Origin of the sequence: Paenibacillus sp. FSL R5-0766 (assembly GCF_037971845.1) — a bacterium.
In the GTDB taxonomy this organism is placed as follows: Bacteria; Bacillota; Bacilli; order Paenibacillales; family Paenibacillaceae; genus Paenibacillus.
Genome location: NZ_CP150227.1, coordinates 1557129 through 1614799, shown reverse-complemented (window position 1 = coordinate 1614799; position 57671 = coordinate 1557129). Strand labels below are relative to the sequence as shown.

Sequence of the window (57671 nt, the reverse complement as noted above, 5' to 3'; positions counted from 1 at the left end):
CCACGGATTTCTTCCTCCGCCACACTTACCGAGAGGGTTGTCATCTGATCCGAGGAGATTCCGGCATCCTTCAATTGTTTGAAGAAAGCCACATTGCTATCTCCGTTCAGCGTATTGTATACAATATCCGGCTTCGCAGCCTTGATTTTGCTTATGATGGTACTGTAATCGGTATGGCCCAGCGGTGTGTATTCTTCACCCACCACTTCGCCGCCCTCTGCTGCGAGTTGTGCCTTAATGACCTGATTGGCCGTTTTCGGAAATACATAATCTGAACCGAGCAGATAAAACGTCTTGCCCCTGTTCTCCAGTAACCAGGTTACAGATGGAACGATCTGCTGATTGGTTGTTGCTCCTGTATAAAAAATATTTGGCGATGATTCCAATCCTTCATATTGTACCGGGTAAAATAACAGACCTTTGTTCTGTTCGAACACTGGGAGCATCGCCTTCCGACTTGCAGAGGTCCATCCACCAAATACAGCAGCGACCTTATCCTGTTGCAGTAACTTCCCAGCTTTCTCCGCAAAAGTAGGCCAATCCGAAGCACCATCCTCAATTACAGGCTCGATCTGTTTACCCAAAACTCCGCCCGCGGCGTTGATCTCTTCAATAGCAAGCATCTCGGCATCTTTAACAGATACCTCACTGATCGCCATCGTTCCGCTGAGAGAGTGAAGAATGCCAACTTTAATCGTATCACCGGAGGCAGCCGGCTCTCCTGTACCACCTGAACCCGAAGCTTCAGGCGGCGCAGTGCCCTCCACACATCCTGTCATCACAATGACCACACCGAGCAAAATACTCCATAACTTGACCGACCTCTTCTTCAATAGCCTACACTCCCTTTTTTTAGTCTATTGACGAACATTAAGGTCATTTGCGTCCGAAATGTTCGTTGATCCAAATTATGGAGGGTTACACTCTTCATGTCAATATAGCTTACATAATTTTATTTCATGCCTACTCGTTTCATGCATACTGCTAATATGCCTTGAAGCTTATTGACAAAGGATTCACCCTGTGTGAGTATATTTAACATATAACATGATCCATGAACATATCAGACATTATAAGCGAAAGGTCGGATTGCCTTGCACTGGACTGAGCAGGAAAAGGAAAAACTCCTGATTACCGTGGCCGCTAACCTCGCCCGTGAACGAAGAGCACGCGGACTCAAGTTGAATGTTCCCGAAGCCATCGCCTTGTTGACCTCCGAACTGATGGAACGAGCACGGGATGGAATGAGTGTTGCCGAATTAATGAGATACGGAGGCACCATCCTGACACGTGAAGACTGTATGGATGGTGTTCCCGATATGATTCCTGAAGTACAGGTAGAAGCCACATTTCCTGACGGTACGAAACTGGTTACTGTACACGAACCTATACGCTGAGAAAGGCAGGAGAAACCATGATTCCTGGTGAATACCGTTTGAAGCCAGATGACGACATCATCTGTCATCCGGATCGTTTAACCCTACGACTCATTGTCCTTAACCGCGGCGACCGCCCCGTCCAGGTCGGCTCTCACGTTCACTTTTATGAAGTTAATGCAGCACTGGACTTTGATCGCACGTCAGCTTTTGGACATCGCCTGCACATTCCGGCAGGCACCGCAGTCCGCTTCGAACCTGGTGAAGAGAAACCTGTTGAACTCACAACCTTTGGCGGCAAACGCCAGATTCACGGGTTCAACGGATTAACCGAAGGCTCTGCGGATCAAGCTCCTGATCCACTGAAACTGGAGGCATTCCTGAAGACGTTCTCTCCTCCCATACAAGATGGGGGTGAATCTTCATGAAACGAATGAGCCGTGAACAGTACGCGTCCATGTTTGGACCGACAACCGGCGATGCCGTAAGACTTGCAGATACCGAACTATGGGCAGAGATTGAACATGATTATGCCGTATACGGAGATGAGAGCAAGTTCGGGGGCGGCAAGGTTATCCGCGACGGGATGGGCCAGTCTACGACTGCTCTGCGAAGTGACGGCACTCCTGATACTGTTATCACCAACGCTATCATTATCGATCATTGGGGCATTGTAAAAGCGGATATCGGCATTCGGGATGGTCACATCTGCGCCATTGGCAAATCCGGTAACCCGGATACAATGGATGGCGTTCATCCCGCTCTGGTCATCGGTGCTTCCACCGAAATCATCGCTGGTGAAGGCATGATTGTAACTGCTGGCGGCATTGATACCCATATTCATTTCATCTGCCCACAGCAGATTCAGACTGCATTATCCTCCGGGGTCACGACCATGATCGGCGGCGGAACAGGACCCGCAACAGGAACCAAAGCCACCACCTGCACACCAGGAGCCTGGCACATCCACCGGATGTTAGAATCGGCAGAGGCTTTTCCCATGAACATCGGTTACCTTGGCAAAGGCAACAGTTCCAGTACCGCACCTTTAATTGAACAGATTGAAGCTGGGGTAATCGGCCTGAAGCTGCATGAAGATTGGGGCACTACGCCGAGCGCTATCGATGCTTGCCTGACTGCCGCCGGGGAACATGATGTTCAAGTCGCTATCCACACCGATACACTGAACGAAACCGGATTTCTCGAAAACACCCTGGCTGCGATCAACGGCCGGACGATCCACACGTACCATACGGAAGGCGCTGGTGGCGGACACGCACCGGATATTATCCGGGCCGCTGGGGAGTCCTACGTTATCCCCTCATCAACCAACCCAACACGACCGTACACACGCAACACCGTAGAAGAGCACCTTGATATGTTGATGGTGTGTCACCATCTGGACCCTTCCATCCCGGAAGATGTCGCTTTTGCCGATTCACGGATTCGTCCCGAAACCATCGCAGCAGAAGACATTTTGCATGATCTTGGCGTGTTCAGCATCATCAGCTCCGATTCACAGGCCATGGGCCGAGTGGGCGAAGTCATTATCCGTACCTGGCAGACAGCCGACAAAATGAAAAAACAGCGCGGTAAACTTGAACTCAACTCGGATTCACCCTCCGATAACGATCGGATCAAGAGATATGTCGCCAAGTACACCATCAATCCAGCTATTGCACACGGAATCGGTCATCTCGTCGGTTCGGTGGAAGTTGGAAAGCTGGCCGATCTAATCGTATGGAAACCAGCCTACTTCGGAGTTAAACCCGAGATTGTCATCAAAGGTGGCATGATTACATTCGCCCAGATGGGTGATCCCAATGCATCCATCCCGACACCTCAGCCGGTATTTGGCAGACCCATGTTCGGAGCTTATGGTAGCGCCATTGCCAGCGGATCGATCACCTTTGTCTCCCAAGCCGCAGCAGATGCGGGGATCAAAGAGTCATTGGGCCTGAAAAAGCGGGTTGAACCCGTCAAGGGCTGTCGCTCGGTCAGTAAAAAAGACATGATTCATAACGACGTCACCCCTGTCATTGAAGTCGATCCCGAGACCTATGAGGTACGCGCCGACGGCGAGCTTCTCACCTGTGAACCCGCAGACGAGTTGCCTATGGCACAGCGGTACTTTATGTTTTGATAGAAATACGGATTAGCTGATAAGGGGGCACTCATGATGAACAGTGGCACGAAGCTACTCCGTTATGTTCAGCTGCTGGATTCGGCCCTGCCTATCGGTGGTTTCTCCCATTCCTTCGGTCTGGAAGCTTACACGCATGATGGCACCGTGCAAAATACCGCGCAGCTTGAACAGTTTATTCGCAGCCAACTTCATTCCAGTCTTGTACGACTAGATGGTCTTGCCATCAAAGGCGTCTATCAGGCGATAAAACAGCAAGATGCCGCTCTACTTGCCCTGTATGATAAACGTGTCCACGCCCAGCGCTCCCCTCGGGAACTCAGGGAAAGCGGCCACAAAATGGGAAAACGACTGCTCAAGCTGGCCCGTTCACTCTATCCATGGATGGACTTTTCCCTAATTGATAAGGCCATCCGGGAACATGGCGCGTATTGCGGCATCACGACCATTCACGGTTATATCAACTATCAGTTGGAGATTGAATTGGATGAAGCCGTTACCGGGCATCTGTATACCTCGGTGAACGCTTATGTGAACAGCGCACTTCGCCTGCTGCCCATCGGACAAACCGAAGCGCAGATGTTGATTCAAAAACTGCTTGACGATATCGAAGCGGAATGGGCGCTCATTCGGGAAAACGACCCGGAAGATATGCACAGCTTCGGAATCGCCCAGGAAATCTACGCCATGCGGCATGAGACCTTACCCGCGCGGCTGTTTATGTCTTAACTACAACTTTTATCTAACTTAGGAGGAATTGTTATGTGTGGAGGAGCTAATCATACGCATCATCCGGAGTGGGAACGTAAGGCATTTGATCGGAGTCGTCCGATGCGAATTGGAATTGGTGGACCGGTAGGCTCAGGTAAAACAGCCCTGGTGGAGAAGCTGTCCAAGGCACTGCGTACACGTTATAGCCTTGCTGTCATCACGAATGACATTTATACCAAGGAAGATGCCGAGATTTTGCTGCGTCAGAATGCCCTGGCACCAGAGCGTATTATTGGCGTAGAGACAGGCGGATGCCCACACACGGCTATTCGTGAGGATGCCTCCATGAATTTCGAAGCAGTTGACGAGTTGATTGAACGTTTCCCGGATCTGCAACTGATCTTCATCGAGAGTGGCGGCGACAATCTCTCTGCTGCATTCAGTCCGGAACTGGCTGATGTGTTCATCTACATTATCGACGTTGCCCAAGGGGAGAAACTTCCTCGCAAAGGCGGTCCTGGCATCACGCGTTCAGATCTGTTGTTAATCAACAAAACCGACCTTGCCCCTTACGTTGGAGCAAGCCTGGAAGTTATGAAAAATGATACCGAGCGGGTACGCGAAGGCCGCCCTTATGTCATGTCTAATCTAATGAGCGGTGAAGGTGTATCCGAGATTGTCCACTGGCTTGAACATCAATATATGGATGACGATGCTTCCGCTGCACATCTGCATTCACACAGCCATGAACATGGCACTCACTCGCATTAAATCATCTTCTGTCCCCACGGGAACAGAGATAAATGGGAATGAAAGTGCAGGTGCGCCCGTCACACGCCGCAGCGAGCTTCGGGCCACCTTTGCCTTTCAAGGCGACCGGACTGTCATGACTGATCGTTATTACAGCGCACCTCTCCGGTTTAGCCGATCCTTTCGACCTCCCGGAGGCGGAACCGAATTATGTGTGTACACGTCAGACGTCTCGCCCGGAGTCCTTAACGGGGATCATTATCATTCCGAGTGGGAATTAGGTGAAGGCACCCATGTCATGCTGAGCAGCACATCTGCTACCAGACTTCATCCTACACCTTCCATTCCCTCATCCGTTAATCATCACTTTCGGTTGGGAAAAGGGGCCACGCTGGAATACTTTCCTGAATGCGTCATTCCCTTCAAAGGAAGTTCTTCTTCGCTCGCTGTAACCTTTGAGCTGGAAGAAAGGGCAATCTTGGCCTATGCAGATATCTGGTCTGCCGGACGGATTCATCGGGGAGAAGCTTTCCAATTCGAGCGTTACCGCAGCTTGACGGAGATATGGCAAGGTGAACAACTGGCTGTCTGGGATCGATTCGGACTCGAACCGGATACCGATGATCCCAAACACTCCGCGTCTCTCCTTCACTATACCCATACCGCTGCGTTGTGGATGATCGCACCGGGGCTTGGTACTGCGGAGTTGGAGCAAGTCAGATCCGCGCTGCCACCAGATGGACGGATGCTCGCAGGTGCAAGTTTGCTGGCAACCGGAGGCATCGGCGTTCGACTCCTTGGCATGGCAGCTTGGGAGCTTCAGGAGCAGTGTCTTCAGATCTGGAACACACTCCGCCCCCATCTGCTGGGCAAAGAAACTCTTGTCTTTCGTAAATAAGGGCATGAAGCATGCATGGTTAATACAAAAAAACCTCTGAACTGTCTCCGAGTGTGTTCGGATTAGTCCAGAGGTTTTTGTACATTCAGTCTATGGATGCTGCTCATATCACTTACGCTTCGTTTTCCTCAGAATCGTTCTCTGATTTGTTCTCAGGTTTATAGCGATAGTCGCCTGCATCCTTGCTTTCCTTGGATTTGCGGTAACGAGTGAACTCAATATATTCGCTGATAAAAGACTGTTCCACAGTCGATAATTCACTTTCTTGGCAATTCAATTGCCGCAAAACGTCAAAAAAATAATCCTCCCGTTTTTCCCGAACCATCGCTTCCTTCGATGGACGTCCAATCATGAGCCAGTCAAGGCTCACATCAAAAAACGAAGCAATCTCAATTAATTTATTCGTACTCGGAATAGACTTGCCACGTTTCCAATCACCCAGATTGCCTGTGCTAATCTTCAGCTGTTGGCAGAAAGCCTTCTTGGTCATTCCTCGTTCGGCAATCAGGTGTTCAATTCGCTCATAGATCGACTGCATACAAGAACCGCCTTCCAACCGTAATAATCAACTCATCTGCTTGAATTATACCACATTATTCCTGAATGCTCAGCCTTTATATGCCTGGCACAGAATGATGTATATCGTATAACACAAAGATAGACTCCCATGAATGATCATAGAAGTCTATCTTATGTTGTTGCTGTGATGCGGTCGAGAGGACTCGAACCTCCACGGGTATACACCCACTACCCCCTCAAGATAGCGTGTCTGCCATTCCACCACGACCGCATATTCAATTGTAAAAATGGTGAGCCATGAAGGGCTCGAACCTTCGACACCCTGATTAAAAGTCAGGTGCTCTACCAACTGAGCTAATGGCTCTTGCTGTAAACTTCACCGGATGTGCCATGCTTCATTCTTGTCTATAAGAGCAATGACTTTGAGGATTACTCATCGAAAATGTAGATCTCATGAGGTGGTGAAGATATGACCCGTAGGGGATTCGAACCCCTGTTACCTCCGTGAAAGGGAGGTGTCTTAACCCCTTGACCAACGGGCCTTAATAACAAGTTGTCTTTCTTGGCGACAAGAATGAGTATACCACAGGACAATTTGAACTTGCAATACTTTTTTTGAAATTTATTTTTCAAGCCTTTTTGTCCATTGCATACTGTTCTTCAGAGCCCCGTTATTCGCCACCTCCCCTATTCATGCCAATGTCATCACTATGCAGGAAAAATGTGAATCATTCATTAAAACACTTATAAAAACTTACGTTCACTTATAATATTGCAAATCACATTAAGAATACTTATAATTAAAGTATCAGTATAAGTACGGTCATCCATACACTCGGAGGTGACATGTTTGTTTCAAGAAGAACGAATGCAGCTCATTGTTGAACATCTACGCAAACACAATCGCATCTCAGCCGATGATATTGTCTCCTTGTTTGATGTATCACGGGATACTGCACGCAGGGATCTGATCAAGCTTGAGGAACAGGATGCCATTATCCGAACACGTGGCGGCGCGATTCTCCCCCCTCCTCCGCAAGAATTCAGATCCTACAAAGACCGTTTACTCGATGTATCTGAGGAAAAGAGGGCCATCGGCAAACTCGCTGCGGCCATTGTAAGGCAAGGCGAGATCATTATTCTGGACTCTTCCACGACTGTGCAGGCCTGTGCCGAGAACTTGAACGGCAAATCCTGTACCATCATTACTAATTCGATTCATTCCGCTGATCTTCTCTCCAATCACACTGCTGTCCAGATTCGTTTGCTCGGAGGCAAAGTAGATAAGGAACAACGTTATGTCTACGGTACCTCTGTTATCGAGACCCTCTCCCACTATTATGTAGATAAAGCCTTTATCGGTATTGGCGGTATCACCATGGATGGCTTCAGCGCTTCCGAAGAGGAAGGGAAAATTAAACACCAAATGATGAAAGCTGCCAAGAAGGTTGTTGTTCTTGCAGATCAATCCAAGTTTGATAGACGTTATGGTTATCGTTTTGCCGACTGGTCATTGGTGGATGTATTGATTACGGATCAATGGCCAACCAAAGAATGGCTTGTTTTTCTAGCCGAACAACAGGTTGAGATTCTCATTCCTGAACCAACAGATGATAAGGAGTTGTAAATATATGAAATTATTTGCCACAGATTTAGATGGAACTTTGTTGAACATAGATAGCCAGATTAGCCCGGAGAACGCCGCAGCCATCCAAAAGGCCCAGCAATCCGGTATGAAGGTTACCATTGCTACAGGACGCGTCTATTCCGATGTTGTGACCATCAGCCGCGAAGGCGGAATCAAAACCCCAATTATCGGCTCTAACGGAGCGACAATTCATGATGCAGACGGTGAACGTTTATTCCATCTTCCGCTTGAGCGTGATACAGCAGCTTCCGTCATGCAGTGGCTGGAAGATCATGATGTCTATTATGAGGCTTCAACGCAACAAGGCATCTATGCCCCGCGTAGCAGTCATGAGACCTTGCTCGCCGAGATGGAACGTGTTCTTGGTTCGAACCCTGGTGAGGACATTGCACGCATGATTCGCTCCATCAAGAAACACTATGACAAAAAAGACTACCACCGCGTAAACAGCCATCTGGAAATTCCGGCAGAAGCCTACATCTATAATATTATGGCCTTCTCCATGAATCCGGACAAAGTAAAGACAGGACGAGAATACTTCGCATCCCGATCCGATGTCGCCATGGTTGTATCCTTTGAGCATAACTTCGAAATGCAGCACCCGGACGTATCCAAAGGTAATGCACTCACCAAACTGGCGGCTCACCTGAACATCTCCATGGAAGATACAGTAGCGATCGGTGATAACTTCAACGATGTCTCCATGTTAAAAATGGCAGGACTCGGCATCGCCATGGGTAATGGCGAACCCGAAATCCAGGCATTAGCCAAAGCCATAACGCTAACCAATGTGGAGCACGGTGTTGCCCATGCCATTGAGTGCCTGCTTGAAGGTAAACCGGTATCCCGCCCAGAAACGACTGTCGGAGAAGGTCAGTAATTGAACCCATACTGAATTAAGCACTGACCCTGCATGGTCACCTGTTGATCCATGCAGGTTCTCTTTATTTTAACTCAGCAGATCGAACGTGAGGCACATCCTGTAACAAAATAATCAGTTGCTCGCCCCGGTATGAACCCGGCAGTTGCAACGTGAACTCAAGCACAGTCTCTTCCACGGAGTCTGTGCTTGTTTGCTGTTCTGTCTTAAATCCGATGACTGATATCTTCTCCTGCCCCAGCAGTGCCAAAACAGTCTTCAGGGCCTCTCCCTCATTTTGCAGATGGATGGTTAACGTCTCTGTTCGGGCGGATACCAGCCAGCGTGTGGGTCTATGCAGTAACATCTGTGCCACGACAATAAGCAGTGTCACGCCCGCACCCGTCCAATACAGACCTGAACCCACGGCAAGTCCCATGCCCGCCGTAGCCCATATGCCAGCTGCTGTGGTTAATCCCCTGACCGTGTGACGCTGTGTGAAGATCATGCCCGCTCCAATGAACCCCACACCGCTAACGACTTGTGCAGCGATCCTTGAAGGGTCAAGGGACAGATTGTCCCAGCCAGCCTGATCCTGGAATCCGTATTTCGATACAATCATCATCAGGGCAGCACCAACGGCGACCACAAAATGAGTACGGATTCCCGCTTCTTTCATTCGATTCTTCCGCTCATATCCGATTAGCACACCACATATTCCAGCTATGAGTACACGCATCAAATATTCCACTTCCATGCACATCACCTCTTTCATTATGTATATGCTTACATGAGTCTATCTTTACTATTACCCAATCTTTCACTGACCATATAAGTTGAACTAAAGATTATTTACACTGGCACTACGATGACAGAACAACCTTCCAATCGCTGTTATCCCCAGATTTTTTCTATTCCCTTTCCTAAAGGGGAAAATCCGGTGATAGCGTATGCTTCCGATGTAGCTTTCTTTCAGAAAGCTTTTAGGCGAGTGTGTGCTTTCGAAGTAGCTTTCTTTCAGAAAGCTTTTAGCTTCGCTTTTTCAGTTTTTTTCTGTCCTCTCCGTTATCGTGTAAATGATTAATTCATCTTTTATAATAAAAAGCCTCTACTCAGGTCAATTCTCTGCCCGAAAATTGCCCCCTTGTCTCTCTCCCAATCCGTAATAATGTCTGAAATTATATATCAGCGGATGCCATTCTTCTGGATTAATCTTGTTCGGTCCAGATATTAGCCTTGTGTGCGCGTGCACCTTCACCGCTTTCACTTCCACAATCGCCATGAACGGTGTATGTTCGGGAATACGTATGTGTTGTACAGCCGCTTCAATCTGGAGCGGACATTCAGCTATTTTATCTGGAGCCACCTGAACCGATGATTCAGATGTCAGTCCAGCTACGGTGAATTTATCATGACAATATTCATAGCCCATCTGCCTTTTCTCCTCAGGAACCGGGCTAACTCCCGTATAACGACCCAATGCCTCAACCTGTTTCCACATAGTCGCATCCGGCAAATTAATCACACACTCCCGATGTCGACTCAGATTTTCATAGGCTTTGCCTTGAGTACCTAGACCGAGAACCAGACAGTCTCCAAGCGCCCAAGACGAAGATAATGGTGACAGGTTGGTTGACCCATCCTCATTTAATGTGCTTAGCAGCAATACAGGCGTACCATAATATAAAATACTGGGATTAATCGTTTCATGTTGAATCACTGCTGGACTCTCGGACAACTGCCCTGTAGCAAAGTCCTGTTTCGTTATCTTTTTCATCCTGTACCTCTCCTGTTCCCATTCCAATGATTTATAAGCTCAATCTGACCCATATGGGACGATACAACTGGATTGTAATACAGTAATAGTTCAGATATGATCGAAGTATGAATGTATATCCGAATATTACTGTTATTGCGTCGTTAATCGCTGATCCAAGCCGTGCTATTTTTCTGTCATCCTTGCTAGATGGGCGTGCGTTGCCCGCAGGAGAGCTTGCTCATATGGCAAGTGTCACTCCCCAGACGGCAAGCAGCCATCTAGCTAAACTCGTAGAGGGAGGATTACTTGAAGTTGAACAACAAGGACGCCATCGATACTACCGTCTGGCAAACAAAGAAATTGCTAATCTGATTGAAACGATGGCCAGTATTGCTCCGCCTGTACAGATCCGTTCTCTCAAACAATCCAATCAGCTTCAACAACTGAGTCATGCACGGACCTGTTATGGTCATCTGGCCGGGAAATTGGGAATCTCGCTCTGTGAAGCGTTAGTACAGAAGGGGTATCTTTCAGAGCCCGAAGAGGCACACAGCAAGGATTATCAAGTTACAGAGAAAGGAATACAGTGGTTCACTACGTTCGGAATTGAACTTCAGATGAAGCCGGGATCACGCCGGGCCATCGCTCGCAAATGTCTGGATTGGAGCGAACGCCGTCATCATCTCTCAGGTATGCTTGGGGAACAACTCAGACATCGGTTAGCGGAACTGGACTGGATTCGTCAAAAAACAGGAAGTCGCTCTGTCGAAGTAACGGAAGCAGGCAAGAAAGGTTTATACGAGGTGTTAAGCATTACACTTTAAGCAGAAGCGTATACGAGGAATAACCGAAGATCAGTAAACGCAAAAAATCCCCTTCACACTGACCGTTAACCAGTCTAATGTGAAGAGGATTTTTTGTGCAATCAGAACGGAGAGAGGGGTACTCTCACTTCGTTCGAGACTGCGAAGTATTGCTAACAAAGCTTATGCTCCGACGAACCTAACGGAGAGAGAGGGATTCGAACCCTCGCACCGCTTACGCAGTCTAACCCCTTAGCAGAGGGTCCCCTTATAGCCACTTGGGTATCTCTCCAAGAAATGGCTCCCCGAACAGGGCTCGAACCTGTGACAACTCGATTAACAGTCGAGTGCTCTACCAACTGAGCTATCAGGGAAAATTAACTTGAATAAGATTAATCTATCATGATTAATAATCCAAGTCAACAGACCTGTCAAGATTTCCTAATTGTATTGCTTTCTTCCTCTCAGAAGGAAGAGGTCATCGCCAGTTGGGTAGTATTTTGGATCATGTCCCTGTCTACTCGTGGAAGGCAAACACTTACTTTGAATACGTCTCCATCCACTTGTATTCCCATAGAACCTTCATGCAATTCAACAATGCTTCTGGCGATGGACAAGCCTAGACCTGAACCCTCCGTTGAACGGGAACGGTCCCCACGCTTAAAACGTTCAAAAATCTCATCCGATGAGAACTCCATCTCGTATGCGGATACATTTTTGATCGTAAACTCCAGTTGATTTCCTTGTTCGATCAGTTCAATATAGACCCTGGATTGGGGCAGACCATATTTCAAAACGTTTCCCAACATATTCTCCATAACACGCCACATCCGGCTGCCGTCCACCATTGCGTATACAGGCTCAGTCTCCTCTCGAATCCTTATCTGTAACTTTGCCTGCTCGAACGAATCACTATATTCTGCTACAGCCTGTCGAAGTAACTCCCCCATGTCTATCTGTTTTAAATGAAGTTCCACATCTCCGCTCGCCATTTTCGCTGCTTCAAATAAGTCCTCCACCAACAAACACAGACGCTGCGTTTTCCGCTCCAGAACTTGAATGTATCCAGCCTTCTCCTCCTTTGTGCCCTCATCGCGCTTAAGCAGATCGATATAACTAACCAAAGAGGTTACAGGTGTTTTCAGATCATGAGAAACGTTAGCGATCAACTCGGATTTCATACGTTGGCTCGTAACCTGTTCTTTAATTGCATTCTGGAGCCCTTGTCTCATTCCGCTCATCTGTGTCACCAATGGTTGCATTATGCCTGTTACATGCTCTGGGAACTGCACATTGAACCGGCCTTCTCCCATTTCCTTAGCCGCTTGCGTAAGTTGCTGCGCCACATGAATCAGTTGAAACATACTATATACCAAGAAAACACTAATAAGAACTGTCAAAAACACAAATGGAGTGACCATTGAAGACTTAATGGACGCGAGAGAAATAACCGCTAATTGCATAAGACATTGCACCATACATAATAAGATTAAACGCTGAATTCTTTTTTTGTCAGTCGGCTCGCCTTGCTCCAAAATCTTTTTCACCAAACTGTACCATTTCCATACCCATATCTCGTTTCGTATTGGCCTATGGCTGGACATATTCCCGATATACCGGACAGCCCCTCTTACATGCACACCAACAAACCACACTCCGAGACCAGCGATGAACATGCCTATAAAATAAACAAAAATATCATTTATCCATCGACGAGTGAAAAAGTAAGGAGTTATCCCATAATCTGAAGTCACCCCGTTTAGTACTTTTAACAGTAGAAAGGACCCTATACATAAGGTAATAAAATGTGCATCCAAGGAAAGTTTTTCACTCCACCAGATTGTCACCTTCCGATATTTGCTATTCTCAGGCAAAGGTATACGATTTGCAGTCACAAGTAACGCCGTACCAATGACTAAGAGCAGGATCAAAGGTATAACACCAGATACATTCCAATCTTTATAAATGAATCGCATCTCATACCTCAATGAAGCAAGCTTCATAAACACCAGTGTAAAACAAATCATCGCTGCTATCCTAACTCCGTAAGCCAGCATATTATTCTTCCAGTTTGTAACCAATACCCCACACCACCTTTATATATTTGGGCTCTCTGGGATTAAATTCAATCTTCTCACGGATTCTGCGGATGTGAACAGCGACTGTATTTTCCGGTTGAAAGGCAGGCTCTTTCCATACACGTTCATAGATTTCATCAATAGCAAAGATCCGGCCCTTATTCTCCATAAAAAGCCTAAGTATGTGAAATTCGGTTGGCGTCAGCCTAACATCTTCTCCTTCCAAGGTCATTGTTTTCTTCTGTTTGTTATATACCAGGCCACGAACCTGAATCTCCTGTTCTGCATCTTCGGAACTTTGATGTATCTGCGCACCCAGGCCGGTGAAGCGTCGTAACTGGGACTTTACCCTTGCCATAAGCTCCAATGGGTTGAATGGCTTGGCTATGTAATCATCCGCACCGATGTTCAAACCTACGATTTTATCATAATCCTCTGTTCTGGCAGACAACATTATAATTGGCACATTACAGGTTTCACGAATTTCCAGTGTCGTCTGCAGCCCATCCAATCCAGGCATCATAATATCCATAATAATGAGCTGAACAGAATGAGCCTGGAGCTTTTGCAATGCCTCTTCCCCATTTGACGCCTTGTAGACCCCGATTCCTTCACTACGCAAAAAAATTTCGATCGCATTGCTGATATCGGGATCATCATCAACAACCAATACACTGTGGGCCTTCAAAGGGTCACTCCTCCTTTTCATTTAAACTGGATTATGTGGACTGATGAACAGTTTACATCAGATAAATGACAGGAAATCCAACAAAAGATTTACAAATTTCTTAAGCTCCATCCGCTCTATACTCCAAAACAAAATTACTATATGTCGTGAAGCCCCAGTTTTCCCGCACAACGACCACATCGGTAACGCTTCGGATCTATTTTCCGCTTGCGCAAATATTCCGTACCACAGCTCTTGCATACCAGCTTATAACGATAGGGTAGCGGCTTTCTGCCTTTGCCGTCAGGAAGTGATTGGCAGTAACGCGAGCCACCTACCTTCTGCAATAAAGCCTTGAATTCCGGGTCACGATGCTGATAGCCGCGCCCACGAATATGCAGATGATAGTGACACAGCTCATGCTTGATGATTTTCTCAACCTCATCTCGCCCATAGGCTTCGAGTTGATGCGGATTGATCTCAATCCGGTGACTTTTGAGCATATAACGCCCACCTGTCGTGGTCAGGCGACTGTTAAACAACGCTTCATGGGTGAACGGCACTCCGAAATGATCCAGTGATACCTGTTCAATCCATTGTTGCAATTCCTCATTTTCCATCGGTATCCTCTCCTTGCACCCCCTCGGAGCATTTGTTTTTCCGGCATAATACTTGAATTTTAACCGTTTCGTAGGCTACACTGTCAAGTAGAATGTATGAGGGGAGATTATTACTCGTTATGCCTACAATGCGCTATGTCATCCTGCAGCAGGAACAACAATTGCAGTTCGTGGAAATGCCCGCAGATTACGCCTATCAACTCAGTGCGCTCAACCTGCGCCTGCACAAGGAAATTGATAAACTCACTGCAGCAGATGTCCCTGTCCTGCCTTGGGCGATCGCCGAATGTGACAGCCTCGATCTCCTAAACGAAAATCTTACTATCATCGGCGGCCTTGATTATATCAATGCGCTTGAAGAATCTTTTGCAGCATTACGTGAAAGCCATTATCCCTTGATTTCTCTGCTTACCGAAATCCGAGCTCTTCAGGCCCAATTGGAACAATGGTATGAAGAAGAGATGGAAGCTCTCTAATTCACCGCAGTTATCATTGTATAATGATGAGAACGAAAAGCACATTTCCCTGAATTGGGATTTGTGCTTTTTTTTGAGTGAACAAGATTGATTTGCCGGAGGCCTCCACTTATCCCGCACAGTCCAGGCTATTGCCACATATGCTAACGTACAGATGAATTATGCAAGAGGAGGAGATACCCTTGCCTCAATGGCTTTGCAATCAACTGATGCGTGCATTTCACAAAAAGGACAGCCGGCAAATCAAGTTGCTGAACGAATGCTGGTTCTTTTATCGTAACAAACCAGCAAATGGCACACCACGCAGCGCGGAGAACGAACTTTAAGAGGTTGTTCATAAAAGTCTGCATTGGATTACGAAAGATGGCCTTTTGAACACGCACTTTAAGAAAATGCACATATTGCCCACCGTACTTACTAGAGGAATTAGAACGGATAACGGGACTATTACTGTCGACAACAAACAGCCTTCCTGGTTAGGGAAGGCTGTTCTCCAATCCTACTATTTAAGAAGACTGTTGCGCAGAAGCAGGCTTCTTCATCGTCAGGCCGACACGGCCTTTTTTGGTATCCACACTCATAACCCAGACCGTTACATTATCCCCGACAGACACAACGTCCATCGGGTGTTTAACATACCCGTTGCTGAGCTGTGAAATATGGACAAGCCCATCACTCTTGATCCCAATATCAACAAAGGCACCAAAATCAATAACGTTCCGAACCGTACCTTGCAGCTCCATGCCTTCCACCAGATCCTCAATTTTCAATACATCTGTACGGAAGATTGGCAACGGCATTTCTTCACGCGGGTCACGACCCGGACGCTGCAAGCTGTCCAGAATGTCACGCAATGTAGGCACACCTACGTCCAATTTCACGGCCAATTGCTCTGGCTGTTGCTCCGACAGTAACACCGACAGTTCCTTGCTTCCCAGCTTGTCCAGTGCAACCTGAAGCTCCTTGAAAAGCTGATCCACCACCTTGTAGGACTCAGGGTGAATCGGTGTACGATCCAATGGATTCTCGCCCTCACCAATACGCATAAATCCTACGCACTGTTCATAAGTCTTCGCACCCAGACGTGGCACCTTCTGAAGCTGACGGCGGTTCGTAAACCGGCCATTTTCTTCACGGTACTTCACGATGTTTTTGGCAATCGTAGCGTTAACTCCGGCAACATATGACAGCAACGAAGGTGATGCTGTATTCACATCCACACCCACATGGTTAACTGCGGATTCCACGACAGCCTTCAGGCTTTCTTCGAGAATCTTCTGGGAGACGTCATGCTGATATTGACCCACGCCAATGGCTTTTGGATCAATCTTAACCAACTCCGCCAGCGGGTCTTGTACACGACGTGCAATGGAAGCTGCACTGCGCTCCGCAACATCCAGATCCGGGAACTCTTCCTGGGCCAGCTTAGATGCAGAATATACACTCGCACCTGCTTCGTTAACAATCAGATACACAAGACTTTCATCACCGTTCTCCTGAATGATCTCGGCAACAAACTGCTCCGTCTCACGTGATCCGGTACCATTACCAATGACGATCAGTCCGATATCATATTGCTTGATCATCCGATGGAATACTTCCGCAGCTTCACGTTTCTTGTTGTGTGGTGGCGTTGGGTAGGTCACAGCCACTTCAAGCAGCTTGCCCGTATCATCTACTACAGCCAGTTTACAACCGGTACGATAGGCAGGATCGACACCCAGCACACGTTTGCCATGAATCGGCGGTTGAAGCAACAGGTTACGCAGATTGGCCGAGAATACCGATATGGCCTGATTTTCACCTTTTTCCGTAAGTTCTCCCCGAACTTCTCGCTCAATGGAAGGCGCAATCAGCCGCTTGTAAGCATCTTCAATCACATCACGCAGGATATCCTGCACGGCAGAAGCACCACGAATGATCTGTCCTTCCATATGGCGATGGGCCGGTTCTGCCTGTACGTCCAGGCCGACTTTCAGAATACTCTCACGTTCACCGCGATTAATTGCGAGAATACGGTGTGGGGGCATCTTTTTGGCTAGTTCGCGGTAATCATAATAATTCTCGTACACGGACTCTTCTTGAGCATCCTTCGCTTCTGAAGTCAGCATGCCGTGATCCAAGGTGTACCGACGAATCCAGGCACGAATGGCAGCATCATCTGCGATGTTCTCCGCGAGAATGTCTTTGGCTCCCTGAAGCGCCGCCTCCGCATCTTCTACACCCAGTTCAGCATTGATATATTTCGCAGCTTCCTGGAGTGCATCTCCTTGTTTCGGTTGACCCCAGATCCATACAGCAAGGGGCTCAAGACCTTTCTCCTTGGCCACACTGGCACGCGTTTTCCGCTTCTGACGGTAAGGTCGATACAGATCTTCCACTTCCTGCAGCTTCACAGCCTGGGTAATGGATTGCTTCAGTTCTCCTGTCAGCTTGCCCTGTTCCTCTATAATACGGATGACTTCCAATTTGCGATCCTCAAGATTGCGCAGATAAACAATGCGTTCTTCAATCGATCGCAGCTGGTTCTCATCCAGCTCTCCAGTCATTTCTTTACGGTAGCGGGCGATAAATGGAATCGTATTGCCTTCGTCCAGAAGCTCCGACGTTGTACGGACCTGCTTCAAGGACAGTGACAGTTCCTTGGCTACCTGTTTGATGATTCGTTCATGGCGTTCTGCCTTTATTGTTTCTTCATTGGGTTCCAGAACCGTTTCCTGTTCAGACAAAATAAATCCCTCTTTCCTTCCTGAATCGTTCGTTACAATCATTTCAGGGCAGCTTTGCTGCTGTAATTACAGTATAGTTGAACCATTTGTTTCTTCCACTCTACCCTATATTATCACAGAATCACGTCCAGATTTCCATCAATCCGCAAGCATACAAGTTCTGACAGAATGATGTCATCCTCCAGCCTTCCCCAATACGTCAAAAAAAGACCGAAAAACGTCAACACGACGCTCCTCGGTCCTTCCTTAAATTAAAACTTTAAATACAATAGCAATCTAATAAGTAAACCTGCTCATTTACACGATAACGGAGAGGACAGAAAAATCCTGAAAAAGCGAAGCTACAAGCTTTCTGTAGAAAGCTACTTCGAAAGCATATACTCGCCTAAAAGCTTTCTGAAAGAAAGCTACATCGGAAGCATATGCTATCTCCGGATTTTCCCTTGAGAAAAGGGAATCGAAAAATCTGGGGATAACAGCGATTGGAAGGTTGTTCTGTCATCGTAGTATCCGTGTAAATAAAATGTAGTTCACTTATCTAGACGCGCTCGAACCGGAACATTTCGCTCAGATAGTCTCCTGATGCACTGCCTACCGAAATACCGCCATACATGAGGGCATCGCCGGTAAAGGTCTCCGATCCGCCTTTCAGACGGTAATCTGCATTAGGGTCCAATCCTTTCAACTTCAGGCGCTGAAGTGGCGCATTAGGCTCAGAGAGCACGCGGAAGTAGAATACAACAGCTTCGCTTCCGTCCGGTGCAATAAACATCCACGCCGTCTCATTGCCTTCAAATGGACTGAGCAAACGGCGGAATGTTCCATATTGAACCGTTCCACGAATCTCCTTGTACAGCTCAACCTGGGCTTTCACGATGTCGTTCTCTTCCTCCGTGAATTTTGTCAGGTCCAGCTCGTACCCAAAGTTGCCCGACATCGCAACATGTCCCCGAATCTCAAGCGAAGTGATCCGGTTGACCTGATGATTCGGTACCGCTGAGATATGCGATCCCATCGAACTTACCGGGTATACAAGACTCGTACCGTATTGAATCCGCAGGCGAGATATAGCATCCGTGTTATCACTTGTCCACGTCTGTGGCATGTAATACAGCATACCTGGATCGAAGCGGCCACCACCACCTGAACAGCTTTCGAACAGAATGTTCGGGAACGCCGAAGTGATTCGTTCCATAACGTCATACAGTCCGAGCATGTAACGATGCGCGGTCTCACGCTGTCTATCTGCCGGAAGCAACGCAGAACCCACTTCCGTCATATTGCGGTTCATGTCCCATTTCACATAAGTGATTGGTGCAGAACCAAGTACGTCTGTTAACATGCGCACAATCTCATCACGTACATCCTGACGAGAGAAGTCGAGTACCAGTTGTTGACGTCCTTCTGTCCGGCGACGATCTGGCACATGCAGACACCAGTCCGGGTGCGCTCGGTACAGCTCACTGTCTGGTGAGATCATCTCAGGCTCAAACCACAATCCAAACTGCATATCCAGACCTGTTACGCGGTTAGCCAGATCATCCAGTCCCTGTGGCAATTTGTTTTTATCTACAATCCAGTCCCCCAGCGAGGAGTTGTCACTGTCCCGGTGTCCAAACCAGCCATCATCCAAGACAAACAGCTCAATACCCAGCTTCTGTCCAGCACGAGCGATCTGTTCAATCTTGTCCGCATTGAATCCAAAGTAGGTTGCTTCCCAGTTATTGACCAGAACCGGACGTTCCGCATTACGGAACTTACCACGCGCAAGACGCTCCCGATACAATTCGTGGTAGGACTGTGACATGCCGTCCAAACCTGCAGCCGAGTACACCATAACCGTCTCAGGTGTCTGGAACGCTTCTTGCGGCTCCAGCTTCCAGCTGAACTCGAACGGATTGATTCCGAGTGACACACGGGTCGTGTGGAACTGATCCACTTCAGCCTGTGCAGTGAAACTGCCACTATAGACGAGACTGAATCCGTAAACTTCACCTTGGTCTTCATCCGTGCCTGGTGTCATCAGCGCAATAAATGGATTCTGCTGGTGACTGCTTGAACCGCGACGGCTCTCAATCCCTTGCAGGCCTGACGCAAGCGGTCTGCGAACGATATCACGTTCCCGTGTCCAAGCTCCTGACAATTGCAACAATTCATAATCTGCATGCGGGAAATCAACAGAAGAACTGAGCGCGCGCACCACATTCACTGAGGTAGCGCTCTCATTAACGATACGCATGGAGCGTGTAATCGCATTAAATGCCGTAAAGGCTGTATAGGAAAGCTCGATTTTAATGCCTGCAACGCGGTCTTCCAACTCAATAACCAGCGTCTCTGCTTCATCATCGGATTCAACATACGTTGCTGGCAGTCCGGTAAGCGCTGTCTTTCCTTTGACCAATCGATGGTCTGTATACGTAAACTCCGAAACTGTCGAGCCATTCTCAAGTTCCAATTGGATTGCAGGATTACGGAAATCACTCGTGCCATACACGGGTAGTTCCACTGCCAATGTATCAAATGAAATTGTACGGTCCTCTGGTACCGGGTTCGGACTGAAAGATGCTCGTTCTGTACGAACATGCAACCAGCTCAGATCGGTGTCGCGTAATTTTTTGCCATAATACAAATGCACCAAATATCCTGAGGGCAGTACTTGGAATACGTAACTGGCCTCGCGGGTCTGTAAATGAAACTGAAGTTTCTTTTGATTGATGTAAATGCTCATATGTCTCCTCCACCTCTATATATAGGTCTTTCGGGTAACCGGTTTCTCAGGTTTCATTATAGCGAAAAGATCGCCAATGTTCTACGCTTTCATTAAGCTTTAATCAAAAGAGCGCATAACAGCCCGAAGGATGTCATACGCTCTTTTGGTTACAGTCTGAATTCAGTGTGTTCCCTTACAGGAACATCCATTGCCAACGGACGGCAGGGCAGCGTGCAAGACGCTGGTTGCTGCCTTAAAAATCGATTAAACCAAGGCTGATCTGTAAGGCTTCGTTGACCAGTTTCATGGTCTCCTCGTCCAGATGGGTAATCTTGTCAGTCAGCCTCTGTTTATCAATCGTCCGTATTTGTTCGAGCAAAATAACCGAGTCCCGGTCAAAGCCGTGTGCCGCCGCATCAATTTCAACATGCGTTGGCAGCTTTGCCTTCTGGATTTGGGCGGTGATAGCCGCCACAATACAAGTTGGACTGAACCGGTTGCCGATATCATTCTGGATCACCAGAACCGGCCTGACTCCACCTTGCTCGGAACCGACAACGGGAGAAAGATCCGCAAAAAAAACGTCACCACGTTTTACGATCAATGTCTACACCCCGCTAACTAAGCGGTCCAGAGTGCTGTCCGCATCTTCCTCCGCATGAAAGGCTTCGGATGCCATGGTCAGATTGATTTTTGCCATCTCCATGTACCCTCGCTGCATCGTTTCACGGATGTAACGTTTCTTACGCTCCGTTAAATACAGCTTCATAGCCTGCCTAATCAATTCGCTGCGGTTGGAATTCTCCAGCGCTACGATGCCATCCACTTCCTGCAAAAGATAATCAGGTAAACTGATCATGATCCGCTTCGTGTTCTGCAAGTTGGCCACCTTTCTTCCACCCCCACAAACCTTTCGCCATTGTGAACCAGTATTACGTTTTTCCAGAACTTTTATACAAAGGAATATATATGCCCCGAGTATATCAAGTATGCTGTACTCCATTATAAACACGGGGAACAATATTCGTACAGACCAAACATCTCAATTCAGGAATTAAATCCTTACTGTCATACATAATTCGAGATGCTCCGACAGTTTTCCTTCTGTTCTGAAAAAAAGTTTATTGGTAATGACGTCCAGTTTACCTATCAGGATGTCAGAAGTGGATTGATTCTGGCGACTACTGCTCCCCCGCGGGTATATACCCGTGGAATGCGGTGCGCCATCATGCAGATCACTTCATAAGCAATCGTACCGAGCTGAGATGCCACCTCGTCTGCAGTTATTACACCACCAGACTGATGACCGATGAGGACAACCTCTTCGCCGACTTGAATTTCTTCCGCGTCTTCCGCGAAAGATTGTAACGACACCATACACTGATCCATGCAGATTGTACCGACGACAGGGACGCGGTGGCCGCGTACAAGCACTTGTGCTTTACCTGTCAGCATTCTGGAGAATCCGTCTGCATATCCGATCGGTAGGGTCGCTATTCGTTCATACCCTTGCGTAAAATAACGGGTTCCGTAACTGATCCCCCAATGGGGTGGCAGTGTTTTGACCAGAACCGCTTTTGTCTTCAGCGTCAATACCGGGGACAACTTCACCACCTGATGATTCACCTCAGCCGAAGGATACAGTCCGTACAGGCTTATTCCCACACGTACCATATCATAGGACAATTCCGGTGTATCAATGGCAGCGGCGCTGTTCGCCGTATGTATAATCGGGATGGAACATCCCTGATCCCTGAGCGCATGAACCACGCTTTGGAACCGTCTATACTGCTCCAGTGTATAGGTTTTGTCTTCTTCATCTGCTCTGGCAAAATGGGTAAACATGCCTTCCAGCATCACCTGATTGAGCGAAGCTACTTCCTGAATGAAAGCCAATGCCTCATCGCCAGGCAACAGACCTAATCGGCCCATGCCGCTGTCGATTTTAATATGGACCTTCAGTTGGTTAGCAAATGTGCTCGCATCCAGATCTCGAATGGCGTCAAGCACTTCCCTGCTGAACAGTGTGACGGTCACATCATGTTGCCATGCAACAGCGATCCCTTCAGGCGGCGTATATCCCAGTACCAGGATTGGAATCGTAATCCCATGTTGTCGCAGTTCCAGAGCTTCGTCAAGAAAAGCTACACTTAAGTAATCCACACCCACTCGTTCCAGTTCCCTAGCCGTCTCCACCGCTCCATGTCCATAGGCATTGGCCTTCACACAGGCGAGGAATTTCATGCCCTGAGGCAATGCCTCGCGGAAAGCTTCTACGTTAGTACACAAATGATCCAAATTGATCTCCGCTTGGGTCGGCCGATATTGTCCTTGCACGTTAAGTCACCTTCTCTAATCATCTTAATCCGGCTCACGTCAGACTCCATCGTAATGCTCCAGCATGTGACTGTCAAATGAACCGAAGTTTCGCATTCAAAAACAGATGTAAGGTGCGCCGTTTGAGGAACAAATGCGAACACAGAAGAAGACCGATAAGCGAGATTGGCAGGGCAAAATTCCACTTTCCACCCCAGCAAAATCTGCTTATATCGATTATTTACCCGGTTCCCTCTGCGTAGAAGCGCATTTTGCATTATTGAGTGTATCGGGTAAGAAAAACGGCGCCAGATGAATACCTGTCTTACATCAAAGCAAAGCACCGGAGAACAGGTCTCCGATGCTTCTTAGCATTCCTTATGTTTATGCTACTATTCGTTCATTTGTTCAAAAATCATTTGCCTGACTCTTCCTGCATCGATGTTGCAATGCGTGCCATTTCGTTCTGAGGCAGGTCGGCACTGGTGATCCGATATTCTATGCCATCTGTCATCCATGTCAGAGTCTTCAATGCATCTCCGCTGATCATCCCCAGTGTGAATCCAAGATCTACTACACTGGATGGAGCAAGTGATACAGCTCGATCCTGTGGTCTGGCTTCGAATATCGTGTAATTATATGTTCCTTCATAACGAAGCATAACCGAATAGTCTCCCGCTTCTTCCAGAATCTGATCGTCCTTGAGCTGCACACCTTCTGGCGCATAGGTCGGCTGAATTACTCCGAAGCTGTCTGCACCTTCCGGTTCTGCGAGTGTTGGCTCTTCGCCTTCCTGACCTGTTGCAGCACCTTCTGTACCTTGCTGCTCTGTGTCCCCACCTACACCCGTCTGTCCATCAGTAACGGCTCCATCAGGTTCAGGCGCAGTCTGAGGATTGGCAGGTTCTTTACCGCCCTCACCTGTTTGCTCCGCAGGAGTTACACCAGAATCCGTTCCTGTTTGGCCGCCCTCTTTTGTAGCTGCTGTCATGTTACGTTGCATGTCAAAGGCGTCTTTCTCAAATGCAGCACCAAATTTGAAGGAATCAAACTTCACATCCACGACCACATTGGCATTGGAGTCGGATACCTCAACCTGTTTCGGTGCGTAATCACTTTTGTTCAGCCAGATCTTCTGTCTGACGAGTGCATGTGTATTATAATTGGCAGCTACATCAAAAACATAGCTCTCCTTCTCATCCGCAAACTGACGGGTTGTATCCCCCGTAATGCTCCGAATCAATGTTTCATAGAGATATACCTGTCCCTGATTATCTGGCCAATTGCTCTGAAAACGGAAGCTCTTGTTCTGGCTCGGCGTCAGAACAAACACACCTTCATCGTTACGCAGTACAATCTGTGTTACATCCTTTTTGGCATTCGTTAACGCAATACGATAATAGGAAGGCTTCTGATGCCATACCTCGACCTTGTACTGCTGCGGCGTATCTCCGGTATGCAGCGTCATCACGCCTGCCCCCTGGTAACTTTCCATCTCTCCTACGACTTCGTTCAGATCTTTGACCACAGCTGCCGCATCCTTCTTCCCGCAGGCGGCAAGTAAGGCCGATAAGACCAATACCATGGCAAGCATCCATGATATTCGGCGCATGACATCATCCCCTTTAGCACATGTTTTCACTTCAGGATTGTGCTTGCAGCAGAATCCCTACTTGATTAGTACATGTTATGAGGGACTTGTTCGATATATGCGGACTAGTTTGACAAGCAATCGGTGAAGTCCGTTAATACGGCATTGCTACGCAAAATCAGTCTCAGGGAGGATGTTAACTTTATCCAGAAAAGGCATAGTGAATTGTAGGAGATTATTCTTTTTATTGGATATTAGGAGGAAAAGGTATGACGACAACAAAGCTTCGCACATCACTGGAAGGAATGGATGAATTCATCGACGAGCAGCTTCAATTATGGAATGGTGTCGGCACAGCGGTGGCTGTGATCCATAAGGATGAAGTCATCTGGCAAAAGGGCTACGGTTATCGTGACATGGAATCCAAACTTAAAGTTACCCCTAATACGTTGTTTGCCATCGGTTCAAGTACCAAAGCCTTTACCGCAGCAACCGCTGCTCTGCTTGTGGATCAGGGGATACTCGACTGGGATACCCCTGTGAAGTCGTATATGAAAGACTTCAAGATGTTTGATCCGATCGCAACAGAACGTATAACTATTCGCGACATGCTGTGTCATCGTTCCGGTCTTCCAAGGCATGAGTTGGTATGGTACAACTCCCCGCGTACAAGAGAAGAACTTGTTCGAACATTACAGTATCTGGAGCCAAATCAGGATTTCCGAAACAAATGGCAGTATCAGAACCTGATGTACATGACGGCAGGTTATCTGGTTGGACAGCTCAATGAAACTTCGTGGGAGCAGATGGTTCATAAGACTCTATTTAATCCGTTGGGTATGAACTCAAGTCTGTTCTCTGTTGAAAAAATGCAACTTCAGCCTGACTATGCTTACCCTTATATGGAGAAGGATGGTCAGAATACGAGAATACCTTTTCGAGCCATTGATGCCATAGGACCTGCTGGTTCCATTAACAGCAATCTAATCGATATGATTGCATGGCTTCAATTCCAGTTGCATCAAGGTCAATGGGAAGGAACGTCATTGATATCTAAGGAACAGATGAAGATTATGCATAGTCCTCAGATGCCCAGTGATTCGCCGTTTATAAGCCAAGAACTGCCTATGAGTACATATGGTCTGGGTTGGATGATTGAGCCTTATCGTGGACATGCCATGATTCATCATGGTGGGGCTATTGATGGCTTTGCATCACAAGTTGCCTTTTTGCCAGAGGAGCAGATTGGAATCGTGGTTCTGAGTAATACCAACGGAAGTATAATTCCGTATACGGTTGCTTTTCATATCATGGATCAACTGCTTGGATTAGAGCCCGTCAATTGGAGTTTCAAATTGAGCAAATTAATGGGGAAAGAATCAACAGAAACGGAGGCTAATCCGGAGAATCCTCTGGAAGTGCCTATTCAAGCAGACACTGCCGTTGAGGAAAATATTGAAGAACCTCACATCATACCTTGTGATCGCCCTTACACCTCTTATGCGGGTATTTACACGCATCCTGGTTATGGCGAGATGTCGATTCAAGAGACAACGGACGGGTTGCAAGCAACCTTTAACGCCATTGAAATGCCCATGGAATACACGGGGAAAGATACGTTTTCCGTCGAATTTGTGTTATTCGGTCTGAAGATCACGTATACGTTTACCCTCAATGAATCTTCAGAAGTTGCTCAATCCATCTCCATTCCTTTGTTGCTTGAACCGGGTACAAAGCCTATTGAATTCACCAGGGTTTCGTAAATGATCTGAACCTATATAAATTGAACTAATGAATATATTTACACTGGTCACTCCGATGACAGAACAACCTTCTGATCGCTGTTATCCCCAGATTTTTTTGATTTCTTTTCATAAAGTGAAAATCCGGGGATAAAGGCGAACGCTCTGCTTCCTCAGGTTATTTCTGTCCTCTCCGTTTTGTATAAATGTTTAGTTCAATTTATATAGAAAACGCCTGATTCATTTCCGTTGTGGCAGCTAATCCTACCACAACGGAATATACACCGGATAACTCGTATCCTCTTCAGCGGCCCCAGGGCTTCTCTTCACCCACAATCTGCGCAGATCAGGCAGACCATACCCCGCAAGACGATAATCTCGCAACGAATCATGATGGGCGTGTTCTTCCTTGAAGCTGTATGTGGGCAGAAGTAACGCCTCCTGAATCAGTCGATCTTCTAGCCGAATCAATCTACTCAACCGCTCCGCAGGTTCCTGGATCATGACCACTCGTCCACATTCCTGTTCCAGTTCATGTCTCCAGTAATCATTCATCGCAATCAGGAATAACGTGTTCTGGAAGGTGTACATCGTCACGAGACTCAGCACGACATGATCATTGAAGATTTCTCCTGTATAGATCAGATCACAATCCCCGAACCCATCTTGATAGACGGCATGGATCGGATCTCCCTGCATAATGTTGATATGTAGGCCAATCTGTCTACTTCTCTCTGCAAACCAGACCATATCTGCCTCCAGCTTCTCGCCTTCTTCCACCCACAGACTTAAACTCTGCCCTTGATAAGAGCTATGACGCAATAATGCTGAGGCCCGCGCCAGTGAGGTCTCCAAGGAAAGTTCAGGTACAGGTGTGACCGAACCATCCGGTTGTTCCGATTGCTGTTTCCATGGCTCCCCTTGATCTGAACCCACCTTTAAAGGTTGCTGTACTCGTCCTCGAATCAGACTATAGGCAGCCTGCGTGTTCGTGCTTCCGAGCACTTGTGACAACTCCTTCGCATTCAATAGCTGTTGAACAGCCCGGCGAAAATTCACATCATGCTGTGGCCCTTCCTTCTGCATATTAAACGTCATATACATGCCACCCTGCATCTCATGCTGCACGGCACGAGGCTCCGCATCCGGAAATATATTATGCTTGATGACGGACTCCACCCTCCCAGAATGGGGAAGTTGCCATATTTCAACGCGGTCAATATAGGCTCGGCCTCGGAAGTAGGAAGGGAATACTTCCAACACAAGCAGCTTGGAATCATGCCGCGTCAACCGATAAGGTCCTGTTCCAATCGGATGGAGCGGATTCATCTCCACATCTCTCGGCAAGATCGATGCAGACATACTGCTCATCAGATCCGGGAACATGAAGTTTGGCTTGTTTAACACAAAACGTACAGTCAATTCGTCCAACGTCTCTATGCGCTCAATAGATCCAAACAGAGGCCTGCACGGGTTACTATTGTCAGAGATAATGCGATCAAAGGTAAACTTCACGTCCTCTGCATCCAATATTCTGCCATGATGAAATGGTATACCTTTGTGCAGATAAAAGGTCCATTCCCTCCCCTCCGAATGACTCTCCCATGCCACAGCCAGACTCGGTTCACAGACCTGGTGTTCAGCATTATAGCGAACCAAACAATCAAAAACCTCCGCAACAATAAAAACTTCTCCCCACATAGCCGTCTGCGTGGGATCCAATGTCTTAAAAGGGATATTCCGTGGAATCCGCAATGTATCCACTCGTCCTCTGTCCCCTTTATTCGAACGCAGACCGAATTGCTGCTGCATTTGCTGCATCAGATGTTCTCTCATCGTAATTGGCAAGGTGGCAGCCAGTTCATAGGCGTCCTCCATCCTGTTCCCATCCAGGAGATGGTCAAATCGTTCACGCGCCACTTCAAGCAACGGGACACAAAATACCAGCATCGATTTTTTGCCTCTTCCGCGCTGCGGGTTCCACCTGACCCATCCATTCTCCTTGAATTTGTTCATAATGAGGTTCATATTGCGCATGGTACAACATAATAGATCGGCAAGTTCACCTATCTTCGTATGTACTTCTTGTTCATCTTGCACATGTGGAAAGTTTACTCGCAGTTGAATGTAATGTTCTGATACGTCCATATATGCCCTACCTTCTGCTAAAATACGAAATCCATCCGGATGCTTCTACAGTTTTTCTTCAGGTTTTCCTCCATTATACTCAGTTATATCAACATGACCAGTGGGAAGGAAGAAAAACGACTTATGAAATACGCCGATCTGCACCCGAACATCAGGATACGTATCATTACTGATTTTTTCACCGATCTGACCCAGAAGTCCATCATTCCATTCATGGCGATCTATCTGAGTATTCAGATTGGCGCAGGTTTGGCGGGGTTGTTATTGACTGTCAATATTGTGGCGTCCATGATTGTGGGATTGTGGGCAGGATATTGGTCTGACCGGATTGGACGGAAGAAATTGATGGTGATCGCACAAAGTCTCCAGGTCGTGGCTCTACTCGGCTTAGCCATCGCCAACTCGCCGTGGATGGATTCGATCATCGTCACTTGTCTCATGTTTCTGCTCAGCAGTCTCAGTTCAGGAATTACCGTGCCGATTGCTAATGCCATGATTGTCGACGTGAGCAGTGAACATGAACGTCATTATGTATATGGGTTGCAATATTGGACAACAAACGTTGCTGTAACTTTTGGTGCACTGATGGGCGGGCTATTTTTCGAATCATTTCGTTTCCTATTGTTCAGTCTGGTATGCCTTGAAAGCCTAGCTACCCTGTTTATTTTGATCTTTATGATTCGTGAAACAATGGATAAACGTGTATTTGGTTGTGACGATACTCCCATCCAGAGGAACATACTGAAAACGTACTGGGCGGTCTTTCAGGACAAACGTTTCATGATATTTTTCACGGCTACTGTACTTGCAGTCTCCCTGGAATTTCAGTTGGATAAATACATCGCTGTTCGGCTAAAAAATGAATTCACCGCTCAACTGTTCGGCTCAGATGTCTCAGGTCTGCATATGTTCAGCCTGATCATGGTCATCAACACCGTAATGGTCGCCTTGGTTGCCATTCCATTCTCCAGATGGATAGGTCGCTTCCAGTCCCGATCTATTATGACTGTTGGTATGCTCCTCTACACCGCAGGTTTCACCGTACTTGCTTTCAGTAACTGGGCCTGGTTACTCATCTCATCCGCTATATTGCTAACCATTGGAGAGTTGATGTACGCCCCTGTTCGTCAGGTCATGCTCGCGGGTATGATTCCAGATTCGGACCGTGCTGCCTATATGGCTGCTGACGGGTTGAGTTACAACGCTGCTGCCCTTCTTGGCAGTCTCGGGTTAACCATTGGAGCCTTTCTTCCCTCCTATGCGATGGCTGGCCTGTATGTCCTGATGGGGCTTGGAGCGCTCATCTTTTTCCGAATGTTACTTCGGAAGGCAGAGGAACAGAATCAACATCTGCCGTGTGCAGATGCATCTTGATTTCACTTTTCTGGCAACTTTTCGGACAACAAAATAATCATCCTAGGGAGCCCAACTGGCTCTCTTTTTCATGTCCATGATCAACGTTTAGAAGTAAATGATCTTTAACATTTTGTATGTTATAGTTTACATTTAGTAAAATATCATGTACATTAGGTTCATGGAGGTGAGCAAGTGGAAGAATTACACAATCACGTTCGGGAGTTACGAGCCAGAGACCGGCTATCCCAAGCAGAACTAGCCAAACTCATTGGTGCATCCCGTCAAACCATTGCCCTGATTGAGCGCGGAGATTACTCTCCGTCGGTCGTTCTGGCACTAAAAATAGCACATGTATTTCGTGAACCTGTCGAAAAAATCTTTGAACTGAAAGGTGGAGATTAAAATGAAAAATTCATCATCCTCGTCCATTAAAAAGCGGTTGCGTCTTCCCTTGTATGCAGCCGGTGGCGCTGTAGTTGGTTTTCTCGGCGCTAGCGGAGTCAGTAAACTCCCTTCTGACTTGAACTGGACGCTGTCCGTGTATTATGACTATGATCTTTTATTCGCAATCCTGGCGGCTCTTGTGGTAGTTATGACGGTGTGGAACATCTTCAGTCTCTCCCGCACACCATCTGTCCCTCCCATGGAAAATGATGCTTATGGAGATTCCGATTCACTCATCTCTCCCGCAGAGCGCTCCCTCGGAAAAGCGATGATACTCAGCGGATTCAGCGTTATTCTTACGTTTACCTGGGCAGCACTTGCCTTGTCCTTGTATGCATCCAACCGAACCATGCAGAATTCTCCAGAACTGTTCAACCTCTTGAATCTCGTTGCTTCGTGTATCTCTATTATCATCGTTGTGGTCGTGCAAACTCTGACTGTGAAGCGATACAACCGTTATTATCCTGAACGCACTCTGGATCTGAACTCGCGCAATATGAAGAAAGATCATTTTGAGAAGCTGGATGAAGGCGAGAAATGGATTGTCTATCGTGCAGCCTATCGTTCTTTTCAGATGATGAATGTACTTCTTGGTGTTGGAATGGTCTCTATGGTTCTATATTCGATGCTCTTTACCTTTGCTCCATTCCCAATTGTAATGCTCTCTGTAATCTGGATTGCCAACATCGGAATCTATTATCGTGAAACCTATCGTGCGAGTAATCAGTAATACATGGTTAGGTAACTATTTTGTAAATATTTTCATAAAGGAGTGTTTGCATGCATTTATCCAAACGAAAGACCCGTTTCAGGTTCACCTCCCTAACAGGAGCTTTTATGGCTGTGGTTCTGTCTCTCAGTCTGTGGGTACCCGCAGTTCAGGCGGAGACCGCAACTCCAGTAGCTGCTGAACAAGGAAAGACGAAAGCGCTGACAACCGAATCAGCTACAGCATTTCTGGATTCATTCTTCGATTCACCTGAGGCAAAAGCCCATTATGTGGGAGCCTCCGTCGTTGTTGTGAAAGATGGCAAAGTACTGGCGGAAAAAGGATATGGCTTCTCCGATGTGGAGAGCAAAACAGCGATCGATCCGAAAAATACGGCCTTCCGTGTAGCCTCTGTCTCCAAAACGTTCACGTCAGCAGCTGTAATGCAGCTGGTAGAGCAAGGCAAGGTTGATCTGCAAGCTGACTTTCAGACCTATGTGAAAGGGCTCCAATTTGATAATCCTTTTGACAAACCTGTAACTGTGGAGAACCTGCTCACACACACGACCGGATTCGAGATCCGTGATCCGCAGCAGGAAGACATCCATACTGATTTTGACAAGTACATAGCGATGGAGGATTACGCACAGCAACATATGCCTCCTGTCGTTCGAGAGCCTGGTACCGCCTACATGTACGATAATTTCTCATTTTTGCTGCTTGGCATGATTGTTGAGAATGTAAGCGGCGAGCCTTTTGAATCCTACATGCAACAACATATCTTCAAACCGTTGGGAATGGATAACAGCAGTTTCATGCTGGACAAAAAGTTCCAAAATCAGCTGGCTACAGGCTATGATGCGGCACACAATCCGCTTGATCTGTACACTATTGCTCCAACACCTATGCCTCAAGGCGGCATGTTGTCTACCGCAGAAGACATTGGGAAGTTCATGATCGCTTTCCTGAATGATGGCGTGAAGGACAACGAGCGGATTCTCAAGGAATCCACGGTGAAAAGCATGGAACAGTACCGTTCTTCCATTCATCCACTGTTACCAAACACCACCTATGGATTCGAAGCTGCATTTCAGCTTCCCGGTGCAGGAAGTAGTCCAAAAGTTATTACAAAAGCAGGCGACCTGACCGGATTCAGCTCTTATCTCTTCCTTATTCCCGAGCAAAATACAGGCGTTTTCCTGACGTATAATCAAAATGGAGCACTTCGTAATCTGTTCTACCCTGCATTCATTCAGAGCTTCTTCCCACAATATGCAGAGCCTGTACAGTTCAAGGATTACACGCCGCAATCCGCAGCTGAGCTGCAACGCTTCACCGGATTGTACGCGGATCTTCGACTTAGCACGATTGTAAGTTCCTTGAAAGGTGGCGGGGATAAGCCAGGACAACTAAGTATTAACGATGTATTCCTGGGTCAACGCAACCTGATTCAAGTGGAGGATAATCTCTTCAAAGATGAATTGACTGGTCAATTCACAGCATTCAAAGAATATGCAGATGGCACCACATACATGAAAGAACCTTACCTCAACCCTATGGGCTATGAGAAAAAAGGTCAAAAGCCTATGGGCTTCCGGGATGTTCGTGAGAACAGTCCTTATGCTGAAGCCATCTACGCCATACAATCTCTTGGATATTATGAGAATGATGGCAACAAGTCTTTCCAACCAAAAACAGGTGTGACACGAGCTGAATTTATTGAGAACACCCTTAAACTGAGTGGATTGAAGCCCAGCAAAACTACGCCTCCTGCTGGCACCGACTGGGCAGATCATGCAGCAGCCGGATATATTCAACTCGGATATGAAATGGGTATGATTACTGGGACGGACGAACAACAGTTTAAGCCGGATCAAGTGATTATCCGACAGGAAGCCATGGTCATGATGTGGAGAATTCTGCAACTGCAATATCCTAGTGAACTGTTCACGGATGTCAAACTTGCGGGACACACGGACCCATGGGCTGTACCAGCCGTTCAGATGATGGCGAAGCTTGGTATCCATGGACCTGAGGTAAAAGTGCTGGAAGATGGATCCGTTGATTTCCTTTCCCGCAAACCTCTGATTCGTCAGGAAGAGGCTGCGATCATGTATGCGCTGCTTACCCAACCAACAGATCAAATCGTCGCTGAACTGATGGCTGCTCAGCAGCCGCAAGCGGAACCTGCTGAAGAAGCCGAAGCTGCAGAGGAGACATCTGAAACTGCACCGGTTCCAGTACCAGCGCCGGTCCCTTCTGCGACTTCAGCACAATAAAAATAAAACATCTTCATACCGATTAGATTGATCATGCTTATGATGCAAGAAAAAACAGGCTTGTTCAGAAGGGTACGATCCTTCTCGAACAAGCCTGTTTCGTTACTTTTCATAACTTATTATAGCGATCTGTTACTCAGTTATATCCGTCTCTATTCGATCAACGAAGATACATGGTGGTTCCCGTTGCGCTGATCAAACTTGGCTGCAGCGGTCTGAGCATACTCCGCAAAGTAATCGGCCAGCTTGAGCAGGTCGCCCGGGTCACCTTCATACGGGAAGGATGCTGGCAGACGCAATCGGTATTCTGGAGATTCCTCCACCCAGCGGCGAAGCAACGATGCTGCTCTGGCATAGAACAACATTTTGGCGTAAGGATCTTCATGATCAGCAGCAAACACCAGTGTTTCCTCCAGCACATCAATGCCTTTTGCCGGATTCGTACGTGTGAGATAATCCATCTGCTCCGCAAAACTCTGCACAAAATCGTTCTGGCCTTTAATCAGGCGATATCCCTTGGTCTGATGTTTATCTGCTTCCGCAGTCCGTCCCAACCGATATAGTGGCATCAAAATTTCAGACAAAGTCAGATGCGGAATCTCTGCACAGCTCATACGCCCTTTCAGGATAGGCTGTGCCGCCTCCAATACCTTCTCATCGTCTCCTTTTAACAAGAAATAACGCATAATCTCATCCTGCTCACAGGCTTCGCAATCACTCATAAAGTCACGATCCATCGTTCTGAATCGATCATAACTGCGTCCCGCTTCCTCCAGCTCCCCAAAATCCATAAAGATCCGGAACCGATAATACCAGTAGGAGCGTTCGCTGTAACCGTAGGACTTGAAACGCCGTCCAAAATCCTCCAACAGCTCCAGGATCTTCTCACGTGATATTTCCGGGAAGTCGGGCATCTTGCCCAATATCCATTTGTACGACCACATTAACGTTTCTTCATCATATTCTTCGGGCTGTTGGTCGAACTTGCCCAGCTGCCAGGAAAAAGCAATCAGCGCTTTCATCGGATAACCACAGAATGTTGCTGTCTCCACAATCTCCGATCTTGCTTCGTATGCCTCTTCCTCCATGCCGTTCACATCGGCAACTCTTGCCGCTTCCTCCAGCATACCAAGCTTCGCCGGACCATTGGGCAAACCATAGGCCTCGTCCATCAGTTCTTCAAAATCCATCTCTGTCTTCATCAGGCATCCCCCTTACGATCTGTATTTGCACGCAAACCCCAATCAATAAAACGAACAATGCCCTGATTTAACACTTCAAGCTCCTGCTTGCTCATGGCATAATGCCCCATCATCAGTGCATTGACGTATAACATTTCGATGGCAATCGGTGTCATCTGGTCATCCGGTGATGTCAGTACCCGCTGAATGATCGGATTACTCACGTTCAAATACAAGGTTGAGTACCCTGCTGAACTCATGCCAGAAGACAATGAACCCAGAACAGACGAGAACAATTCCGTGCTCTCCTCGCTTGCTTTTTCAAGCGCACGAAGTGTTGAGGATTCCTGAGACAGCGTGAACAACACTGGCAGATCCGATGGCTTAAAACCTTTCACCTCAGCCCGACAACGGAAGCGCTGTAAGGCAGAATCGGCCAGTCGCAACGCATCGTAATACTGATTACGCTCAGCGGGTGGCACATCGGTGAAACTCATCGAGACCTGATCCGGCTGTAGCCGCTCCGTGCGTACGTTGTGCACAGTCATCGGCAGTGTAGCCATCAACTCGCTGTCATAGATGTAACCACCATTAATCACCAGCATCGATTGTGCGGATGCCACATGATGAATCTGACGGTACTCATCAACAGAGGACGTGAAATACAATGTCTCTCCTTCATCAATTAGCTCACCCAGTTCACGGTGACCCCTCGTGCTCTCAAAAGGCAGCCAGCGATGAATCATCGCGTAGAATGCCTGATCCTGTACAGCTAGTGCCTTCATGGACAGGGCATGCAGGCGAATCAGCTTCTGTAGCCGTTCCGTCTGGCTCTCAGCCATGTCGGCCAGTCCCTTGCGAAGTGCGTCTCCGAGTTCGGAGCGAACTTCCTCCAGCTTCTCATTTTCATAAAAATGTTCCCGTGATGCCGTCGGTTGAAGCTCATCTGTCCAGATCAGACATTTCACGAAGAAAGCCCACTCTGGCAAAATGTTCTCAGCCTTCTCCGAAATCAGCATTCGCTTCAGGTAAACCCGGTGAGAACGCTTGGCATTGAGATTAACCGCGTGTGGCAGTACAAAAGCAATACCTCCGGTACGGCCTGAAGCTGTCGTCAACGGAATGAAGTCTTGGAACTGCTCGCCAAGCAGACGTTCACCAAATGCCAATACCTCTGATCTGCGTGAACGTGCGAGCGCAGGGTCCATCAGCCAGATCGGTGTCTCGCTATTCACCACATGTTGCGCGCCGTCATGATGCAACGTGACCGGATACGGCAATAACGCTCCGTAATAGAACAGAGCTTCTTTCACATAATCTGGTTCAAAGTAGTGCGCCGCGTCCGGTGTGCAACGCAGATATACTTTGGTCCCCGGGGACAGCTGTGTGTCCAACTGTCGAATCGTATAGGTGCCATCCGGCTTGCCCCGCCACTCCATCGAAGGGCCGCCCTTCGCGGATTGCGTCAGCATGACGATTTCGTGACTCACCATGAAACAGGATAACAACCCAATCCCGAAACGCCCGATAAACGAAGACTCTCCATCCAGCATTGCTTGCTGTCCGCGCTTCGAGGATTGTCCAATCATGGCCAGGAATTCATGGATGTCAGCTTCAGTCAAGCCGATGCCGTTGTCCTCCACCATCATGGTCAATTGCTCACCTGTTCCCGTCAGTTCAACTCGCACTTCACCCTGATACCCTGGCTCCGCCTCCGTTCGTGCGGTAATCGCATCCGTCGCATTCTGCATCAGTTCTCGCAAGAACACTTTAGGACTGCTATATAGATGGTTGGATAAAATCTGGATCATCCCGCTCAGATTCACTTGAAAACGATATTCATTGGATGCTGTCATGACTCACTCACCTTCCTCTACGTCCAAACACAATATGTACCCATATGATGTATTCATATGGATGTGTTAGACGAATTCATTATGTAATCGTTAGAAACAGACGTTCCCCGTGACAGGGGCGCCACAACATCACGTCAAGCCGGCCCTGGATAACCAAGACCGGCGTTATATGCATATTTCAGGCATTCATGAGACGTATGGCCTTATCTTTCATTACCACGTTATAAATAGCAATGAAACGGATGTTCTACCCTAAAATAAGGATACATGTTACAAGACAGAGTGAAAACAAACCTGAGACCCGATTTCAGGCAGACTTCAGGGTAAATGTGCATCCTACATTCGGGACTATTGAAGGAGGAAAATATCTTTTTTGTCGTCCATTTGAACGATATCAGCCGACCGCACGTATAATCTCCAAACTCAGATCGGACGGTGAATATACATGATTGAAGTACGCAACATATCCAAGCAATTCAAGGTGCATCAAGCACTGCATGATGTCAGTTTCACAGTTAAACAAGGCAGTGTCACCGGGTTGATTGGACCCAACGGTTCGGGCAAAACCACACTGATCCGTATCATGAATGGGGTCTTGGGCGCTTCCGCTGGACAGGTAACCATTAACGGGTTGGACGCCGCTTGTGAGGCGGAGAAAGTACTGGCCATGTGTGGCACCCTTACCGAGCAAAGTGGATTATATGAAAATATGAGCGGGCGTGACAATCTGACTTTCTTTGCAGATGTTTTTGGCCTGAAGCATGCCAAGAAACGAATCGACGAGCTTGTAACTCTGTTTGAGTTGCAGGATTATCAGCATCGAAAAGTCGGCACCTATAGCACAGGCATGAAAAAACGCTTGGGCCTTGCACGAGTACTCCTGCACCGTCCTTCCATCCTGTTTCTGGATGAGCCCACCAATGGCCTGGATCCGGATGGAATTCAGATGGTGCTGCGCATTATCCGTCAGTTAAATAAGGAAGAAAAGATGACAATCCTGGTCTCATCCCATGTGCTGTCCCAGCTGTCAGCCGTCTGTGATCATTATATTTTCATGGAAAAGGGGCGCATCGTGGAGGAAGGGACGGAACAGGCGATTGTTAGCCGGTACCTGTCCAATCCGAAGCTCGAAGTAGAAGCCGACATGCCCGATGGATGGCACATGGCAACCGACTTTACACCTGAAATAATCTCCGCACATCAAGCGACATTTCAGCTTACATCGCGTGAAGATATTCCATTACTGCTAAGGCAATTAACGGAGCATGGTCAAGTCTATCAGGCCCGCATCACGGGCAGTGATCTGGAAATTATCTATTTTGCCATAAGGGAGGCACACCACCATGAATAACCGCCAAGCCATACGTGCACTGGTACGTAAAGATATCCGGTCTGTCACAGCCAGCGTTCAGCTCTGGTTGCCCATGTTGATTGTTCCACTGATTATCGGAATCATTATGCCCTCTGCACTCCTGTGGGCGGCCTCCAGAATGGAACTCCGTTCTGTGGGCAACATCAGCTTTCTGCTCGAATCATTGGATGCGTTAACCCATGGTGGACAGATTCCTCAGCTTGCTTCCATGCCTACAGATAATCATCGTATTGTCTATTATTTGGCCATGTATATGTTCGCTCCCTTGTTTCTCATCATTCCGGTGATGGCCTCCAGTATTCTGACGGCCAATAGTTTCGCTGGTGAGAAGGAACGCAAGACGCTGGAAGGATTGTTGTTCACACCGATCAGTATGAGCACTCTTTTTAAAGGCAAAGTGCTAGCTGCCCTGATCCCTTCCATTCTATTATCCTGGGTTACTTTCCTGATCTATGGAATCATTGCCAATATTCTGATGTACCCCATGTTTGGAACGTTGATGTTTCCCAATCTGAACTGGATCATACTTGTGGTGTGGGTTGTTCCCGCTTGCAGTCTTATGGTCATTTTACTAAACGTGCTGATCTCGGCCAAGGTCCGTGGGTTCCAGGAAGCCTATCAGCTCGGCGGATTAATTGTCCTTCCCCTCATCGCCTTAGTCGCTGGTCAAGCCAGTGGCATGCTGCTGATTGGTCCTTGGATCTTACTCATGATTGGAGCTGTGCTCCTGCTCATAAGTTTGGTTCTTCTTCGCCTGGTCACATCGTGGAATAGTCGTCAGCAACTGGCGGAAAGTCAGATCTGAATGATGTGGAGTGTAGCGACGAAATTCAACAGATTACACTGTCGCTCCGCTACACAGATTGAGAAATAAATATACGCGGGTTATGATGTGGAGATATATGTTATGGGATGATTTTAGAGAGGAATGGAACAACCGCATGGAATCCAAACTACTTCAAAAATTAAAATATGCTTCACAATTAACGGCACAGGAGAAACATATTGTGGACTATATCCTGAACAATCCCGAAGTTGTATTTGATTCTACAGCCCATGAACTGGCTCAGCAGACCTATACAAGCTCATCCACCATTGTTCGCTTATGCAAAAAGCTGGGTACCAAGGGGTACCCAGACTTTCAGCTCAAGCTTGCTCTTGAATATCAACAGATACCTTCCGCGTTGCAGACGCAGGATGATCATGCAATTGCAGAACAAGGCAACGTGCTGGCTGCCATCGACTCGGTTCCTTACCTGTACCAGCAGGCGCTGGAGGATACCCGCCGGATGTTAAACGCTCCTGTTTTGTTACGAATCGCGAACTGGGTCAAAGAATCCGTACGCATTGATGTCTATGGCAGTGATATGAATTATTATCTGGCTCAACAGGCTTGTGCCAAGTGGAATGAACTCGGCATATCTGCCATTGCTCATAATAGTCCGAACATGCATTATTTGAACACGATGAATCCCAATAACCTGACGCTCTCTTTTGTTATATCACACACAGGTGAGAACCAATCCATGATTGAAGCCGCCAAAGTGCTGAGCAACAAACAGATGAAAGTCATCGCGGTCACGGGCAACAACCATTCAACCCTGTCCAGACATTGTGATGAAACGTTACTGGCTTACGGATACAATGAACAATTAAGGCTGTCCAAAATGTCTTCGATGGTCTCGGTACTCTATCTTTTCGACATGTTATACATGGGCAGCATTAGCGATACGTATTAACGATTAACGCTGGTCCGCTGCAAATACGATCCCGGCATCCTTACGTGCACTCATAAGTACACTCATTACAGAATGGCTGTGTTCGAGCAGTTCGTAACACCTTTTGTAATCCCCATTTCCATGGATGTCCCTGAACGCTTCCCACTCATAGTACAGCCAATTGGATTGGCTCTGGGCATTATACGCCTCAGCAAGCTCGTTCCCGATCTGAAGCTTGATCTCCCGGCAACCGTTTGCTCCTCCCACAACCTGAAGATAACCTTTCTCACCCTGAATGAGCACAAAGTTCATACTGTTTGTGTCTTTGGCACCTACACATTCCGCAATAAACTCCGGATACTGGAGAACCACAACACCTGACGTATCAATGCCGTTTGCATGCTGGTTCGCGGTATACGATACGGTATTCGGACTGCCAAACAGATTCATGACCAGATGCAGATTATAAATATTGATATCCATCAGCGCTCCACCAGAGAATTGTGGATTGAATACGTTCGGCGTTTCCCCTGCAAGCAGATCATTGTATTTGCGCGAGTATTGACTGTAATTACACTGGATGAGTTTGATCGGACCAAGCTTTGGTAGTTGCTCCTGTATGACTTTAATATTGGGCAGATGAATGTTGGAGATGGCTTCAAACAACAACAGATTCTTTTCTTTTGCAAGTGCAATCAGCCTTTCTGCTTCCTGAAGCGTGGACGTGAACGGTTTTTCGCAGACAACATGTTTGCCATGTTGAAGTGCCTGATAGGCCTGTTCATAGTGCATGCTGTTTGGTGAAGCAATATATACTAGATCTACATTTGTATCTGAAAATAGGGATTCCAGGTCCGTATAGATGGTACTTACCCCATGTTTACCCGCAAGTTCCTGGGCTGTTTCTCTCTTCCGGGAGTACATCGCTGTACACGTAACATCTTCCAGTTCATTGATCGCAGATAAAATGGCATCCACAATGGACCCTGTACCAATCGTTGCTATATTCATCATATCGTTTCTCTCCTGTCGTTGGTTTGTCCGTTGGCCTCGCTCTGGTTGAGTGTAATGTTATCACGATCATGTCAGGCGGAGAACGCTTTGGGACGGGATTGGCAGCATCATGCGCAATTCAATATCAGGTTTGAATGACTATGAAATTCAATTTCATCCTCTTCTTTTTTTCATGTTTGAGAGCTAACATATCTTCCATAGTTTACCGATATAACATAAGGAATTAACGACATACATATAGAAGAACGAAGGGGACGATGAACGAATGAAAACAGGGTATACATACTTACAACGCACTATCTGTACATTGCTGTTATTTACACTCATTGCAGCAGTGACATTGGGAGGTGGAACCGCAGCCGAGGCAGCTTCACTTAGCCAATCCACAGTGTATTATGAGTCCGACGGCGTTTTGTACAAAGTATCCGCGGATGGCAGCAATACAACAGAAGTATTAATTGATTTCCAAGGTGTGGACTTGCACGCGGCAGGCTCTTATCTCTACTACACGCAGACGGCTTCTTCCACAACACTGCTTCGGGTTCCAAATGACGGGTCCAGCGATGCGGCAGAGACATTTGCTACAGATGTACTCAGCTATTATACGGATAACGGATTCATCTATTATCTGGATGCTACAGGTACCATTTATCGCGCGAATGGCAATAGTGACGCTTCAGCTGTCACCAAGATTGCTGACAAGGCCGATACCGACTTCCCATTCCTCCTGGTAACCAAAGGGCGTGCCTACTATAATGCGTTGGTTAATGGAAACACGTGGATCGTGTCCAAAACGTCCAACGGTTCTGGCGCTGTGCAGCGGATTGCCGCAGGTGCAGTCGAAGGACGTTATTTTACAAATCAATCCAAAAACGAACTGCAACTGATGGTAAATACAGACCCCTACGAGGAGTTTTACTCGACCAATGCTGTTGTCATGTATAAGGTGAACTACAACACTGGCAAAGCAACTGCGGTTAATCCCAAAGCAAAACTGGATGTGAATGCTGTATATTCCGGTGGTTGGGGAAACAATCTTTACGTGTATAACAAAGGAATCGTTCTCGACAGCAATAAGGATTACAATTATGCCAAAGGCAAAGCGTTTGCGTTAACGACTTCAGCCAAAACACTTCAGCTTCACAACAAGAGCGTCCGGGAAGTAAGTGCACTCGGTACAGACAAGGTTATCCTTATTGATGCAGACAAAAAGGCTTATGCCAAAACGGTCTCCGGCAACAAAGTGACCAAGTCCGCCAACCTGAACCTGACAAATGTAACGTATGTGGCGAATCAGTTGACCAATGGTACATCTACCGCTGCTTACATCTCGGGCAACAACGGTCTCTATTCGGTCAATACTGCTCTCAAGGTAACCAAACTTACCAGTGACGAATGGGATGCATTCCATATCAGAGATGATGTTGCCGGCCTGTTCTACATCAATGCCAAAGATCAGTATCGCTTGTATCATGTGCAAACGGGTGGAACAGGGAAAAAAGTAATGAGTGACGTTTTCCTAGACAATATTCTATTGGTGACACCGTACTAACATATATGTTGATTCAGGCGTACAGCCCATTCAACGGACTTGTCCGTAACAAAAAGGATTACCTTGCAGCCATAATGGCTCCTGGTAGTCCTTTTTTGGTTGTCGAAAACTATTTTTCAAAAAACATCTTCCATATGAGAATGATAATTGTTATCATTAAGAAAATAAGACAAAAGGATGGTCCGTATGACTGAACAGTTTCCCTTCATTGCTGAAACCTCATCTCTACCGCTCCTCTCCTCCATGTGCCGTGTGCGTCGTGGGGAGAATTTCCGTGTGCAAGGCAAGACGGTGTCACGGCCCATGCTATGTCTTATTTTGCAGGGAGACGGTGTTCTGGTCCTGAATGATACAGTCTACACGGCGCAAGCGGGCAGCTTGTTTGTACTGAAGTCAGGAACAACCATTGAGGCCGCTGCACGCTCGAATATGACCGAATGTATATTACTAAGCATGGATACGGTTTGTTTGCAGCAAGTGCGCGGTGAATGGAAAATAACCTCTTCACCCGCCTTCCCGCTGGATTGGGAGACAGGCAGGTTGCTGGTTCGTCATGAGCAGCAGGCTGTATTACGTTTGGAACAACTGTATGAAACCTATCGCGGTCTTCAACCGGATCACTTTATCAGCATACATAGCCAGCTGCATGAGCTGCTGCAGTTTCTCTCGGAAAACAGGCTGGAAGCCAATCATGAGAAAGTGGACCCTGCCTTGGAACGCAGTATTATGTATATGCGACGTTACATGAGTGAAGGAATTAGCATGGATCAGCTTGCCAAGATCGCTGGACTGACACCTAGCTCCTATTCACGCAGTTTCAAGAAGGCCAAAGGCATGTCACCCACCGATTACCTGAATCGTTTACGTATAAACGAAGCCAAAAAACAGCTGACAGAGGAATCCTGTGTCCTCAAAGACGTCGCGGTATCTGTCGGGTATGGCAATGAGTATTATTTTAACCGCAAATTCAAACAAACCTTGGGGATTGCTCCCAGCGTATATATGAAAAGAGATCAACTTCGCGTAGCTACGGCATCCATTATGGGATTCCATGAGAACTTGGCCTCGCTTGGACTGCGTCCGGTAGCTGTGTTGGAAGGTGAAGGTGTGTTTGACCGAGAAGCGGATGAATATGAACAAGAACGCCGGTTAACCAGACAATTCGATCAACTTCGGCAGGCGAAGCCAGACTTGATCATCGGTGACTTTTACCACAAGCCCTATTACGATCGCCTGAAAAGTATTGCACCTACCATCATCTTGGAGTCCACTGATGACTGGAAAGAGAACCATGTTCGCATCGCCGAACTGGTCGGACGTGAGAAACAAGCGTTGCTGAATTTCAAAGAACTTGAATTTCGCAAGCTTGAAGCAAGCCTGAACCTGCAACCCTATTTCGGACAAAACAGATTGGCTCTGATGGAGGTTACGAATCAGTTCATTCGCTTGCAAGGGACTGGCGAGCATCCATTAAATCACTTGTTGTATGCTGAATTGGGACTTCAGCCTGCTGAGCTTGTATCTCCCGAAAGTTCCAGAAATGAGTATGTTGCGGATAGTATCCCGGTGCTGGACACAGATTACCTGTTGATCCATCGTGCTTCGCTTCAGCCTGCCAATGAAAAGCTGTTCCGACGCATGAAACAAACGGCTTCATGGAATCGATCCCCTGCTGTATTGTATGGTAACGTTCACGATATTTCGAACTGGCAACGGTTATGCTGGACCCCGGCTGGCCGGTTGCAGATTCTGAACGAACTGGAACAGATTGCTCAGCAGTCTGAAGTCTTTCCTCAGGCAGGTTTGATCGGACATTAGATGTGAACATAGGTTGATACGATGGGCAAGATTATCTTTTACATCGTGTTCCTTCATTATAAATCAGTAAGATATTGCACAGACCAAAGGGCCCTCTCCTATAACAGAAAGGGCCCTTTGCATGTAATTATGAATGTTCCTTAATCTCTTCTTTCGGAACCAGCTTGTATATCTCTTCATCTTCCATGGTATCAATCAACCGATCCAACCATTTGTAATATGCTTCCGCTTGCAAAACTTTGTGTTTGTCTTCCATCAGGATGTGGATAAGTTCAGCATCCGCCTCTTCATCCAGATCTTCGACTAATCGATTCAGTTCATCAATTGATTTGCGTAGAATCTGAAGGTTACTCTCCACGGCTTTTCTCCACTTAATTGCAAAATAATCCGTAAACGTCTGATGCCAGTCATATTCGACTTCATATAGGTCTTTTCTGGAGCCCTTGCTCCACACTTTATTTACCATTTTCAAATCCAGCAGTGTTCGTACACCTGTACTCATACTCGTTTTGCTCATTTCCATTTCCCGTCCCATATCGTCAAGGGTCATTGGTTTGTCTGCAAAAAATAGCAATCCATATAAGTGTCCCGTTGACAGCGTAACGCCGTAAAGATCCATATTACGTCCAATGGCTTCAATGACGCGTTTACGAATCTTCAGCACGGTTGCCTGCTGTTCCTCTTGTAAATGGTCCAAGCCCATGCTTGCAACCTCCATTCTGAACATTCCACAGTCTTTGGCGAAATCATTGCAACACTTTAAAAGTCCTGCTTACATGGGAAAGCTCTCGACCGGACATCATATATGCCAGAGGGCTTTCATTCACCCAATGTATGAAAATGGGAACTTTACCAGGCTACAATTGCCTATGACTATCTTTTAACCAAAAAATTCAGCTTCAATTCAGCTCATTTTCTATTGTAGGAAAAGCAATGTCAAATGTAAAGCTGCCTTATTAGCCAGAATAAGGAGAATGACGGAGTATTTGGACGAAAAACTTTGTACAGTTTTTACTGTACAAACATTATGTACTGTTTATTCGGTTGATATACTGGTTAAGTATTGTTAGTATTAAACTCGTTACCCAGAAAGACGGGAAGCGAAGCAACAACTACCGGATTTCGTGGCTGGGCGCATAAGTGTATGGGCTTATGGATGCTGAAAGCCGTTCGAAGTGCACAACACATCAGAAGGGGTGAAAACATGACCATACTTGAAGTGAGAAACGTAAGTAAATTGTTTGGACCCCAAACCGAGCAAGGTCTGCAATTACTGGAGCAAGGTTGGGGTAAAGAAAAGTTGGCCAAAGAAAAACAGATAACGGTTGGTGTCAACCGGGTCAACATGGACATTAAGGAAGGCGAAATTTTCGTTATTATGGGGCTGTCTGGTAGTGGTAAATCCACACTGGTTCGGATGTTCAATCGTCTGATTGAACCAACATCCGGAGAAATTCTGGTCCATGGTAAGGATCTACGCAAGATGAACAAAGAACAATTGCGCGAAGTGCGCCGGAAAACGATTAGCATGGTCTTCCAGAAGTTTGCGTTATTCCCGCACCGTACCGTTCTTGATAATGTGGAGTATGGATTGGAAATACAAAAAGTAGATAAGGAAGTACGCCGGGAGAAGGCAAAAACCTCACTTGAGCTGGTTGGCCTTAAGGGCTGGGAAGACAAAATGCCAGATGAACTCAGTGGCGGGATGCAGCAACGTGTCGGCTTAGCGCGTGCACTTGCCAATGACCCGGAAGTACTACTGATGGATGAAGCCTTCAGTGCACTTGATCCATTGATTCGTCGTGATATGCAAGATGAGTTGATCGAGCTTCAGGATAAAATGAAAAAGACCATTATTTTCATTACCCATGACTTGGACGAAGCGCTGCGCATCGGCGATCGTATTGCCCTCATGAAAGACGGCGCAGTTGTGCAGATCGGTACACCGGAAGAAATCATGATTCAACCGGCCAACTCATATGTGGCCCGCTTCGTCGAAGACGTGGATCTGTCCAAGGTCCTTACAGCATCTCACGTAATGCGTCGCCCTGAAACAATCACGCTTGACCGCGGACCTCGCGTTGCCCTCGAATTAATGCGCGAAAGTGGCGTTTCCAACCTGTTTGTCATTGACCGTTCGAAGAAGCTGCTTGGTGTCATTACAGCAGAAGACGCTTCTCGTGCGATGCGTGAAAACAAAGTATTAAAAGACATTCTGATCACGGACGGGCCTACTGTGTCGCCTGAGACCCTGATTCATGAATTGTTCGAAATTGTAAGTTCAGCCCATGTGCCTCTCGCTGTTGTTGGTGAGAATGGCCGTCTGCAAGGTGTTATCGTCCGCGGTGCCCTGCTGGGTGCACTTAGCGGTGAAGTTGCAGTAAAGGAGGAACTTGTGAATGATTCCCAAAATACCACTAGCGTCGTGGATTGAATCCATCGTTGACTGGATGAGCTCCTCGCTATCCGGATTGTTTAATGTAATTTCCACCGTTATTCAAGCGGTTGTCGGATATTTCTCCGGGCTGTTTTTGCTGCCCCATCCGCTCCTGTTCATTGCCATATTGGGTGTTCTTGCATTCCTCGTAGGACGACTCCCACTGACACTATTTACGGTTATCGGGTTCTTGCTCGTAGATAACTTGGGATACTGGTCCCAATCGATGGACACACTCGGTCTGGTTATCACTTCAGGATTGGTTTCGATCCTGCTTGGTGTGCCTGTCGGAATCTGGCTTGCATACAGTAAAACTGCGGCGCGTATCATTACACCGCTGCTTGACTTCATGCAGACAATGCCTGCATTTGTCTACTTGCTGCCTGCGGTTACATTCTTTAGTCTAGGTGTCGTTCCAGGTGTTATCGCGTCTGTTATATTTGCGATTCCCCCAACGATTCGTCTGACTCACCTGGGTATCAGACAGGTATCTGGTGAATTGGTTGAAGCAGCCGATGCATTCGGCTCAACTTCCATGCAAAAGTTGTTCAAAGTACAACTTCCACTCGCTTTGCCTACCGTGATGTCCGGTATTAACCAGACCATCATGTTGTCACTATCCATGGTTGTTATTGCATCCATGATCGGTGCACAAGGTATTGGTGCGGAAGTCTATCGTGCTGTAACACAACTACAAATCGGTAAAGGTTTCGAAGCCGGTCTGGCCGTTGTTGTACTCGCGATTGTTCTGGACCGTTTTACACAAAATGTGTTTATGCCAGGTCGCAAAAAGACCTCACGTATTACAGCCAAGCAAAAAGCATGGATCACTGCTGCGGCAACATTCCTTGTGCTTGTAGCTGGTTTCTCACAATACTTCGTTGGTGGCACAACTTCGGCTGGTGGCAACAATTCAGCAGCCAATGCTGTAGGTCAAGAAGTGAGCTACCAGATTATTGGTATCGATCCAGGGGCTGGTATCATGAAGTCTGCTGCAAAAGCGATCGAAGACTATAAATTGACTGACTGGACTCTGATTGAAGGATCTGGTGCAGCCATGACGGCCACACTGGACAAAGCGATCAAAAATGAAGATCCAATCATTATTACAGGTTGGACTCCACACTGGATGTTCAACAAGTATGATCTGAAATATCTGGAAGACCCTGAGAAATCTTTCGGTGATGCTGAAGAAATTCATACCATCGCCCGTAAAGGTCTGAAAGAAGATCACCCTGTTGCGTTTGAATTCCTGTCCCGTTTCCAATGGACCTCGGATGAAATGGGTGAAATGATGACTGCTATCCAGGGTGGCACATCCGCAGAAGAAGCAGCTAAAGCTTATGCCGAGAAACATGCCGATCAGATTGCTGAGTGGACCAAAGGTCTGACTCCAGTGAACGGTGATGCATTCAAACTGAGCTATGTGGCTTGGGATTCCGAAATCGCAAGTACCAACTTGCTGAAATATGTGATGGAAAACGAATTGGGTTATAAAGTTAACGCTCTGCAAGTCGAAGCCGGACCGATGTGGACGGGTGTTGCCTCAGGCGACGTAGATGCCTCTCCAGCAGCTTGGCTGCCATTGACACACGCAGACTACTGGGAACGTTACAAAGACCAGGTGGACGATCTGGGGGCCAATATGACAGGTGTACGTACAGGCCTCGTGGTTCCTAGTTACATGACCGAAGTCAATTCGATTGCAGATCTGGAGACAGGTGCCGCTTCTTCCACTCCATCGGCAAGTGCTAATGTGGGTGAAGAGGTTAATCACCAAATCGTTGGTATTGATCCAGGTGCAGGTCTGATGAAGGCCACAGCAAACGCCATTAAGCATTATGATTTGTCTAACTGGAATCTGATTGAAGGCTCTGGAGCCGCGATGACTGCATCGCTGGACAAAGCTTATAAAAATGAAGAACCAATCATCGTTACGGGTTGGACTCCGCACTGGATGTTCAATCAGTATGATCTGAAGTATTTGGACGACCCCGACTTGATTTTTGGCGATGCAGAGGAAGTTCACACGGTTGGACGTAAGGGAATCAAAGAAGATCATCCCGTTGCCTATGAGTTCTTCTCTCGTTTTAATTGGACTGCGGATCAAATGAGTGAAATCATGGTAGACATTCAAAAGGGCGTTTCGCCTGAAGAAGCTGCCAAGACTTATGCAGAAAAACATCCGGACCAAATTGAAGAGTGGACCAAAGGGTTAACCCCTGTTAAAGGTGACAATTTACGTCTCGGTTATGTTGCATGGGACTCTGAGATTGCGAGTACCAACCTGATGAAGTATGTGCTGGAGACAGATCTCGGTTATACCGTCAAAGCACTACAAGTTGAAGCTGGCCCCATGTGGGCAGGCTTGGCAGCAGGTGATATCGATGCTTCTCCAGCCGTATGGCTCCCGCTTACACATGGAGACTACTGGAAAACATATGGAGACAAGATCGAAGATATCGCTGTCAGTATGACTGGAGTCAAGCAAGGTCTGGTTGTTCCAACGTATATGGATATCAACTCTGTTGAAGACTTAAAAGATAATTAAACCAGATTGAGATGGATAAACCTGAATTTGGTAAAAAGACCACCGAAATTTTTCGGTGGTCTTTTGTTTTGACTATGATTTTTTCAGGCATGCTATTTGATTTGATATTCTATCCTGGTCATACTGCATACTGCTACTTTAAGCATTCACACGCTTTTTCCATTTGACTCTTCTCACATATCCTCTTACTTCGCCTTCGCTCATGAACATCGTATGTAGATGATACTTGGTGAGTTCGTTCATTTCCAATATCTATCCGATCAGTAACAGTAGTACACCAATGACAATCATGACAACACCGAGAATACCATATACCACTCTTGCGCCCTGTCTTCCAATAGTCTTCACAAAAATTCCTGCTCTGAAACTCTTCATAAACCAATCCCAATTGTTGATACCACCGAGTAAACTAAAAATTCCTGCCGCTATGGCAAATAGCGCGATTAAAACGGGTTGTTCTTGCATGTCGTCAACACTCCTTCAATATAATCCTGTCTACTATACCTTCAATTGGTGAAAATTAACAGGCACAAATTAGTAAAAAAAACAGCATGCAGATGGAAGTCTGCATGCTGTTTCTAGGGCGTTAAACATATTATATTCATTTGCCTATAGAGAACTAATTTTTACAATACCCGCTGATTTTCGCGAAATCTTTCTAAGCTATATCACGTCTGGAGAATGAATACATCCTGCAATTATTCGTAGGTTTTGCCGATTGTTAGCGAGTAGGAGGATTTTTTACATAAATCGTCATCTCGACTTTAGGCCTATCCGTGGTATATGAAACCGAACTATTGACACAAGTTTATCAGATATCTTTTACTTCGACATACAATCCCTCAACCTTTTAAGCCATACTTTTGTTACTTGGCCTGTGATCTGACATAACCTGTTAACGTTCATCTTGTTATCAACGTTGCAATCATTTGTTCAAACAGGTTGTACATTAAGAAAAATCCGTCTCAGGTCTCAGAGGATATCATAAAATTACAACAGATGCGACGATCATTAATAAGCGCCGCATCTGTTTTTAATCCAAAGCGTCTACAATTATTTCTTCACCGTACTGTTATATTGCGCAATCTTGTCTGTAATTTGTTTGGCTGCTGCATCCAATGCTTCCTGTGGTGTACCTTGTCCATTCAGGACCGTTTCAATCGCTCCTTCGACAAGTTGTCTCGCTTCCGGGAATACACCCATTAATGCCCCGGATGTTGCTGTCGAATCGGCGGAAGCGTGCAATTGATCGACTGCTGTCTGGAATTGCGGGTACTTCGCCATATTATCCTTTAATACTTGCTCATTGTAGGCTGCTGTCGTAATAGGGAAGTATCCTGTCGCAACACTCCAGTTCGCTTGCACCTCTGGTGTAGCCAAGTACTTTATGAATTCCCATGCCGCTTGTTGTTGTGCTTCCGATTTGTTGTTCATGATGTACAAGCTTGCTCCACCCACCACAACGCCGCCTTCTTTGGCATCCGCTGGACGAGGCAGGAAGCCTGTTCCCAGTTCAAACTTCCCACCTGAACCTTCTACGATTTTACGCAGGCCAGCAGTGGAATCGAGGGTCATACCGATTTGTTGTGCTGTAAATGCTGCTGTCGTATCGTCTGTGCTACGCCCCAAATTGGAGAGGGTTTTCTCGTCGATCATCTTTTTCCACCACGTTAATGTCTTCACTCCAGCTTCGGAGTTCAGCAGAGACTCTGTAGCTGCTTCGGTTCTTCCGTTTCCATTGTTTACATAATCTGCATTCTGGTTTGCGAAGAACTGTTCCATAAACCAGCCGTAGATCGCCATGGATGCACCTGGCTTACCATCTTTCGCCAATGCTTTTGCCGCTTGTTCAAACTCTTCATACGTCTTCGGCGGGTTCTCCGGGTCCAAACCTGCTGCTTTGAACATATCCTTGTTGTAGTACAGAATCGGGTTCGATGTGTTAAACGGCATCGCGTTCAATTTGCCATCGATGGTGTAGTATCGGATGATGTTTGGCTCCAGTTGGGACAGGTCGAACTGATCCTTGTCGATGAACTGTTGTACTGGCGTAATCATGCCTGAATCAATCATGAACTTGCTACCGATCTCGTAGACCTGGATAATGTCAGGACCGCTGTCTGAGCCCATGGATGCTTTGAGCTTGTTCAGACTTTCATCGTACTTCCCTTGATAGATGGGTTTTACCTGAATTTCCGGATGGCTAGCGTTAAAGTCGGAAGCGAGTTGGTTAATGGCTTTCTCCCCTGCGCCAGACATGGAGTGCCACCACGTCAATTGTGTTGTTTCAGCTGCAGCTGCTTCTGCTGGTGCTCCACTTGCCGGGCTGCTTGTTTCAGCTTTTGTTCCGCAAGCGGAGATGACCAACATGAGTGCAGCCAGCATTAATGCAAATGTTCCCCTTTTTTTCAAACGAAATCGCTCTCCTTTTATATGGCTCGCGTACAATAAAATCTTGGGGATGACGCGGTGTGGCCGTTACGGTTACGAATCGTTCTTTTGATCGCTGTTATCCCCGGATTTTTTCATCCCCCCTTTCAAAGGGGAAAATCCGGTGATAAAGGCGAACGCTTTGCTTCTTCAGAATCGATTTCGTCCCCTCCACTACTACCGTCGTTCATTTCAACATTTTATTTGAAGCACGAGCCTCATTTTATTCGCTCCTGGTATCTAAAACTGTAGACCTTGTACGAAAATACAAGGTTTAATTCAAAACCTCTAAATTAAAATCTTTAGATCAAAACCTTCAGAGCTTCCACTTCAATTCAATTAAATAGTATTAAAACTTACCCCTCTTACCCCTTCAGCGCGCCTGCGGCCATTCCGCGGACAAGCTGTTTCAACCCGAAGATCAATAACAGCAAGGATGGTAGAATGACCATTGCTGTTCCGGCAAATACAAGATTCCACGCCGTGGATTCCTGGAACTCCAGCATCGAGATCCCGATCTGTGCGGTTCTCATTTCTGGTGTATTTGTCACCAGCAGCGGCCAGAGATACGAATTGTACATGCTTAAGAATGAATAGATTGCCAGTGTTCCAAGTGCCGGACGGGACAATGGCAAGACGTGCGATATAAAATAGCGGATATGACCACAACCGTCGATCCTCGCTGCCTCGAACAATTCCTTGGGCAGTTGCATGAAGAACTGTCTCAGCAGGAATGTACCAAACGCCGTTGCCAGAAACGGCACGGTAAGCCCCTGGTAACTATCCAGCCAGCCCCAGCTGCGAACTGTCAGGTAGTTGGGGATCATCGTCACTTCCCATGGAATCATCATCGTTGCGACAAACATGCTGAAGATGAAGTTTTTGCCTTTGAACTGCATTTTCGCAAAAGCATAGGCTGCCATACTCGCTGTAATCAATTGACCAAGCGTTGTCAGTCCTGCGACAAGAAAGGTATTGCCGATAAATCGACCGATCGGAACAATATCGAATACTTCGCTAAAGTTGGACAGATCGATTGAATTTGGAATGATATGCGGCGGATAAGCACTCGCATCTTCCGGCGTCATCACGGCCATGAAAAAGGTGTACATCACCGGATACAATACAAGCGCTGCACAGATCGTCAGTAATACATACAACAGCGTTTTGGTCCATGTCGCACTCATTGGTAATGCACTTTCCTTTCTACCCATTTGAACTGGATCAGGGTCAGCAGCATAATCACCACAAACAGGATCAGCGCCTGTGCACTACCTGTACCAAAGCGGAAATTAACGAAGGCTTCCTGATAGATGGAATATACAAAAACATTTGTACTGTCCATCGGGCCACCCCGGGTTAGAATGTTGATCTGACCGAACGATTGAAAAGCACCAATGATCGATACAACCGTGACAAAGAATAACGTTGGTGACAGTAGCGGCATCGAAATTTTGCGAAACGTCAGCAATGGTCCTGCACCGTCAATCTTGGCACTTTCATAGATCTCATCCGGGATGCCTGCCAGACCACTGGATAGAATAATGTAGTTGAACCCTAGATTCATCCAGATTGTCATGATGGAGATCGAGATCAACGCCCAATCCGGGCTGGTAAGCCAAGGAATTGGATCAATACCTACTTTGCCAAGCAGATAATTCAGCATGCCCAGGGTCGGATGGAATAGAAACTTCCAGATCACCGCTGACGAACCGACGGATAACACCACGGGCAGAGAAAATACAAATTGGAACACACGCATTCCCTTGAACCGGTTGTGAGTCAGTGCAGCCAGAATCAGAGCAGCCAACATACCTGTGGGGACTGTAAACAGCACAAATAGTAACGTCACTTTCATCCCTTGCATAAACAGTCCTGATTGGAACACAGCCTTGAAGTTATCCAGTCCTACATAAGCCGCAATCTGTCCCGTCGGATCTGTGGAATGCAGACTGAGATACACAGATTTAAACATCGGGTAAAACAGAAACACTGCAAACAAAAGCAGCGATGGTGCCAGGAAACCATAGGCCAGCAGATTCTCCCGCATTCGCTGCACACGCAGCGAGGCTGTCCGGCGCGCACTCGTACCGGATACGCGCCGTTTGGCGGCGGGCAAGCTGATCCGGTTATCAAGCTCACTCATCGGATTTTCTTCCCCCTTGTTTCACGCATTCAGTGTGTGTGAAATGTTATATTAACTTCAGCACCACGTTATCTAGTGTACGAGTCAAATGTCACTGCAAAATTCATTCTGAATCAACGTAACGTTAATCATGGACAAGGGACTTTACGGAAATGTGTATCCATTCGAAAGCGGTATCCAGACCGGATTTCATGACAAAAAACCGCAAGAACTCCCCTGTTTGGAGATGTCCCTGCAGTTGGATGTGTAAATGGAATATGAACGTTTGCCTATTAATGAAAGTGACTCATTTTACAATAATCTGTAAATCTTTCAACCCCGGTTAAGCGATTAACCGTTTGAGTTAACGATTAAGATGATATGGCACCGTGGTGACAATCACGTCTTTGTAATTGATCAGATAGGCCCGGATCATGAAGCTGGTCTGGTTGTGCAGTACATTTTGCCACCAGTGCTTGGTGATGAATTGCGGGATTAATACGGTGATGTGATCGGTCTCAGCCGTTTTCCACTCTACGGTATCAATGAATTTCTTGAGCGGCCCCATAATGCTGCGGTATCTCGATTTGATCACAACCAGACGAACACCTGGATTCCACTCCTCCCACTTCTGCTCCATCTTGCGTATCGCCTCATCATCGAAGCCAATGTAGAGTGCGACCACGTGATCCGACATCGTCTGGGCGTAACTGATCGTATTCATGACGACCCGGGTAATGCCCGCAACAGGAATGACTATCGTATTGCCTTTCTTGGCTGGCTTATCTACCTGAATATCAATCCGCAGCTCATCGGCGATGTTGCAATAATGACGGTGAATACGCATGAACACATAAACAACGAGTGGCAAAAAGATAAAGATGACCCATGTCTGCGTGAACTTGGTGAAAATAAAGATCAGGGTAATCGATAATGTAGTCAGCATACCGACGGTATTGACCAGTAACTTCATCTGCCAGCCAGATGGCTTCACTTTGATCCAGCGAATCATCATACCGAGCTGTGACAGGGTAAATGGAATGAACACCCCTACCGCATAGAGCGGAATCAGGCTTTCCGTATTTCCTTTGAACCCGACCACCAGTAGCGCAGACATCACACTGAGGAAAATGATCCCGTTTGAGAAACCAAGCCGGTCACCTCTGACCATAAATGCATGCGGCATGTATTTATCCTTTGCCATCATGAAGGATAACAGCGGAAAAGCCGAATAAGCTGTGTTGGCTGCCAGGAACAGGATCAGTGCCGTTACACCCTGGATGATAAAATACATCGTGCCCCTGCCAAATGTTGCTTCAGCAATCTGGGAAATGACCGTTGCTTTGGGATCAGGCTTCACTCCATATCCATAAGCCAGTAAAGTGATGCCGATGAACATGGCTCCCAATATACAACCCATAAGCAGTAATGTACCTGCGGCATTTTTCTCGGCTGGCTGCTTGAAGTTCGGGATTGCGTTACTTACCGCTTCCACACCAGTCAAGGCCGAACAACCGGAGCTGAATGCTTTCAATAATAGAAACATACTTACATGGGATAGACTTGTTCCGAATTCAGGTGCAGCTGCTTCCATCCCCCCGGCAAGAAATTTGATTCCGCCCGAGATAATCAGAACCGCAATCGAAAAGATAAAGAGATAAATCGGGATCGCCAGCACAGACGCTGACTCCGTTACTCCCCGCAAATTCATAATCGTTAGAAAAACTATCATAATCAGAGCAATCACAACACTGTAGTCATGCAGCATAGGAAAAGCCGACGTAATCGCATCCGTCCCTGCGGACGAACTTACCGCAACGGTCAGAATATAATCGACCAGCAGAGATCCTCCGGCAATCAGACTGGATGTTGTACCCAGGTTATCCTTGGCTACGATATAAGCGCCGCCCCCTGTTGGATAAGCAAATATCGTCTGGCGATAGGAAAAAATTAAAATGACGAGTAATCCCAGCACGGCGATGGAAATCGGAACAGAGTACCACAGGGCGGCGAATCCGGCCGCAACGAGCACCAGCAAAATCTGTTCCGTACCGTAGGCAACGGACGATAGGGCATCTGAGGACAGGATGGCGAGTGCCTTCCATTTCCCCAATTTTTCTCCATCCAGTTCAGCCGATTTCATGGGCTTGCCTATTAAGATTCTCTTCATTTTGCCAAGCATGATCATAACTTCCTTCCGTCTCTCATCTGTGAAGCATTGTTATTATGCAAAATCGCAGAGCCATTGACAATACGTCAGCTCACCCGAAATTCGCCAGCGCGTGATAATGCATTCTACGATTCAATAATCGATAACAAAGCCATTCTTGTTCAGCAATTTGAACTTTTTTGAACCAAAATGACGATTGTTCGTCAAAAAAAAAGGAAATGGGCTTCGGTTCAATGAACCAAAGACCACTTCCTTGATCTATGCGTTGACTATTTTAACTGCCCAGAATTCCGGGACGAGGGGTAACACCAAATGCTTGCGCCAGTGTGGTCAGCTGCTCATCCGTAATTCTCTGCCGGATCTCGTGACCGGCAACCAGCATAAACACCTGGGCTGCCTTCTCAATCGTCTCAATCAGACCAAAAGCCTCATCAATCGTTGTGCCTGTTCCAAAGATGCCATGTTGCGGCCAGATGACCGCGTGATATTCTTTCATTTTCTCAGCCGTTTCGCGGCCAATCTCATTCGATCCAGGAATCATCCATGGAATAATGCCAATTCCATCCGGGAATACAACCACACACTCCGTGCACATCTGCCACAACGTCTTCGTGAATGTTGCCTCATCCAATTCGTGGATAAACGTCATCGCCAGCACATGAGTCGCATGATTGTGCATAACAACACGGTGGTTCGGGTCCAATTTCAGACGTTCAATATGGCTCATGAAATGTGTAGGCAATTCACTTGTTGGGTTCGCCCCCGACTTCAATCCCCACAGCACTTCCAGTTCCTGACCATCTTGCGATACACGTAGCAACCCCAGATTGCTTTCGGGATCAGCGAGTACATTTTTGAAATATTTGCCCGATGCGGTTACGATAAAATACTTGCCTGCCAGCTCTTGCACCGAAAATGCCGGTTTGATCTTGCGAATCACATGATGGATATCAATATATTGGGCAACTTCCTCTTCCTCCAGCAGATAGCTGACATTACCGCCATTACGCTCATCCCAGCCATTTTTCCACATATGTTGTGTAATCTCAGCCATCTCACGGACAAATGGAATATGGAAACCTGCAGTCTGCGTTGTTTCATTGGTAAGGGTCACGTTCATGATCAATCTCTCCTTATATTGAAAATCAAATGGCTTGCCACGTACATAGTAAGTTCTTTATTTCACATTCATTATACCTTTGTTTATCTTTGGTAGTCAATAAAAAACACAGAAATGATCTTTTATTTATTTTTGTTTAGCTTTGTTTATTTGAAAATAAAACAAAAAAATACCCCACCGGCGCCCGGCGGGGTCAGTCACACATCTATTTAACACGAGAAGGGGTTTACAAGACTTATCTTACCTCTGCTACCTTAATAGAAGCTGAAAGCGAAATAAAAAAAGCATGAAAACATATATCCCCTTGGACAGAAGATTGAGTACCTCCTTTTCATTCAGTACATCTATCTCTCTGTCCAAACGCTTTTGTCGATTCTAACATATGCTATTCTAGCTTTTCTCAGGGAAAGTCATTCATAAAAAAGGAGTTGAACCTATGGCAGTCCTTTCTACAGGCCCGATCGAGAACAACCTCTCTGGTGGCAGCAGGCCTACACAACAAGTCACGATCCTAATCGTAAACACCGATTCCATCAATACGTCCAATGTACTCATTGAAGGTTATTCACTGAATGGAACGAGGACCTTATACGTGCTTCAATCCGTCAATCTGACCCCCGGGCAAGTCTTCTCTCAAACCTACTATGCCAACCTGGATGGATACGAATATGTATTCACAACGAGTGGAGACGCAGCCGCATTGACTGAAATTTCAGTGTGGGGAAAAGACAGCGCCGGGCAAATCGTCACCGCACATCGCATTGTTTCGAATGAACTAACTCTATAAAAAAAAGGGGGGGGAAATCAGATGGCCACAATCTCATCCGGACCGATTGAGAATAATCTAGTAGCCGGAGTAAGAACTACAACGGTAACCGTCAAAATTGATAATCACGATCCTGTCAACGCCTCGGATATTCTAATCGAAGGGTATGTACTGAACGGAACACGAACCTTGTATGTACAGGAAGCCATTACGCTGGGGCCCAATGAAGT

At 46.9% G+C, this 57671-nt stretch carries 49 protein-coding genes and 5 tRNA genes (2 of these 54 cut by a window edge); 25 read left to right on the top strand and 29 right to left on the bottom strand.

What is annotated here, in order from left to right; translation table 11 throughout:
* On the bottom strand, positions 1-833 hold the 5' portion of the coding sequence (gene urtA, locus MKY66_RS07130; RefSeq protein WP_076209469.1) for an urea ABC transporter substrate-binding protein. The gene continues 418 nt to the left of window position 1, outside the view; the window shows 833 of its 1251 coding nt (coding positions 1-833); its start codon is at positions 831-833; its stop codon lies off the left edge, out of view.
* Positions 834-1094: 261 nt separating this feature from the next.
* Here urtA and MKY66_RS07125 point away from each other — a divergent pair, with 261 nt between their 5' ends.
* The 6 genes from MKY66_RS07125 to MKY66_RS07100 are packed head-to-tail and all read left to right on the top strand — an operon-like array spanning position 1095 to position 5878.
* The gene (locus MKY66_RS07125) at positions 1095-1397 is read left to right on the top strand and encodes an urease subunit gamma (RefSeq protein WP_076209470.1); all 303 of its coding nucleotides are present in this window, start codon (positions 1095-1097) and stop codon (positions 1395-1397) included.
* 17 nt (positions 1398-1414) lie between these two features.
* Positions 1415-1804 (top strand): urease subunit beta, encoded by a 390-nt coding sequence (locus MKY66_RS07120; protein WP_076209471.1) that lies wholly within the window; start codon positions 1415-1417, stop codon positions 1802-1804.
* The gene (gene ureC, locus MKY66_RS07115; RefSeq protein WP_076209472.1) at positions 1801-3519 is read left to right on the top strand and encodes an urease subunit alpha; all 1719 of its coding nucleotides are present in this window, start codon (positions 1801-1803) and stop codon (positions 3517-3519) included. The genes MKY66_RS07120 and ureC overlap by 4 nt, the downstream gene beginning before the upstream one ends.
* Positions 3520-3552: 33 nt before the next feature.
* Positions 3553-4248, top strand: coding sequence for an urease accessory UreF family protein (locus tag MKY66_RS07110; RefSeq protein ID WP_082219012.1), 696 nt, complete (start codon positions 3553-3555; stop codon positions 4246-4248).
* Positions 4249-4281: 33 nt separating this feature from the next.
* Entirely contained in the window at positions 4282-5001 is a 720-nt protein-coding gene (gene ureG, locus MKY66_RS07105) for an urease accessory protein UreG (protein ID WP_017690021.1), read from the top strand.
* Positions 4976-5878, top strand: a complete 903-nt coding sequence (locus MKY66_RS07100; RefSeq protein ID WP_339807094.1) for an urease accessory protein UreD — start codon at positions 4976-4978, stop codon at positions 5876-5878. The genes ureG and MKY66_RS07100 overlap by 26 nt, the downstream gene beginning before the upstream one ends.
* Before the next feature lie 112 nt (positions 5879-5990).
* Here MKY66_RS07100 and MKY66_RS07095 read toward each other — a convergent pair whose 3' ends face one another.
* The 4 genes from MKY66_RS07095 to MKY66_RS07080 all read right to left on the bottom strand — a co-directional run bounded on the left by MKY66_RS07095 (position 5991) and on the right by MKY66_RS07080 (position 6939).
* The gene (locus MKY66_RS07095; RefSeq protein ID WP_036610863.1) at positions 5991-6416 is read right to left on the bottom strand and encodes a helix-turn-helix transcriptional regulator; all 426 of its coding nucleotides are present in this window, start codon (positions 6414-6416) and stop codon (positions 5991-5993) included.
* Between the two features lie 169 nt (positions 6417-6585).
* A tRNA-Leu gene (locus MKY66_RS07090) sits at positions 6586-6668 on the bottom strand.
* Positions 6669-6685: 17 nt separating this feature from the next.
* Positions 6686-6761, bottom strand: a tRNA-Lys gene (locus MKY66_RS07085).
* 106 nt (positions 6762-6867) lie between these two features.
* A tRNA-Glu gene (locus MKY66_RS07080) sits at positions 6868-6939 on the bottom strand.
* A gap of 308 nt (positions 6940-7247) precedes the next feature.
* On the opposite strand from MKY66_RS07080, the gene MKY66_RS07075 reads away from it, so the two are divergent.
* Entirely contained in the window at positions 7248-8024 is a 777-nt protein-coding gene (locus tag MKY66_RS07075) for a DeoR/GlpR family DNA-binding transcription regulator (RefSeq protein ID WP_076209474.1), read from the top strand.
* Between the two features lie 4 nt (positions 8025-8028).
* On the top strand, positions 8029-8925 hold the full coding sequence (locus MKY66_RS07070; RefSeq protein WP_076209475.1) for a Cof-type HAD-IIB family hydrolase: 897 nt from the start codon (positions 8029-8031) through the stop codon (positions 8923-8925).
* Positions 8926-8989: 64 nt separating this feature from the next.
* Here MKY66_RS07070 and MKY66_RS07065 read toward each other — a convergent pair whose 3' ends face one another.
* The gene (locus MKY66_RS07065) at positions 8990-9661 is read right to left on the bottom strand and encodes an MgtC/SapB family protein (protein ID WP_017690026.1); all 672 of its coding nucleotides are present in this window, start codon (positions 9659-9661) and stop codon (positions 8990-8992) included.
* A gap of 360 nt (positions 9662-10021) precedes the next feature.
* Positions 10022-10681: a flavin reductase family protein gene (locus MKY66_RS07060; protein WP_083656945.1), complete on the bottom strand. Its 660-nt coding sequence runs from the start codon at positions 10679-10681 to the stop codon at positions 10022-10024.
* Between the two features lie 107 nt (positions 10682-10788).
* On the opposite strand from MKY66_RS07060, the gene MKY66_RS07055 reads away from it, so the two are divergent.
* Positions 10789-11487, top strand: a complete 699-nt coding sequence (locus tag MKY66_RS07055) for a winged helix-turn-helix domain-containing protein (protein ID WP_076209476.1) — start codon at positions 10789-10791, stop codon at positions 11485-11487.
* A 182-nt stretch (positions 11488-11669) separates the two neighbouring features.
* Here the strand turns inward: MKY66_RS07055 and MKY66_RS07050 are convergent.
* The 5 genes from MKY66_RS07050 to MKY66_RS07030 all read right to left on the bottom strand — a co-directional run bounded on the left by MKY66_RS07050 (position 11670) and on the right by MKY66_RS07030 (position 14831).
* Positions 11670-11758: transfer RNA gene (locus MKY66_RS07050), tRNA-Ser, on the bottom strand.
* Between the two features lie 6 nt (positions 11759-11764).
* A tRNA-Asn gene (locus tag MKY66_RS07045) sits at positions 11765-11840 on the bottom strand.
* A gap of 90 nt (positions 11841-11930) precedes the next feature.
* Positions 11931-12830 (bottom strand): sensor histidine kinase, encoded by a 900-nt coding sequence (locus tag MKY66_RS07040; protein WP_339807089.1) that lies wholly within the window; start codon positions 12828-12830, stop codon positions 11931-11933.
* A gap of 694 nt (positions 12831-13524) precedes the next feature.
* On the bottom strand, positions 13525-14232 hold the full coding sequence (locus MKY66_RS07035) for a response regulator transcription factor (RefSeq protein ID WP_076216895.1): 708 nt from the start codon (positions 14230-14232) through the stop codon (positions 13525-13527).
* A 137-nt stretch (positions 14233-14369) separates the two neighbouring features.
* On the bottom strand, positions 14370-14831 hold the full coding sequence (locus MKY66_RS07030; RefSeq protein ID WP_017690031.1) for a SprT family protein: 462 nt from the start codon (positions 14829-14831) through the stop codon (positions 14370-14372).
* 119 nt (positions 14832-14950) lie between these two features.
* Here MKY66_RS07030 and MKY66_RS07025 point away from each other — a divergent pair, with 119 nt between their 5' ends.
* Positions 14951-15307: a hypothetical protein gene (locus MKY66_RS07025; protein ID WP_017690032.1), complete on the top strand. Its 357-nt coding sequence runs from the start codon at positions 14951-14953 to the stop codon at positions 15305-15307.
* Positions 15308-15489: 182 nt separating this feature from the next.
* A complete protein-coding gene (gene cmpA, locus MKY66_RS07020) occupies positions 15490-15633 on the top strand; it encodes a cortex morphogenetic protein CmpA (protein ID WP_017690033.1) in 144 nt (47 codons plus the stop codon).
* A 180-nt stretch (positions 15634-15813) separates the two neighbouring features.
* On the opposite strand, the gene MKY66_RS07015 is transcribed toward cmpA, so the two are convergent.
* The 6 genes from MKY66_RS07015 to MKY66_RS06990 all read right to left on the bottom strand — a co-directional run bounded on the left by MKY66_RS07015 (position 15814) and on the right by MKY66_RS06990 (position 24674).
* Entirely contained in the window at positions 15814-18036 is a 2223-nt protein-coding gene (locus MKY66_RS07015; protein WP_076216896.1) for a Tex family protein, read from the bottom strand.
* Positions 18037-18574: 538 nt separating this feature from the next.
* Positions 18575-20764 carry an alpha-galactosidase gene (locus MKY66_RS07010; protein ID WP_076216897.1) on the bottom strand — a complete coding sequence of 730 codons (2190 nt, stop codon included), beginning with the start codon at positions 20762-20764 and terminating at the stop codon, positions 18575-18577.
* Positions 20765-20999: 235 nt separating this feature from the next.
* Positions 21000-21350: a type II toxin-antitoxin system PemK/MazF family toxin gene (locus tag MKY66_RS07005; protein ID WP_024630714.1), complete on the bottom strand. Its 351-nt coding sequence runs from the start codon at positions 21348-21350 to the stop codon at positions 21000-21002.
* Between the two features lie 3 nt (positions 21351-21353).
* On the bottom strand, positions 21354-21635 hold the full coding sequence (locus tag MKY66_RS07000) for a ribbon-helix-helix protein, CopG family (protein ID WP_017690037.1): 282 nt from the start codon (positions 21633-21635) through the stop codon (positions 21354-21356).
* A gap of 260 nt (positions 21636-21895) precedes the next feature.
* Complete coding sequence (gene alr / locus MKY66_RS06995; protein WP_076216898.1) at positions 21896-23083, bottom strand: alanine racemase; 1188 nt, start codon at positions 23081-23083, stop codon at positions 21896-21898.
* Positions 23084-23477: 394 nt separating this feature from the next.
* Positions 23478-24674: an outer membrane lipoprotein-sorting protein gene (locus MKY66_RS06990; RefSeq protein ID WP_076216899.1), complete on the bottom strand. Its 1197-nt coding sequence runs from the start codon at positions 24672-24674 to the stop codon at positions 23478-23480.
* A 248-nt stretch (positions 24675-24922) separates the two neighbouring features.
* On the opposite strand from MKY66_RS06990, the gene MKY66_RS06985 reads away from it, so the two are divergent.
* The gene (locus tag MKY66_RS06985) at positions 24923-26416 is read left to right on the top strand and encodes a serine hydrolase (RefSeq protein ID WP_076216900.1); all 1494 of its coding nucleotides are present in this window, start codon (positions 24923-24925) and stop codon (positions 26414-26416) included.
* A 243-nt stretch (positions 26417-26659) separates the two neighbouring features.
* Here the strand turns inward: MKY66_RS06985 and MKY66_RS06980 are convergent, their stop codons facing one another.
* Positions 26660-28543, bottom strand: coding sequence for an ABC transporter substrate-binding protein (locus tag MKY66_RS06980; RefSeq protein WP_076216901.1), 1884 nt, complete (start codon positions 28541-28543; stop codon positions 26660-26662).
* A 93-nt stretch (positions 28544-28636) separates the two neighbouring features.
* Here MKY66_RS06980 and MKY66_RS06975 point away from each other — a divergent pair, with 93 nt between their 5' ends.
* From MKY66_RS06975 to MKY66_RS06960, 4 genes are all read left to right on the top strand, one after another.
* Entirely contained in the window at positions 28637-29917 is a 1281-nt protein-coding gene (locus MKY66_RS06975; RefSeq protein WP_339807085.1) for an MFS transporter, read from the top strand.
* Between the two features lie 174 nt (positions 29918-30091).
* Complete coding sequence (locus MKY66_RS06970) at positions 30092-30301, top strand: helix-turn-helix transcriptional regulator (protein ID WP_017690042.1); 210 nt, start codon at positions 30092-30094, stop codon at positions 30299-30301.
* A 1-nt stretch (position 30302) separates the two neighbouring features.
* On the top strand, positions 30303-31073 hold the full coding sequence (locus MKY66_RS06965) for a DUF3169 family protein (RefSeq protein WP_076216903.1): 771 nt from the start codon (positions 30303-30305) through the stop codon (positions 31071-31073).
* 50 nt (positions 31074-31123) lie between these two features.
* Positions 31124-33331: a serine hydrolase gene (locus tag MKY66_RS06960; protein ID WP_076216904.1), complete on the top strand. Its 2208-nt coding sequence runs from the start codon at positions 31124-31126 to the stop codon at positions 33329-33331.
* A 152-nt stretch (positions 33332-33483) separates the two neighbouring features.
* Here the strand turns inward: MKY66_RS06960 and MKY66_RS06955 are convergent, their stop codons facing one another.
* Together MKY66_RS06955 and MKY66_RS06950 are read right to left on the bottom strand one after the other, a co-directional pair.
* A complete protein-coding gene (locus MKY66_RS06955) occupies positions 33484-34533 on the bottom strand; it encodes a hypothetical protein (RefSeq protein ID WP_076216905.1) in 1050 nt (349 codons plus the stop codon).
* Positions 34533-36368: an HSP90 family protein gene (locus MKY66_RS06950; protein ID WP_076216906.1), complete on the bottom strand. Its 1836-nt coding sequence runs from the start codon at positions 36366-36368 to the stop codon at positions 34533-34535. Before MKY66_RS06950 ends, MKY66_RS06955 begins: the two co-directional genes overlap by 1 nt.
* Positions 36369-36813: 445 nt before the next feature.
* Between MKY66_RS06950 and MKY66_RS06945 the strand changes: the two genes are divergently transcribed.
* The 3 genes from MKY66_RS06945 to MKY66_RS06935 all read left to right on the top strand — a co-directional run bounded on the left by MKY66_RS06945 (position 36814) and on the right by MKY66_RS06935 (position 39479).
* Positions 36814-37719, top strand: a complete 906-nt coding sequence (locus MKY66_RS06945; protein WP_076216907.1) for an ABC transporter ATP-binding protein — start codon at positions 36814-36816, stop codon at positions 37717-37719.
* Positions 37712-38545, top strand: coding sequence for an ABC transporter permease subunit (locus MKY66_RS06940; protein WP_076216908.1), 834 nt, complete (start codon positions 37712-37714; stop codon positions 38543-38545). Before MKY66_RS06945 ends, MKY66_RS06940 begins: the two co-directional genes overlap by 8 nt.
* An 82-nt stretch (positions 38546-38627) precedes the next feature.
* Complete coding sequence (locus MKY66_RS06935) at positions 38628-39479, top strand: MurR/RpiR family transcriptional regulator (RefSeq protein ID WP_339807080.1); 852 nt, start codon at positions 38628-38630, stop codon at positions 39477-39479.
* Between the two features lie 3 nt (positions 39480-39482).
* Here MKY66_RS06935 and MKY66_RS06930 read toward each other — a convergent pair whose 3' ends face one another.
* Complete coding sequence (locus MKY66_RS06930) at positions 39483-40469, bottom strand: Gfo/Idh/MocA family oxidoreductase (RefSeq protein ID WP_076216927.1); 987 nt, start codon at positions 40467-40469, stop codon at positions 39483-39485.
* 268 nt (positions 40470-40737) lie between these two features.
* Between MKY66_RS06930 and MKY66_RS06925 the strand changes: the two genes are divergently transcribed.
* Together MKY66_RS06925 and MKY66_RS06920 are read left to right on the top strand one after the other, a co-directional pair.
* Positions 40738-42024 (top strand): hypothetical protein, encoded by a 1287-nt coding sequence (locus tag MKY66_RS06925; RefSeq protein WP_076216910.1) that lies wholly within the window; start codon positions 40738-40740, stop codon positions 42022-42024.
* A gap of 186 nt (positions 42025-42210) precedes the next feature.
* Positions 42211-43842, top strand: a complete 1632-nt coding sequence (locus tag MKY66_RS06920; RefSeq protein ID WP_076216912.1) for a helix-turn-helix domain-containing protein — start codon at positions 42211-42213, stop codon at positions 43840-43842.
* A gap of 127 nt (positions 43843-43969) precedes the next feature.
* On the opposite strand, the gene MKY66_RS06915 is transcribed toward MKY66_RS06920, so the two are convergent.
* Positions 43970-44545 carry a GbsR/MarR family transcriptional regulator gene (locus tag MKY66_RS06915; protein WP_076216913.1) on the bottom strand — a complete coding sequence of 192 codons (576 nt, stop codon included), beginning with the start codon at positions 44543-44545 and terminating at the stop codon, positions 43970-43972.
* 501 nt (positions 44546-45046) lie between these two features.
* Here MKY66_RS06915 and MKY66_RS06910 point away from each other — a divergent pair.
* Both MKY66_RS06910 and MKY66_RS06905 read left to right on the top strand, forming a co-directional pair.
* Positions 45047-46276 carry a glycine betaine/L-proline ABC transporter ATP-binding protein gene (locus MKY66_RS06910; RefSeq protein WP_076216914.1) on the top strand — a complete coding sequence of 410 codons (1230 nt, stop codon included), beginning with the start codon at positions 45047-45049 and terminating at the stop codon, positions 46274-46276.
* Entirely contained in the window at positions 46242-48830 is a 2589-nt protein-coding gene (locus MKY66_RS06905) for a glycine betaine ABC transporter substrate-binding protein (protein WP_076216915.1), read from the top strand. The genes MKY66_RS06910 and MKY66_RS06905 overlap by 35 nt, the downstream gene beginning before the upstream one ends.
* Before the next feature lie 252 nt (positions 48831-49082).
* On the opposite strand, the gene MKY66_RS06900 is transcribed toward MKY66_RS06905, so the two are convergent.
* From MKY66_RS06900 to rhaD, 6 genes are all read right to left on the bottom strand, one after another.
* Complete coding sequence (locus tag MKY66_RS06900; protein WP_076216916.1) at positions 49083-49295, bottom strand: immunity 17 family protein; 213 nt, start codon at positions 49293-49295, stop codon at positions 49083-49085.
* 588 nt (positions 49296-49883) lie between these two features.
* Positions 49884-51242, bottom strand: a complete 1359-nt coding sequence (locus MKY66_RS06895; protein WP_143760405.1) for an ABC transporter substrate-binding protein — start codon at positions 51240-51242, stop codon at positions 49884-49886.
* A 383-nt stretch (positions 51243-51625) separates the two neighbouring features.
* Positions 51626-52447, bottom strand: coding sequence for a carbohydrate ABC transporter permease (locus MKY66_RS06890; protein WP_076216917.1), 822 nt, complete (start codon positions 52445-52447; stop codon positions 51626-51628).
* Entirely contained in the window at positions 52444-53406 is a 963-nt protein-coding gene (locus tag MKY66_RS06885; protein WP_047842000.1) for a sugar ABC transporter permease, read from the bottom strand. Before MKY66_RS06885 ends, MKY66_RS06890 begins: the two co-directional genes overlap by 4 nt.
* A 343-nt stretch (positions 53407-53749) precedes the next feature.
* Positions 53750-55567 (bottom strand): APC family permease, encoded by a 1818-nt coding sequence (locus MKY66_RS06880; protein WP_076216918.1) that lies wholly within the window; start codon positions 55565-55567, stop codon positions 53750-53752.
* Between the two features lie 262 nt (positions 55568-55829).
* Positions 55830-56675: a rhamnulose-1-phosphate aldolase gene (gene rhaD / locus MKY66_RS06875; RefSeq protein ID WP_076216919.1), complete on the bottom strand. Its 846-nt coding sequence runs from the start codon at positions 56673-56675 to the stop codon at positions 55830-55832.
* 436 nt (positions 56676-57111) lie between these two features.
* Between rhaD and MKY66_RS06870 the strand changes: the two genes are divergently transcribed.
* Both MKY66_RS06870 and MKY66_RS06865 read left to right on the top strand, forming a co-directional pair.
* Positions 57112-57462: a hypothetical protein gene (locus MKY66_RS06870; protein ID WP_076216920.1), complete on the top strand. Its 351-nt coding sequence runs from the start codon at positions 57112-57114 to the stop codon at positions 57460-57462.
* Between the two features lie 21 nt (positions 57463-57483).
* A protein-coding gene (locus MKY66_RS06865; protein WP_076216921.1) for a hypothetical protein crosses the window boundary here: on the top strand, positions 57484-57671 show its beginning. 1054 nt of this gene lie beyond the right edge of the window; 188 of the gene's 1242 nt are visible here — the first part of the coding sequence; the start codon lies at positions 57484-57486; its stop codon lies off the right edge, out of view.

What these genes read in the sequence shown, in the direction of transcription:
- MKY66_RS07120 (WP_076209471.1), top strand. Translation starts at nt 1,415, where the DNA reads ATGATTCCTGGTGAATACCGTTTGAAGCCAGATGACGACATCATCTGT.
- ureC (WP_076209472.1), top strand. Translation starts at nt 1,801, where the DNA reads ATGAAACGAATGAGCCGTGAACAGTACGCGTCCATGTTTGGACCGACA.
- MKY66_RS07110 (WP_082219012.1), top strand. Translation starts at nt 3,553, where the DNA reads ATGATGAACAGTGGCACGAAGCTACTCCGTTATGTTCAGCTGCTGGAT.
- ureG (WP_017690021.1), top strand. Translation starts at nt 4,282, where the DNA reads ATGTGTGGAGGAGCTAATCATACGCATCATCCGGAGTGGGAACGTAAG.
- MKY66_RS07100 (WP_339807094.1), top strand. Translation starts at nt 4,976, where the DNA reads ATGAACATGGCACTCACTCGCATTAAATCATCTTCTGTCCCCACGGGA.
- MKY66_RS07095 (WP_036610863.1), bottom strand. Translation starts at nt 6,416, where the DNA reads ATGCAGTCGATCTATGAGCGAATTGAACACCTGATTGCCGAACGAGGA.
- MKY66_RS07070 (WP_076209475.1), top strand. Translation starts at nt 8,029, where the DNA reads ATGAAATTATTTGCCACAGATTTAGATGGAACTTTGTTGAACATAGAT.
- MKY66_RS07065 (WP_017690026.1), bottom strand. Translation starts at nt 9,661, where the DNA reads ATGGAAGTGGAATATTTGATGCGTGTACTCATAGCTGGAATATGTGGT.
- MKY66_RS07060 (WP_083656945.1), bottom strand. Translation starts at nt 10,681, where the DNA reads ATGAAAAAGATAACGAAACAGGACTTTGCTACAGGGCAGTTGTCCGAG.
- MKY66_RS07055 (WP_076209476.1), top strand. Translation starts at nt 10,789, where the DNA reads ATGAATGTATATCCGAATATTACTGTTATTGCGTCGTTAATCGCTGAT.
- MKY66_RS07040 (WP_339807089.1), bottom strand. Translation starts at nt 12,830, where the DNA reads ATGTTTCAACTGATTCATGTGGCGCAGCAACTTACGCAAGCGGCTAAG.
- MKY66_RS07030 (WP_017690031.1), bottom strand. Translation starts at nt 14,831, where the DNA reads ATGGAAAATGAGGAATTGCAACAATGGATTGAACAGGTATCACTGGAT.
- MKY66_RS07025 (WP_017690032.1), top strand. Translation starts at nt 14,951, where the DNA reads ATGCCTACAATGCGCTATGTCATCCTGCAGCAGGAACAACAATTGCAG.
- MKY66_RS07010 (WP_076216897.1), bottom strand. Translation starts at nt 20,764, where the DNA reads ATGAGCATTTACATCAATCAAAAGAAACTTCAGTTTCATTTACAGACC.
- MKY66_RS06990 (WP_076216899.1), bottom strand. Translation starts at nt 24,674, where the DNA reads ATGCGCCGAATATCATGGATGCTTGCCATGGTATTGGTCTTATCGGCC.
- MKY66_RS06985 (WP_076216900.1), top strand. Translation starts at nt 24,923, where the DNA reads ATGACGACAACAAAGCTTCGCACATCACTGGAAGGAATGGATGAATTC.
- MKY66_RS06980 (WP_076216901.1), bottom strand. Translation starts at nt 28,543, where the DNA reads ATGGACGTATCAGAACATTACATTCAACTGCGAGTAAACTTTCCACAT.
- MKY66_RS06975 (WP_339807085.1), top strand. Translation starts at nt 28,637, where the DNA reads ATGACCAGTGGGAAGGAAGAAAAACGACTTATGAAATACGCCGATCTG.
- MKY66_RS06965 (WP_076216903.1), top strand. Translation starts at nt 30,303, where the DNA reads ATGAAAAATTCATCATCCTCGTCCATTAAAAAGCGGTTGCGTCTTCCC.
- MKY66_RS06960 (WP_076216904.1), top strand. Translation starts at nt 31,124, where the DNA reads ATGCATTTATCCAAACGAAAGACCCGTTTCAGGTTCACCTCCCTAACA.
- MKY66_RS06955 (WP_076216905.1), bottom strand. Translation starts at nt 34,533, where the DNA reads ATGAAGACAGAGATGGATTTTGAAGAACTGATGGACGAGGCCTATGGT.
- MKY66_RS06950 (WP_076216906.1), bottom strand. Translation starts at nt 36,368, where the DNA reads ATGACAGCATCCAATGAATATCGTTTTCAAGTGAATCTGAGCGGGATG.
- MKY66_RS06945 (WP_076216907.1), top strand. Translation starts at nt 36,814, where the DNA reads ATGATTGAAGTACGCAACATATCCAAGCAATTCAAGGTGCATCAAGCA.
- MKY66_RS06940 (WP_076216908.1), top strand. Translation starts at nt 37,712, where the DNA reads ATGAATAACCGCCAAGCCATACGTGCACTGGTACGTAAAGATATCCGG.
- MKY66_RS06935 (WP_339807080.1), top strand. Translation starts at nt 38,628, where the DNA reads ATGATGTGGAGATATATGTTATGGGATGATTTTAGAGAGGAATGGAAC.
- MKY66_RS06930 (WP_076216927.1), bottom strand. Translation starts at nt 40,469, where the DNA reads ATGAATATAGCAACGATTGGTACAGGGTCCATTGTGGATGCCATTTTA.
- MKY66_RS06925 (WP_076216910.1), top strand. Translation starts at nt 40,738, where the DNA reads ATGAAAACAGGGTATACATACTTACAACGCACTATCTGTACATTGCTG.
- MKY66_RS06920 (WP_076216912.1), top strand. Translation starts at nt 42,211, where the DNA reads ATGACTGAACAGTTTCCCTTCATTGCTGAAACCTCATCTCTACCGCTC.
- MKY66_RS06915 (WP_076216913.1), bottom strand. Translation starts at nt 44,545, where the DNA reads ATGGGCTTGGACCATTTACAAGAGGAACAGCAGGCAACCGTGCTGAAG.
- MKY66_RS06910 (WP_076216914.1), top strand. Translation starts at nt 45,047, where the DNA reads ATGACCATACTTGAAGTGAGAAACGTAAGTAAATTGTTTGGACCCCAA.
- MKY66_RS06905 (WP_076216915.1), top strand. Translation starts at nt 46,242, where the DNA reads ATGATTCCCAAAATACCACTAGCGTCGTGGATTGAATCCATCGTTGAC.
- MKY66_RS06900 (WP_076216916.1), bottom strand. Translation starts at nt 49,295, where the DNA reads ATGCAAGAACAACCCGTTTTAATCGCGCTATTTGCCATAGCGGCAGGA.
- MKY66_RS06890 (WP_076216917.1), bottom strand. Translation starts at nt 52,447, where the DNA reads ATGAGTGCGACATGGACCAAAACGCTGTTGTATGTATTACTGACGATC.
- MKY66_RS06885 (WP_047842000.1), bottom strand. Translation starts at nt 53,406, where the DNA reads ATGAGTGAGCTTGATAACCGGATCAGCTTGCCCGCCGCCAAACGGCGC.
- MKY66_RS06880 (WP_076216918.1), bottom strand. Translation starts at nt 55,567, where the DNA reads ATGCTTGGCAAAATGAAGAGAATCTTAATAGGCAAGCCCATGAAATCG.
- rhaD (WP_076216919.1), bottom strand. Translation starts at nt 56,675, where the DNA reads ATGAACGTGACCCTTACCAATGAAACAACGCAGACTGCAGGTTTCCAT.
- MKY66_RS06870 (WP_076216920.1), top strand. Translation starts at nt 57,112, where the DNA reads ATGGCAGTCCTTTCTACAGGCCCGATCGAGAACAACCTCTCTGGTGGC.